This is a genomic window from Candidatus Eisenbacteria bacterium (assembly GCA_016235265.1).
Taxonomy (GTDB): domain Bacteria; phylum Eisenbacteria; class RBG-16-71-46; order RBG-16-71-46; family JACRLI01; genus JACRLI01.
The window spans coordinates 57,672-115,342 of the sequence record JACRLI010000009.1; the positions used below are offsets into that span (position 1 = coordinate 57,672).

General features: G+C 70.0%; 45 protein-coding genes and 1 tRNA gene (2 of these 46 cut by a window edge). 30 read left to right on the top strand and 16 right to left on the bottom strand.

Annotation, left to right across the window (positions count from 1 at the left end):
• Positions 1 to 770: the 3' end of a T9SS type A sorting domain-containing protein gene (locus HZB25_04945; GenBank protein MBI5836572.1), read on the top strand. 2,113 nt of this gene lie to the left of the window's left edge; the window shows 770 of its 2,883 coding nt (coding positions 2,114–2,883); the start codon falls outside the window, past its left edge; it ends in the stop codon at positions 768 to 770.
• An 88-nt stretch (positions 771 to 858) separates the two neighbouring features.
• On the opposite strand, the gene HZB25_04950 is transcribed toward HZB25_04945, so the two are convergent.
• The 4 genes from HZB25_04950 to HZB25_04965 form a co-directional block, all read right to left on the bottom strand.
• Positions 859 to 1,395, bottom strand: a complete 537-nt coding sequence (locus HZB25_04950) for a hypothetical protein (GenBank protein ID MBI5836573.1) — start codon at positions 1,393 to 1,395, stop codon at positions 859 to 861.
• Positions 1,392 to 1,955: a hypothetical protein gene (locus HZB25_04955; protein ID MBI5836574.1), complete on the bottom strand. Its 564-nt coding sequence runs from the start codon at positions 1,953 to 1,955 to the stop codon at positions 1,392 to 1,394. The genes HZB25_04950 and HZB25_04955 overlap by 4 nt, the downstream gene beginning before the upstream one ends.
• A gap of 131 nt (positions 1,956 to 2,086) precedes the next feature.
• Positions 2,087 to 3,262 (bottom strand): MBL fold metallo-hydrolase, encoded by a 1,176-nt coding sequence (locus HZB25_04960; protein MBI5836575.1) that lies wholly within the window; start codon positions 3,260 to 3,262, stop codon positions 2,087 to 2,089.
• A gap of 10 nt (positions 3,263 to 3,272) precedes the next feature.
• Positions 3,273 to 3,905: a peroxiredoxin gene (locus tag HZB25_04965; GenBank protein ID MBI5836576.1), complete on the bottom strand. Its 633-nt coding sequence runs from the start codon at positions 3,903 to 3,905 to the stop codon at positions 3,273 to 3,275.
• A gap of 167 nt (positions 3,906 to 4,072) precedes the next feature.
• Between HZB25_04965 and HZB25_04970 the strand changes: the two genes are divergently transcribed.
• Positions 4,073 to 5,884, top strand: coding sequence for an OPT/YSL family transporter (locus HZB25_04970; protein MBI5836577.1), 1,812 nt, complete (start codon positions 4,073 to 4,075; stop codon positions 5,882 to 5,884).
• Here HZB25_04970 and HZB25_04975 read toward each other — a convergent pair.
• The 3 genes from HZB25_04975 to HZB25_04985 all read right to left on the bottom strand — a co-directional run bounded on the left by HZB25_04975 (position 5,881) and on the right by HZB25_04985 (position 7,512).
• A complete protein-coding gene (locus HZB25_04975) occupies positions 5,881 to 6,147 on the bottom strand; it encodes a zf-HC2 domain-containing protein (protein MBI5836578.1) in 267 nt (88 codons plus the stop codon). The two genes, HZB25_04970 and HZB25_04975, sit on opposite strands and share 4 nt — an antisense overlap.
• Position 6,148: 1 nt before the next feature.
• Positions 6,149 to 6,877 (bottom strand): RNA polymerase sigma factor, encoded by a 729-nt coding sequence (locus HZB25_04980; protein ID MBI5836579.1) that lies wholly within the window; start codon positions 6,875 to 6,877, stop codon positions 6,149 to 6,151.
• Between the two features lie 212 nt (positions 6,878 to 7,089).
• A complete protein-coding gene (locus tag HZB25_04985) occupies positions 7,090 to 7,512 on the bottom strand; it encodes a YHS domain-containing protein (GenBank protein MBI5836580.1) in 423 nt (140 codons plus the stop codon).
• 307 nt (positions 7,513 to 7,819) lie between these two features.
• Between HZB25_04985 and HZB25_04990 the strand changes: the two genes are divergently transcribed.
• Together HZB25_04990 and HZB25_04995 are read left to right on the top strand one after the other, a co-directional pair.
• A complete protein-coding gene (locus tag HZB25_04990; GenBank protein ID MBI5836581.1) occupies positions 7,820 to 10,117 on the top strand; it encodes an NAD(P)-binding domain-containing protein in 2,298 nt (765 codons plus the stop codon).
• Positions 10,114 to 10,461: a hypothetical protein gene (locus HZB25_04995; protein ID MBI5836582.1), complete on the top strand. Its 348-nt coding sequence runs from the start codon at positions 10,114 to 10,116 to the stop codon at positions 10,459 to 10,461. The genes HZB25_04990 and HZB25_04995 overlap by 4 nt, the downstream gene beginning before the upstream one ends.
• Positions 10,462 to 10,608: 147 nt before the next feature.
• Here the strand turns inward: HZB25_04995 and HZB25_05000 are convergent, their stop codons facing one another.
• Complete coding sequence (locus HZB25_05000) at positions 10,609 to 15,354, bottom strand: VCBS repeat-containing protein (protein ID MBI5836583.1); 4,746 nt, start codon at positions 15,352 to 15,354, stop codon at positions 10,609 to 10,611.
• 360 nt (positions 15,355 to 15,714) lie between these two features.
• Here HZB25_05000 and HZB25_05005 point away from each other — a divergent pair, with 360 nt between their 5' ends.
• On the top strand, positions 15,715 to 16,743 hold the full coding sequence (locus HZB25_05005; protein MBI5836584.1) for a hypothetical protein: 1,029 nt from the start codon (positions 15,715 to 15,717) through the stop codon (positions 16,741 to 16,743).
• Positions 16,744 to 16,910: 167 nt separating this feature from the next.
• Positions 16,911 to 18,572 (top strand): hypothetical protein, encoded by a 1,662-nt coding sequence (locus tag HZB25_05010; GenBank protein ID MBI5836585.1) that lies wholly within the window; start codon positions 16,911 to 16,913, stop codon positions 18,570 to 18,572.
• Here HZB25_05010 and HZB25_05015 read toward each other — a convergent pair.
• Together HZB25_05015 and HZB25_05020 are read right to left on the bottom strand one after the other, a co-directional pair.
• Positions 18,561 to 19,247 carry a thioredoxin family protein gene (locus HZB25_05015; protein MBI5836586.1) on the bottom strand — a complete coding sequence of 229 codons (687 nt, stop codon included), beginning with the start codon at positions 19,245 to 19,247 and terminating at the stop codon, positions 18,561 to 18,563. The two genes, HZB25_05010 and HZB25_05015, sit on opposite strands and share 12 nt — an antisense overlap.
• The gene (locus HZB25_05020) at positions 19,244 to 19,684 is read right to left on the bottom strand and encodes a TlpA family protein disulfide reductase (protein MBI5836587.1); all 441 of its coding nucleotides are present in this window, start codon (positions 19,682 to 19,684) and stop codon (positions 19,244 to 19,246) included. Before HZB25_05020 ends, HZB25_05015 begins: the two co-directional genes overlap by 4 nt.
• 484 nt (positions 19,685 to 20,168) lie before the next feature.
• On the opposite strand from HZB25_05020, the gene HZB25_05025 reads away from it, so the two are divergent.
• The 4 genes from HZB25_05025 (at position 20,169) to HZB25_05040 (ending at position 23,991) form a co-directional block, all read left to right on the top strand.
• Positions 20,169 to 20,789: a hypothetical protein gene (locus HZB25_05025; protein MBI5836588.1), complete on the top strand. Its 621-nt coding sequence runs from the start codon at positions 20,169 to 20,171 to the stop codon at positions 20,787 to 20,789.
• Positions 20,786 to 21,121 carry a transcriptional regulator gene (locus tag HZB25_05030; GenBank protein ID MBI5836589.1) on the top strand — a complete coding sequence of 112 codons (336 nt, stop codon included), beginning with the start codon at positions 20,786 to 20,788 and terminating at the stop codon, positions 21,119 to 21,121. The genes HZB25_05025 and HZB25_05030 overlap by 4 nt, the downstream gene beginning before the upstream one ends.
• A gap of 749 nt (positions 21,122 to 21,870) precedes the next feature.
• Complete coding sequence (locus HZB25_05035) at positions 21,871 to 23,151, top strand: choice-of-anchor D domain-containing protein (protein ID MBI5836590.1); 1,281 nt, start codon at positions 21,871 to 21,873, stop codon at positions 23,149 to 23,151.
• A gap of 33 nt (positions 23,152 to 23,184) precedes the next feature.
• Complete coding sequence (locus HZB25_05040; protein ID MBI5836591.1) at positions 23,185 to 23,991, top strand: hypothetical protein; 807 nt, start codon at positions 23,185 to 23,187, stop codon at positions 23,989 to 23,991.
• Between the two features lie 16 nt (positions 23,992 to 24,007).
• On the opposite strand, the gene HZB25_05045 is transcribed toward HZB25_05040, so the two are convergent.
• Both HZB25_05045 and HZB25_05050 read right to left on the bottom strand, forming a co-directional pair.
• Positions 24,008 to 24,094, bottom strand: a tRNA-Leu gene (locus HZB25_05045).
• Positions 24,095 to 24,361: 267 nt separating this feature from the next.
• Positions 24,362 to 25,042, bottom strand: coding sequence for a hypothetical protein (locus tag HZB25_05050; GenBank protein MBI5836592.1), 681 nt, complete (start codon positions 25,040 to 25,042; stop codon positions 24,362 to 24,364).
• An 86-nt stretch (positions 25,043 to 25,128) separates the two neighbouring features.
• Between HZB25_05050 and HZB25_05055 the strand changes: the two genes are divergently transcribed.
• Together HZB25_05055 and HZB25_05060 are read left to right on the top strand one after the other, a co-directional pair.
• Positions 25,129 to 26,520 carry an anthranilate synthase component I family protein gene (locus HZB25_05055; protein MBI5836593.1) on the top strand — a complete coding sequence of 464 codons (1,392 nt, stop codon included), beginning with the start codon at positions 25,129 to 25,131 and terminating at the stop codon, positions 26,518 to 26,520.
• The gene (locus tag HZB25_05060; protein ID MBI5836594.1) at positions 26,517 to 27,449 is read left to right on the top strand and encodes an aminotransferase class IV; all 933 of its coding nucleotides are present in this window, start codon (positions 26,517 to 26,519) and stop codon (positions 27,447 to 27,449) included. Before HZB25_05055 ends, HZB25_05060 begins: the two co-directional genes overlap by 4 nt.
• 190 nt (positions 27,450 to 27,639) lie before the next feature.
• Here the strand turns inward: HZB25_05060 and HZB25_05065 are convergent, their stop codons facing one another.
• The gene (locus HZB25_05065; GenBank protein MBI5836595.1) at positions 27,640 to 28,983 is read right to left on the bottom strand and encodes an aminotransferase class V-fold PLP-dependent enzyme; all 1,344 of its coding nucleotides are present in this window, start codon (positions 28,981 to 28,983) and stop codon (positions 27,640 to 27,642) included.
• Positions 28,984 to 29,065: 82 nt separating this feature from the next.
• Positions 29,066 to 30,292 (bottom strand): threonine/serine exporter family protein, encoded by a 1,227-nt coding sequence (locus HZB25_05070; GenBank protein MBI5836596.1) that lies wholly within the window; start codon positions 30,290 to 30,292, stop codon positions 29,066 to 29,068.
• A gap of 50 nt (positions 30,293 to 30,342) precedes the next feature.
• Here HZB25_05070 and HZB25_05075 point away from each other — a divergent pair, with 50 nt between their 5' ends.
• Positions 30,343 to 30,846 carry an Lrp/AsnC family transcriptional regulator gene (locus tag HZB25_05075; GenBank protein ID MBI5836597.1) on the top strand — a complete coding sequence of 168 codons (504 nt, stop codon included), beginning with the start codon at positions 30,343 to 30,345 and terminating at the stop codon, positions 30,844 to 30,846.
• A 200-nt stretch (positions 30,847 to 31,046) separates the two neighbouring features.
• On the opposite strand, the gene HZB25_05080 is transcribed toward HZB25_05075, so the two are convergent.
• Positions 31,047 to 31,784 carry a PEP-CTERM sorting domain-containing protein gene (locus HZB25_05080; GenBank protein ID MBI5836598.1) on the bottom strand — a complete coding sequence of 246 codons (738 nt, stop codon included), beginning with the start codon at positions 31,782 to 31,784 and terminating at the stop codon, positions 31,047 to 31,049.
• Positions 31,785 to 32,177: 393 nt separating this feature from the next.
• On the opposite strand from HZB25_05080, the gene HZB25_05085 reads away from it, so the two are divergent.
• The 3 genes from HZB25_05085 to HZB25_05095 all read left to right on the top strand — a co-directional run bounded on the left by HZB25_05085 (position 32,178) and on the right by HZB25_05095 (position 35,616).
• Entirely contained in the window at positions 32,178 to 33,158 is a 981-nt protein-coding gene (locus HZB25_05085) for a PorV/PorQ family protein (protein ID MBI5836599.1), read from the top strand.
• 15 nt (positions 33,159 to 33,173) lie between these two features.
• A complete protein-coding gene (glgC, locus tag HZB25_05090; protein MBI5836600.1) occupies positions 33,174 to 34,208 on the top strand; it encodes a glucose-1-phosphate adenylyltransferase in 1,035 nt (344 codons plus the stop codon).
• Positions 34,209 to 34,350: 142 nt separating this feature from the next.
• The gene (locus HZB25_05095; protein MBI5836601.1) at positions 34,351 to 35,616 is read left to right on the top strand and encodes an NTP transferase domain-containing protein; all 1,266 of its coding nucleotides are present in this window, start codon (positions 34,351 to 34,353) and stop codon (positions 35,614 to 35,616) included.
• A gap of 46 nt (positions 35,617 to 35,662) precedes the next feature.
• On the opposite strand, the gene HZB25_05100 is transcribed toward HZB25_05095, so the two are convergent.
• Positions 35,663 to 37,660 (bottom strand): transglycosylase SLT domain-containing protein, encoded by a 1,998-nt coding sequence (locus HZB25_05100; protein MBI5836602.1) that lies wholly within the window; start codon positions 37,658 to 37,660, stop codon positions 35,663 to 35,665.
• A 218-nt stretch (positions 37,661 to 37,878) separates the two neighbouring features.
• Between HZB25_05100 and HZB25_05105 the strand changes: the two genes are divergently transcribed.
• The 14 genes from HZB25_05105 to HZB25_05170 form a co-directional block, all read left to right on the top strand.
• Positions 37,879 to 40,002 carry a PEGA domain-containing protein gene (locus HZB25_05105; protein MBI5836603.1) on the top strand — a complete coding sequence of 708 codons (2,124 nt, stop codon included), beginning with the start codon at positions 37,879 to 37,881 and terminating at the stop codon, positions 40,000 to 40,002.
• Positions 40,003 to 40,287: 285 nt separating this feature from the next.
• On the top strand, positions 40,288 to 42,804 hold the full coding sequence (locus HZB25_05110; protein ID MBI5836604.1) for a ComEC/Rec2 family competence protein: 2,517 nt from the start codon (positions 40,288 to 40,290) through the stop codon (positions 42,802 to 42,804).
• Entirely contained in the window at positions 42,783 to 43,484 is a 702-nt protein-coding gene (locus HZB25_05115) for a phosphoribosylglycinamide formyltransferase (protein ID MBI5836605.1), read from the top strand. The genes HZB25_05110 and HZB25_05115 overlap by 22 nt, the downstream gene beginning before the upstream one ends.
• Positions 43,485 to 43,489: 5 nt before the next feature.
• Positions 43,490 to 44,419: a phosphoribosylaminoimidazolesuccinocarboxamide synthase gene (locus tag HZB25_05120; GenBank protein ID MBI5836606.1), complete on the top strand. Its 930-nt coding sequence runs from the start codon at positions 43,490 to 43,492 to the stop codon at positions 44,417 to 44,419.
• On the top strand, positions 44,420 to 45,949 hold the full coding sequence (purH, locus tag HZB25_05125; GenBank protein MBI5836607.1) for a bifunctional phosphoribosylaminoimidazolecarboxamide formyltransferase/IMP cyclohydrolase: 1,530 nt from the start codon (positions 44,420 to 44,422) through the stop codon (positions 45,947 to 45,949).
• 177 nt (positions 45,950 to 46,126) lie between these two features.
• Complete coding sequence (guaA, locus tag HZB25_05130; GenBank protein MBI5836608.1) at positions 46,127 to 47,719, top strand: glutamine-hydrolyzing GMP synthase; 1,593 nt, start codon at positions 46,127 to 46,129, stop codon at positions 47,717 to 47,719.
• Between the two features lie 76 nt (positions 47,720 to 47,795).
• Positions 47,796 to 48,386: a hypothetical protein gene (locus tag HZB25_05135; GenBank protein ID MBI5836609.1), complete on the top strand. Its 591-nt coding sequence runs from the start codon at positions 47,796 to 47,798 to the stop codon at positions 48,384 to 48,386.
• Positions 48,387 to 48,425: 39 nt separating this feature from the next.
• Complete coding sequence (locus HZB25_05140; protein MBI5836610.1) at positions 48,426 to 51,308, top strand: preprotein translocase subunit SecA; 2,883 nt, start codon at positions 48,426 to 48,428, stop codon at positions 51,306 to 51,308.
• Positions 51,309 to 51,322: 14 nt separating this feature from the next.
• Positions 51,323 to 51,784, top strand: coding sequence for a DUF494 family protein (locus HZB25_05145; protein MBI5836611.1), 462 nt, complete (start codon positions 51,323 to 51,325; stop codon positions 51,782 to 51,784).
• Positions 51,785 to 51,786: 2 nt separating this feature from the next.
• Positions 51,787 to 54,084, top strand: coding sequence for a type I DNA topoisomerase (gene topA / locus HZB25_05150; protein MBI5836612.1), 2,298 nt, complete (start codon positions 51,787 to 51,789; stop codon positions 54,082 to 54,084).
• 53 nt (positions 54,085 to 54,137) lie between these two features.
• On the top strand, positions 54,138 to 55,046 hold the full coding sequence (locus HZB25_05155) for a tyrosine-type recombinase/integrase (protein ID MBI5836613.1): 909 nt from the start codon (positions 54,138 to 54,140) through the stop codon (positions 55,044 to 55,046).
• On the top strand, positions 55,039 to 56,307 hold the full coding sequence (locus tag HZB25_05160; protein MBI5836614.1) for an Ig-like domain-containing protein: 1,269 nt from the start codon (positions 55,039 to 55,041) through the stop codon (positions 56,305 to 56,307). Before HZB25_05155 ends, HZB25_05160 begins: the two co-directional genes overlap by 8 nt.
• 27 nt (positions 56,308 to 56,334) lie before the next feature.
• Positions 56,335 to 57,153, top strand: coding sequence for a diaminopimelate epimerase (locus tag HZB25_05165; protein ID MBI5836615.1), 819 nt, complete (start codon positions 56,335 to 56,337; stop codon positions 57,151 to 57,153).
• On the top strand, positions 57,140 to 57,671 hold the 5' portion of the coding sequence (locus HZB25_05170; GenBank protein ID MBI5836616.1) for a 4-hydroxy-tetrahydrodipicolinate synthase. It continues 389 nt past the right edge of the window; 532 of the gene's 921 nt are visible here — the first part of the coding sequence; the start codon lies at positions 57,140 to 57,142; its stop codon lies beyond the right edge, outside the window. Before HZB25_05165 ends, HZB25_05170 begins: the two co-directional genes overlap by 14 nt.

A 57,671-nucleotide genomic window follows, 5' to 3' on the forward strand; every position in this document is an offset into this window, starting at 1 on the left:
GGGTCACGGTCCAGTCGGGCCCGGGCTCGCTCTCCGCGCGGATCACCGCCGCGGACCTGGTAGTTCCGGGCGCCCACCACGTCACGGTGTGGAGCCCCGCCCCGGGCGGGGGCGTGTCCAACCCGCAGGTCTTCTACGTGGGGATCGCGCCCGACACCCTGCCCCCGACGGTCCAGGTGCTCGCGCCGAACGGGGGCGAGCACTGGCCCGCGGGCTCGATCCAGTCGGTCCTGTGGACGGACGGGGACGACCGCGGCGTGGACTCGGTGCGGGTGGAGTACTCGCTGCATGGCGCGGGAGGGCCGTGGGCGATCGCGGCGCAGAACGTGCCCAACACCGGCTCCTACGCGTGGACGCTGCCCATGGCGCTCACCGACAGCGCCGTGGTGCGCATCCGGGCCTTCGACACCTTCCTCAACGAGGGCCTCGACGCGGGCGACAGCCTGTTCGAATTCAGTTACCCGCTGGTGGGAGTGCAGCCGGCGAAGCCGCTCGCGTTCGCGCTGCGGCGCCCCGCGCCCAATCCCGCGCGGGGCGGGGTCACGCTGCGCTTCTCCCTGGCCGCCGCAGGGCCGGCCGCGATCGAGATCCTGGACGTGGCCGGACGGCGGGTGTGGTCGCGCCGGTGGGAACGACTGGACGCGGGGGAGCACTTCGCTCGCTGGGAAGGCAACGGGAGCGCCGGTCAGAGTGCGGGGGCCGGGCTGTATTTCGTGAGGCTGGCCGCGGCGGCAGGCACGCGGCACGAGAAGCTGGTGCTGGTAAGGTAGGGGAGCAGGGTGCGCGGGCTTCTCCCGTGCGCCCGCGGGGATTCTCGGATGGACGGGGCGGGGCGCGTGGAGCGCCCCGCCCCTTGACCTACTTCCCTACGTCGAGGGTCAGCAGCATCTTCACGTTGAGGATGCGGAACTCATAGTCGCCCGTGGCGCCGAGGGCGTAGAGGGTGAACTTTCCGTCCCCCTTGGCCTCGTTGATCAGCACCGCCTTGCCCGCCTTGTCAATCAGGGCGGCGGATGCGTCCCACGTGATGTGCTGCGTGGCCCCGCCGGCAACGTTGAAGGGCCCCCACAGCCGGGTCGCGCCGGCACGCACTTCGGTGGCGGTGCCGTAGTTGGTGGAGTCGGCGGTGATCCACACCTCGACCCCGAGGTCGCCGGTGCCCACGTTCGTGAAATCACCCATCAGGGCGAAGTCGGCCAAGGTCTTGAGCTCGTCCTTGTGGTCCACGTAGTCCGGCTCGGTGTTGAGATCCACGAACTCCGGGTCCATCCCGGTGGCGCCGGTGACATGGATGTCGGCGAGACCCATCGTGGTGAAGATCTGCGCCGACACCAGGATGCAGCCTGCCGCCGCGGAGACCAGGACCAGGGTGAGCAGCAAGTGGAGCTTCTTCACGGCCTGCCTCCCTTCGCCGGCCCGATCAAGCCGTAGTTGAGCCCCACGAGCACATTGCCGAACTTGCGGGAAGTCTCGCCGGTCTTCACCATGTTGGCGTCGGCCCGCGCGATGATCGAGAGCTTCTCATTCAGCCCCAGGCCCAGCCCCAGGCCGAAGTTGAAGCCCATCTCGCTGATGTCCTCGCTGGCGGTGCGCGTGAGCTTGGTGAAATTCAGCCCGCCGTAGGGGAAGAACTTCAGTCCCATCCCCATGGGGGAGCCCAGGATCACGTTGGCGCCGAACGTGGTGCCGTCGAACGCCGCGCGTGTGACCTGCACCGTGTCGTCCACCGTCTGCTTGCCTTCGCCCATCTTGTACAACTGGAAGAACGGCTCGAAGGTCAGCGGGAAGCCGCCCTTGATGGGCATGCGCACGCCGTAGGTGGTGCCCCGCCCGGCGTCCTGCATGATCACCGGGTAGCTGGCTCCGCCGAAGGCGCCCACCCCGATCTCAACCGCCTGCGCCACCCCCGCCGACACCAGCAGGGCGGCGAGGCACAGCCCAAGAATGCACTTCATGAAGCCAGCCCCCTTTCCGCCAGGTCCGAGACTTCCCCGCGCGCGGGCCGGGAATCGCCCCCGCGCGACGCTGCGGGGCAAGTGTGACCCGCAAACAGTGGGGTCATACTCGTATCCGGCGAGCCGCGATGTCAAGCCTGCCGGCCGCCCAGGGCACACTCGTTGCGCCCCACCTCCAGCTCCTCCGCGCCCGCCTCGTCCACTTCGACCAGCCCCACGTTGACCGCCTTGATGGTCCGATAGGCATCCGGGAAGCCCGCTCCCCGCGCCTCCACCCAGCGCAGGAACTCCTCGCGATCCCCGGGCTGGAACCCCTCGTTGCGCCCGAGCAGGTCGCCGAAGCGCTCGCCCACGGCGCCGTCGGGGCGGCGCTCGCTCCGTTCCGCATAGTGCGCGGGGTAGATCCACATCGCCGGCGGCCACTCGCGCCGCGCCCGCTGCAGGCTCTCCCAGAGTCGCGCGGCCCACTCGGAGGACTTGCCCGCGAGGTCGGGCCGCCCGAGCGTGGCCACGAACACGAAGTCCCCGGTGAACGCGGCCGCCTCGCCCGCGAGGAACGAGATGCTGCCCTCGGTGTGGCCCGGGGTGTGGCGCGCGGTGAGCTCACAGCGCCCCACGCGCAGCACGTCGCCGTCGGCGAGGGGGTTGAGCTTCAGCCGGCCGGGCGTGCCGTCGTAGGGATAGCTCCCGTCGGCCGGGTGCAGGTGGTAGGGCACCCCCAGCTCCGCCGAGAGGCGGGCGGCGCCGGAGATGTAGTCGGCGTGCACGTGGGTGTCGGCCACGCCCACCACGCGCGCGCCGCAGGCGGCCGCCGCCTCGAGGAAGGCCGCCGCGTCGCGCGGCGGGTCCAGGATGAGCGCCTCGCCGTCGCTGACGAGGAGGTAGCCCAGCGAGCCCTTGCCAATCCGGTCGAACTGCACCAAACGGTCCAGCCCGGCGACCGGCTCCAGCTCGCGCGGCAGCACCAGCGCCATCCAGGCCGCCATCCCGCCCTGGAGTGATGCCGCCGGGCATCCCAGGCTCCGCAGGTGCGCGGCCACCTCCCGGCTGGTGTTGCCGTGGCCGCACACGACGGTCACGGGTCGCGCCGGGTCCAGCTCGAGTTCCGCCAGGTCTCGCGCGGCCAGCACCTGGGACCCCAGGCGATTCCGGAATCGTCCGGGAGGTGCCACGTCGATGCGGCCCGCCGCCACCCGGACGGGCAGGCGCACGTCGAGCACCTGTGCGGGCTCGCCGCGCTCGAGGGCCCGGGCAAGCTCCAGCGCGGTGATCTCCGGAATACCGCCGGGGCGCGGCGCGCCACGCACGCTTCGCCCCCTACTTCCCGGGCTGCGGGATCACCCGCAGGTAGGGCTTCTTCGCCACGTACCCCGGGAACTTCTGCTTCGCATCCGCGTCGCTCACGCTGGTGGCGATGATCACGTCCTGGCCGGACGTCCAGTCCGCCGGCGTGGCCAGCGCGAACTTCGAGGTGAGCTGCAACGAGTCCAGCACCCGCAGCAGTTCGTGGAAATTGCGCCCGGTGCTGGCGGGGTAGGTGAGGGTGAGCTTCACCTTGTTGTCCGGGCCGACCACGAACACCGAGCGCACCGTGAGGGTGTCGTTGGCGTTGGGGTGGATCATGTCGTAGAGGTTGGAGACCGTTCGGTCGGCGTCGGCGATGAGCGGGAAGTTGAGCGCGTGGCCGGTGACGTCCTTGATGTCGCCCACCCATGCCATGTGGCTCTCCAGCGGATCCACGCTGAGGCCGATCACCTTGGTGTCGCGCTTGTCGAACTCACCCTTCAGCGCGGCGACGCGGCCCAGCTCGGTGGTGCACACCGGGGTGAAGTCCCTCGGATGCGAGAACAGCACGGCCCAGGAGTCGCCCTTCCACTTGTGGAATTCGATGGGGCCGTCGGTGGTCTCGCAGGTGAAGTCGGGTGCGACATCTCCCAGGCGAACGGGCATGGCGGGATCCTCCGGATGCGGGTGACCGGGTTGAGAATGGTGCCTTGCGCCGCGGCCGGACCCCGCGGCGGGAATCCGGCCGCGCGGGAGAAGCGCTTCAGGGAAGTCGGGGGAAGGACTCTGGCGGGCCAAAGATGCCCGAGGCCCGTGGGGATGTCAACCGCGCGATGGGCGCGGTGCGTCCCCGGTGCGCCCGCGCACCCGGCGTACCGGATCGAGCTCGGCCGCATGCTGCGGGCGCTGCCACCGCGCCTCTCCGCCCGCCCGGCGCGCGCGAGTTCACCCTCCGCGCGGTGTTCGTCTCGGTGGTGGTCGCCGCGCTCATCGGCTTCTCCTATCCCTACGTGGTCCTGAAGCTGGGTTTCGGGCCGCGGATGTCGGTGGTGTCCGCGGTGTTCGGGTTCCTGGTGCTGGGCGTGTTCTCGCGCACCTACAACCGCTGGGAGAACAACATCGTGGCGTCCGCGGGCACCGCGGCGGGGGCCACCGCGTTCCTGTGCGTGCTCATGGCGGCCTTTGACCTGCTGAACTCCGACCCCACGCTCAACTTCCACTTCCAGATGCAGCCGCTGCAGTCGTTCGCATGGCTCACCGCGGCGGGGCTGCTGGGCACGCTGCTGTCCGTGCCCATGCGCCGGCACTTCGTGGTGGAGGAGAAGCTCAAGTTCCCCGACGGCGTGGCCGCCGCCGAGACGCTCATCGTGCTGGACTCGCGCGGCGCCGAATCGCGCGGCGTGACGCAGGCGATGGGCCTGGGGACCGCCTGCTCCGCGCTGCTGATGTCGCTGCGCGCCGACGCGCGGCTGGTGGGGGATGCGTGGTACCGCATTCCCGAGCTGCTGCGCGTGGGGCCCACCGGGACCAGCATGAACTTCGGCGTGGGCTGGAGCCTGCTGAGCTTCGGCTCGGGCATGCTGGTGGGGATGCGCGTCAACGCCAGCATGCTGGCCGGCGCGCTGATCTCGTGGGTGATCGCCCCGGGCCTGCTGCTCGGCCAGGGCATGATCCCAGCGCTCACCCGCCGCGACGTGCTGCTGTGGGTGATGTGGCCCGCCACCGGGATGCTGGTGGCCGGCGGGCTCACCGCGCTCTTCCTGCGTTGGAACATCATGGTGAAGACCTTCCGGAGCTTCTCCGGTTCGTCGGTGCACGCAGACGACTTTCCCATGAAGTGGGTGCTCATCGGCTCGCTGGCGTGCTCCGCCGCGCTGGTGGCCGTGATGCGCTGGAGCTTCGGCATCCCGGAGTGGATGACGCTCGCCTCCATCGTCCTGTCCCTGCCGCTGATGCTGGTGGGCATCCGCGTGGTGGGGGAGACCAACTGGGGCCCGGTGAGCGCGCTCTCGAACATGATGCAGGGCGTGTTCGGCGTGCTGGCTCCCGGGCACATCATGGTCAACATGACCGCCAGCGGCGTCACGGGCTCGGTGGCGGTGGAGTCCGAGGCCCTGATGCAGTGCTACAAGACCGGCGACATCATCGGCAGCACCCCCAGGTACCTCACCTACGCGCAGCTGCTGAGCATTCCCGTGGGCGCGCTGGCGGTCTCGTACGCCTACCCGCTGCTGAGGGCCACCTACGGCATCGGTGGCGAGAACGGGCTGCAGTCGCCCATCTCGCAGAAGTGGGCCGGGTTCGCGCGGTTGCTCTCCGCGGGGCTGAGCGCGTTGCCGCCGGGGGCGCTGGTGGCGCTGGCGGTCTCCGTGGTGCTGGGAGTGCTCTTCACGCTGATGGAATCCTCGCGCGCGAAGCAGTGGGCGCCCTCGCCCACGGGACTGGGGATCGGGATGCTGGTTCCGGGCAGCGCCGTGGTGTCCATGTTCCTGGGCGCGGTGGCGGCGTCCGGGTGGCGCGCGGGCTCGAAGAAGACCGCGGATGTGTACATGGTGCCGGTGGCGTCGGGCTGCATCGCGGGGGAGGCCATCGTGGCGGTGGTGATCCCGATCCTGGTGGGCGTGGGGCTGGTGAAACTACACTAGGCGGGTGGGGAGGTTCCGCCGGGCTTCCTGCGCGTCTCCTCGCGGAACTGCCGCAGCAGCGCCTCGCGCGCCGGGCCGGCGTCCCCGGCGGGCGTCAACGAGCGCAGGCCCGCGATGGTGAGCCGCAGCTGTTCCACGTAGGCCTTGCAGCCCGGGCACATCGCCAGGTGCACCAGCACCCCGATGCGCTCGCGCAGCCTGAGCCTGCGCTCCAGGAAGTCCGAGGCGCGCTCGACCACCTGCCTGCAGCTGGGTATCAGCATCTCAGGGCCTCTTCTCTTTCACGACAGGGGTCCCCGGGCGGAGACCCTCCTTCATATACGCGTCCAGTGCCCGCCGCACCCTTGCGCGCCCGCGGTGCAGCAGCACGCGCCGGTTGGCCTCGGACACCTCAAGGATGGCGCACACGTCCCCGGGGGGCAGCCCTTCCACGTCGCAGAGCCGCACTGCGAGTTGCTGGGGCTCCGGCAGGTCCCCGAGCGCCTGTTCCACGATTGCCAGTGTCTCGCGGCCCAGCATTTCCGATTCCGGGTCGATGAGGCCCCACGACGCCGGCGGCTGCTCCCAGTGGCCGTTGGCGCCCATGCCGGGCTCGTCCCCGTCGCCTTCGGAATCCTCCGGGTCCGCCGAAGCCGCCGGGGACGGAGGAACGGGCCTTCCCTCGACCTCCGCAGCGCGCTTCTCGCGCACCGCGATGGTGCGCGCCCGGTTCACCAGGATGCTGAACACCCACGTGCTCAGCGTTGAGCGGCCTTCGAACGCGCGGATGCCGCGGATCACCGCCAGCCAGGTCTCCTGCACGGCCTCTTCCGCCACCGCGTCGGTGCGCACGATGGTGCGCGCCATGGCCCGCAACCGCCCGTGAAGCCGGTCCACCAGGGAGGCGAACGCAGCCTCGTCGCCCTCGCGCAGCCGCACCAGCAGCGCCGACTCGGCGGCGGGCGAAGCAGCCGCATCCTGCGGCCCGGCCTGCTTCCGGTACCTCGGAGTCAACGCACGAACCCCCGGTTTTGTAGACGGCCCGCCTTCCACGCACGCATCGCGCGGGAGCGTACCGCCAAACCGCGGGTTTGAGAAGCCACCGGGCGGAGTCACCACCGTACGGACCGGCAGGCGCCGCAGACGTGGGGGCCCCGGGGAAACCCCCGGGGCCCCTCGACCGGGCAGGCCGCGCCCCCATTGTGCGGGCGCCCGGTCCTACGGAACTACCGCAGCGAGGCCCACTGCTCGTCCGCCTTCTTCGCGGTCATGTCGGCGTCGACGTCGAACATCTTCTTGGCGTCGGCGTTCGAGAACAGGTAGGTGGTGCCGTTGTGGACCGTGAACAGCGTCGGGTCGGACTTCACCTTCTTGCCCATGGCCACGGCGGTGGCGCACCAGCCATCGTAGGCCACGTTGTACTTTGCCGGATTGGCCTCGAACATCTTCTTCGCGTCGGCGCTCACGAACCGGATGCGGTGGCCCTCGTGCCGGACGGTGAACTTCGAATCGCCCTTCACGGCCTTGCCGGCCTCGACGTAGGCGACCGGGCAGTAGCCGTCGTAGGCGGCCCTGGCGCTCTTCGCCTGGGCGGTGACGGAGGTGAATGCGACGAGCGCGAGCACGAGGATCGGGAGGAAGCGACGCATGGGAGACTCCTTCACGTTTTGGGGTGCTGTGCCGGTTCGGGCCGGCGGACGGTCTGCGGGAAGCGGCCCCCCGCGTCGATGTGGCCGGATTTCCTGGCCTTCACGGGGTTGGTCTGCAGGGGAAGCGAAACGTTACACGGGGCGGGAATGCTGGTATCTTGGGGCCGATTTGTGGAGGTATCTCCAATTTGCCGGGGGCGGGCCGTAACATTTGCGCGCGGGTGAGGACCCAGGAGTTGGCCGCGCGCCGTCGATCCGCAGGTTCCAGCACCCCGCGCCGCGAAACGAGGTCTCTTTGAGCAATCCCATCGCCCGATACGCCCGCTGGCTGCACACCGGATGGCCCGCGGGCCAGGTGGAGAAGCTGCCCGAGGTGCGCCCGGACGGGGGCACCTCCGTGCCCGGCGTCTACGTGTGTGGTGACCTGGCCGGGGTGCCGCTGCTGAAGTTCGCGCTCGACACGGGGGCGCGCGTTGCGCGGACCATCGCGAGCGAGCTGGGCGTGAGCGGGAGCGGCGGGGGAGTGCCGGACCTTCTGATCCTGGGCGCGGGCGTGGCCGGCATGGCCGCCGCCCTGGAGGCCCGCAGGCTCGGGTTGATCTTCGAGGTGCTCGAAGCCGCCGAGCCCTTTGCCACGCTGGTCAACTTCCCCCGGGCCAAGCCCATCTTCACCTACCCGGCCGGGATGCAGCCCGCCGGCGGGCTGCAGGTGAGCGCCACGGTGAAGGAAGCGCTGCTGGGCGAGCTGCGCGCGCAGGTGGGACGGGCGGGCATCGAAGTCCGCCGCGGCCGCGCGGAGCGGATCGAGCGCGAGGGGAACGCGCTGGCGGTGCGCCTCGCGGACGGCGCCACGATTCGCGCGCGCCGCGTGCTGGTGGCCATCGGCCGCAGCGGCGACTTCCGCATGCTCGGCGTGCCCGGGGAGCACCTCGACAAGGTGTACAACCGGCTTCACGACCCCGCCGACTACCGGGGGAAGGACGCGCTGGTGGTGGGCGGGGGCGACTCCGCGGTGGAGACGGCCGTGGCGCTCGCGGAGGCGGGCGCGCGGGTGACGCTGGCGCACCGCGGCCCGCAGCTCTCGCGCGCGAAGGGCGAAAACGTGGCGAAGCTGGAGGCGCTCTCGGTTGGCGGCGCCGTTTCGGTGAAGCTCCATGCGCAGGTTCGCGAGATCCGCGCCTCCGAAGTGGTGCTGGCCGGCCCCGGCGGCGAGGCGGCGACGATCGCCAACGACGTGGTGTTCGCCATGGTCGGGCGGGAGGCGCCGCTGGAGTTCCTGCGCCGGTCAGGGATCCGCATCGCGGGCGAAGGCACGGCCGCGGGCTGGATCGCGGTGGGGCTGTTCCTCGCGTTCCTGGCCCTGCTCTACGACTGGAAGGCCGGGGGTTTCCTGGAAGCCGCCGTGTGGTCGAAGTGGGCCTGGCCCGGAAACGCCCCGGAGCTCCTGGCCTCGCTGGGCTCGTGGTGGTCGGCGCAGGTAGGGGAGCGAGCCTCGCTGGTGGGCACCGTGGCCGTGTCCATGAAGAGCCGGTCCTTCTATTACACGCTGCTCTACACCGCGCTGGTGGGCTGGTTCGGCATTCGGCGCATCCGAAGTCGCAACACCCCCTACGTCACGGCGCAGACGCTGAGCCTGTTCCTGGTGCAGGCGATCCCGCTGTTCGTGCTGCCGGAGATCGTGTTGCCCTGGCTGGGGTATAACGGAGTGTTCAGCGGGGGTGCCGGGAAGTTCGTGGCCGACCGGCTGTTCGAGAGTTACATCCCCGCCGCCGACTACGCCGCGCGCCACTGGCCCGACTGGGGCCACCCGCGGGCCTACTGGCGCGCGTACGGACTCATCCTGGCCTGGCCGCTGAACGTGTACAACATCTTCACCGAGCAGCCCCTGTGGTGGTGGATCGGAATCGGGTTCGTGCAGACTTTCGTGCTGCTGCCGCTCGCGATCCGGAAGTGGGGCAAGGGCGTGTACTGCGGCTGGATCTGCTCGTGCGGCGCGCTGGCCGAGACGCTGGGAGACACCCAGCGCGGCAAGATGCCCCACGGGCCGGGCTGGAACAGGCTAAACATGACCGGGCAGGTGTTCCTGGCCTTCGCTTTCGCGCTGCTGGGGCTGCGGATCGCGGCGTGGGCCATGCCGGCTTCCGGGCTCGGCAGCCTGTTCGCCCTTCTCCTGGAAGGCAGGAACGCGCAGCACCAGCTGGTAAACCCGGCAAGCTACAAGTGGATCGTGGACATCCTGTTCGGGGGCGTGATCGGCGTGGGCTTCTACTTCAAGTACTCCGGGCGCGTGTGGTGCCGGTTCGCCTGCCCGCTGGCGGCGCTGATGCACGTGTACGCGCGGTTCAGCCGCTTTGCAATCGTGGCCGAGAAGAAGAAGTGCATCTCGTGCAACGTGTGCACCTCGGTGTGTCACCAGGGAATCGATGTGATGAACTTCGCCAATAAGGGGCTGCCGATGCGCGACGTGGAGTGCGTGCGCTGCTCGGCGTGCGTGCAGAGCTGCCCCACGGGAGTGCTGAGATTCGGGGAGGTGGGGCCGACGGGACAGGTCTTGCGGCTGGATGCCGTGCCGGCGAGGCGGAGGATGGAGGGGCAGGGACGGTGAGCCATGAGCCCACGCCGGCCGGGCCGATGAAACTCGATCAGACCATCCCGGACGCGGATCTCCAGCGCGCGCGGGAGCTCCTGGAGGCGCAGACGTGGACCTTCGCCAAGACCATGCCGTGGGTGCCCCACTGGTATTCGCTTCGGAAGAACTGGGCCAGGGACGAGGAGTTCGTGTGGGTCGTGGAGACCATGAGGCGGGACGGCTGTGACGAGATCTATGAAGGCCGGCGGTACAGGGTCATGATCGTGGGCGGGTTCAAGTACTGGACGATGGAGGCTCCGGTGGGGGAGACGATTCTGGTCAATCGGAAGGCGGTTCGGAATGCAGTAGAACGAATATAGGTGCAACCGAAGGCACGCGGAGCGCCGTGGCAGGGCCAACGGTAACCCAAGTTGGTCCGCGTGCCACGTGTCTGGCTCCAGGGAGTCAGGCGACCGTCCCCCGGATGGGGGGACGGTCGCCGTAGCCCGCGAAACGAGCTTCCCGGATTACTTGAGCAGCACCGCCCGGCCAGTCAGCTCCTGGCCGCCGGTGACCAGGCGCCAGAAGTACACGCCGGCCCCTGCCGGCCCCCCCGCGCTGTTCCTTCCGTCCCAGTGAATGATGTGGGCACCCTGCTCCTTCGATCCCGAGACGAGGGTCCGGATCCTCCGCCCCGCGGCGTCGTACACTGCGATGTCGACATGCCCGGCGCCTGGCAGCGTGTACGAGATCGCCATCCCCCGGATCGCAGGATTGGGGGAGCTCCGTGCAGCCAGTCGCAGTTGCGAATCCCCACCGATGCCGAGCGGCGACGGGTCACAGCTGGTGTTCGCCCCGCGCAGCACGTACTCGTACACGTAGTCGCATGCCATCTTCGTCTGCCAGTTCTGCAGCAAGTGATAGCGGCGCATCCACCTCCAGCGGACCTTGGTGGACTTGCGGAGGAACTTGCCCAGGCGTCCGAAGCTGATCTGCCGGCCGCGGATGTACTCCTGGTCCCATGGGGGGAGCAACAGGCGATTCAGAATCGGCGCCGATTCGCCCGGGTAGTACATGCTCCCGAAGCTCACCCCGTCCGTATTGAACGGCGCGAACACGCCCTCGTCGGTGATCACCATCTGCTCTTCATCGTTGATCTCGCCGAACGTGTTGCGATAGGCATTGCCATTCCACCCGTTGGGATAGGACGTATGGCTGAGGCCGGTCGAGCCGCCGAAGTGGTCCATCGACGATTGCAGGAATGAGAAATGGTTGCTGTAGCGGCGCAGTGGATTGAAGCCATTCGTGGGATGGTAGTTCTGCCCGAAGGGCTGCACCATCCCGGTGGGGGAGAGGTACGGGGTGGCGCCCGCGGCGACAAGGGGGAACGGGGATGCGACCAGGTTGAGGGGGTTGAACGCCCGGTCGAGGACCTGGTCCACGTAGAGCAGCGCAGCCCGCTTGGGTGCGCAGGCGCCGCGGTTGGCGGGAGAGCCGGCACAACTCCACAGGCCGCGGTCGAATACCTTGATGAAGCCGAGGGCGCCCTTGGGATGGTACCCGCTGGGCCACAGGGCTGTCGTGTTGGGATTGCCTACCTGACTATTGATGGTGCAAACGCCGTCGTCATAGCCCGGGTGAATGAGCCACTTGAATGGACTCACATAGGAGGGATGTCCGCCCACCACCGTGAGATCGCGCACCGGCGTCGTTTCGATCTTCGGACCCCACTTGAGCTGCGCGACCAGCGGTACCAGGTCGACCAGGACGCTGTGGCGCAGCGCGCTGAAGTTCGGAGGGCAATTGAAGGCCGGGAACGCCGGCCAGATCTCGTTGGCCATGCCGAAGGTCACGTTGACCAGCGGGCAGACCCACTCGGGCACGTTGTTGGAGAACGCCCGCTCGCAGTACCCGGACGCGATGATCACGGCCGTGGCCAGCCGCGAACCCGAGATCGCGGCATCGAGCGCGATGTGGGCCTTGCACAGCTTCGGAACCACCGTGGCACCGAGGTTGGGGCGTATCTGTGCGGCGCTCATGGCCACATCCGTGATCAGCCCACCGGTCGAATGTGAGACGACGACGAAGCTGGGCGTGCCGAAGCCCTGCACGTCGTTCCTGCCCGAGAGGTCCACGACCCCGGTGCCGTCCCGCATGGCATCCACGATCTGCGTCAGGATCGCCCGAACGCCGACCTCCAGCCGCTGCGTCACGGGATAGGACACGACCAGGTAGCGGTTGCTGAAGCCCTTCTCCACGAGGAAGCGCTGAATGTGGTCGGCCCAGTAGGCATTGGCGAGGGTCTTCCACCAGCCGTCCCCGTAGAAGGAGGGATTCTCGATTCTGCCCTGATAGGGCCGTGGCACGTGCCATTCGACATTCACGTCCTCCGGAGTGCCGAAGACCTTCTGTGCCAGGGGCTCCATCATCAGCCCATGCACGAAGATGATGTCGCGACCGCCGAATGCGTAGTGCCGCGGGTCTTCCGGGGAGATGCAGTGGGGCTGCGCCGGCGGAGTGAACGGCGCCCAGCCGGCCGCGCTCGTTCCGAACGTGTCGGGTTCGGAGCTCGCCTGCTCCCAGATCAGGCTCTCAAACCGGGTCAGGGAATCCGACATCTCCTGCGGATCGACGGTCATGTTCAGCGCCGTGGAGAGCGAATCCGTGAAGTTGATGTTCACCTCCGGCGGCAGCGGCTCCTCGTCGATTGACGGCTCGCAGGGGAAATCGAGGTACCAGTCGGCCGTGGCCAGGTCCTTACCCGGGTAGAGGTCGGACAGGCTGCCGGCCAGCGAGTCCACGTCGTTGAAGGTCACCTGGACGGCCGGATCGAGATCGTCCGGCAGAATGTCATTGCCCAGCGAATCCACCTCCGCCGGCTCGTTCCTGCAGCCCGAGCACCACGCCCACGTGTCGTTGTAGGTCGGTCCGAACGGGGGTATCCAGCCGCCGAAGAGCATCGACCGGCCCTGCACCACGTCGTAGGCCATTCCGGCGAACAGGCGCACGCCCAGGGCGGCGGGGAGCCGCTTCCATTTCACGCCATCCCAGCGCCCGACAGTGGAACCATCATCCCCGTAGAGCAACAGGCGACCGCAGTCGGGGCTGTACGCCATCGACGCCCCCCGTACCGGCTGCGCGGACGTGGCGTCGAGAAGCGCCCAGGCGGAACCGTTCCACTCCCATGTTTCGCCCGAGAGCCCGGCACCGGTGTCGCCCCCCGCCAGGAAGATCGTGCGCGCGTCCTCGTCGTAGGCCATCGCGGCCCCGAAGCGGGCCGAAGGAGCGGGGATCGTGGCGGTGACCTGCGACCACGCGATTCCGTCCCAGGTCCACATGTCATCACGGGGTGTGCCATCGAATCCCCCGAACAACACCACGCACCGCCGGACGTCGTCGTAGACCATGCTCTGGCTGTGCCGTGGGGAGGGCCCCGTGCTCGCCACCTGCTCCCAGGTCAACCCATCCCATTCCCATGTGTCGCCGAATGGGGCGCCAGACAAAGTCCCACCGAATAGGACCACGCGTCCCCGGGCCTTGTCGAAGGCCATGGAGTGCATCCGGCGGGCAGGAGGCGAAGTTGCCGGCGCGTCCTGGGTCCACACGAACCCGTCCCACTCCCATGTGTCGCCGAAGTTGGTCGGCATGTTGGCGCCCCCGAAGAGCACGATGGTGCCTCGTTTCGAGTCCGTCACCATGGCGTGGCCCCAGCGCGCGCTCGGCGCCACCGGTGAGCCTGCCACACCGGGCCCCGTGAGGTGGGCCCAGGTGTCGGGGCCGAAACACCGGGTAGAATCGGACGCGCATGGTACCAGCGGCACGCTCGCGGCCAGCAGGACACCATCGGCGCGGATGCTCACGCTGCACGGCAGGGCGACGTTGGCGCAGATGCAGAATCGCGCGGTGCCCGATACGTCGGTGAAGACGCGCACGGCGCTGCACTCGACGGCATGCCCGAGCGGTTGGGTGGGGCAGAAGTTCAATACCCCGTTTCCGAAGTCGACCACCACCTTGGACCCGGTGATGGGGTTGCCGAACAGATCGTGAACGATCACGTCGAAGCAGCAGGTCCCGTTCGCCCCGACCGACAGTGTGGATGGCACCGTGGAGTTCGCCGCGCTGGGTGGGAAGCCGAAGTAGGGGCTGGTGTTCAGCAGCACCGACGCCGTGTTGACAGCGTTGTTCACCACGGCCATGTCGAGTCTGCCATCAGCGTCCAAGTCCCCAAGCGCGACCCAGAAGGGACTCGTTCCGACCGCAAGATCGGTCTTGGGACCGAATCCGCCAGTGCCGTCACCCAGGAGTACCGACACCGTGCTCGAGTTCTGGTTCGTGACCGCGATGTCCAACCTGCCGTCGAGATCCAGGTCGGCGATCGCGGGTTGTCGGGGCAGGGTCCCGACCGCGAAGTTGGTCCCGGGGCCGAACCCACCTGTGCCATTGCCAAGGTGCACCGCCACGCTGTTCGCGCTTGCGGCTGCGACTACGGCATCGAGCCTTCCGTCGCTGTTCACGTCTCCGAGCGCGACCGTCCGCGGGCTCGAACCTGTCGGGAAGTCGGTCTTGGGGCCGAAGCCGCCCACGCCGTCACTGAGGAATACCGAGATCGCGTTAGCATACCAGCTGGTCACAACCAGATCGGGCTTCGCATCCAGGTTCACGTCCCCGATTGCGGTCGACGTTGGGCCCCCCGCGCATGCGAGGTCGGTCTTCGGACCGAATCCTCCGGCGCCGTCCCCGAGAAAGACCGATACAGTGTTGGAAACCAGGTTCGCGACCACCAGGTCCGCCTTGCTGTCACCGCTGACGTCCCCAATCACGATGTTGTAGGGCTCCGTGCCAGCGGCGTAGTCGGTTCTGGGCGCGAACCCCCCGGCCCCATCGCCGAGGAACACGGAGACGGAGCCCGGACTGCCCGGATAGTAGCCCGCATTCGCCACCACGACGTCGGGCCTTCCGTCTCCACTGATATCTTCGATTGCCACCGAGAATGGAATGATGCCGGCGGAGAAGTCGGTCTTTGGACCGAACCCACCGGCGCCATTGCCCATCAGCACGGAGATGGTGTTGCCATTGCGGTTCGCTGCTACCATGTCGAGTCTGCAGTCGCCGTTCAGGTCGCCCATCGCGACCGAAGTGGGGGCTGCTCCGGTTGGGAAATCAGTATTCGTTCCAAAGCTGACGGGGTAGGCGACGCCCGCAGTTGCGGGAACGAGCGCAGCCATGAGGAGCAGGGAGAGCAGTGCACGGGAAGGCAATAGCGATGGCTTCATGGATGGGTCCCTTTCATCGCCCGAAGGCGGCCGGGGTACAACGGGACGTCACACACGAAAGGACCGAATGTGTCTGGCTGGATCCGGCGGCGCGGCCTCGATGCTGCCGCCGGAGCGAGGATGAAAGGGCTGGTAGCGAGTGCTAAGCTGGGGGGGAATCCGCCGTGACTTCAGAGGTGCCAGGGACAAGTGTGCTGGCGGACGAAACTAGAGATTCGAATATAGGTATCACGGCGACACAGATTTGTCAATATGCATGTTTATCTGCATGCGCACGTTCATATGTGAGCGCAAACGACCGCTGAAGGGTAGTTGCCTCGGGCCAGAGTCCATCCGGGCCGGCCCAACCAAGGGGACCTCATGGCATCGCCGAGCACGGACTGGATTGGCAACCACCGGCGCCCAGGCATCGCGCTGTTCGTCCTGCTGCTCGCCGTCATCGCCGGGGAGGGCTACCTGCTGTTCCAACAGTCGTTGGTCATCAGAGCCAGCCGGGCCCAGTCCGACAGGCTACGGACGAAATTCCTGGGGGCCGACACCGCCCAGTTCACAGGCGCCCCGGGGGTTCGTATCCGACTTCAGAACGTCCGATTCAAATGGTCGGACAGGGTCTACATCGACGCGGGCAACATGGCGCTCCGGGCAGTGCCGGTTCAGGGCACGTCGGTCAACTTCGACGACCCCGAGTCCTATCACCTGGTGGTTCAGAAGTCCGTGGTGCTCATCCGGCCCGATGTTCTGGCCGGCATGTTCAACGAGAGCATCTTCAACTACCCCGGATCGCGGGTGAAGAAGCTGCAGGTGTCGATCGTCACGGACGACAAGGGCAGGCGGCAGGTCAAGCTGAGCGGCAAGGTCAATCTCGTGGTCTGGATTCCCTTCTCGATGTATGCGCATCTCAGCGTGGACACGCTGACAAACGTGCTGGTCATCGCCGTAGATCATCTGCGGGTCTTCGGCGGGATTCATGCCACCAGCCTCATTCGCTGGGCGCCGTTGCACCTCGACCGGGTGATCGCGCTGCCGCCAAACAGGAGCCTGCTGGTGGACGGAAACCGGATCATGGTGAGGCCATTTGGCTTGTTTCCGCCGCCGCGGGTTGACGGGACGATGACGGGTGTGGAGGTCGGCGCCAACGCGATCAGCATCGCGTTTTCGGGCGACGCCATTCCCGCGCCAGAATCCCCGGCCAGGAACTACGTGTATATGCGGGGAGGCACCTCGCAGGTCGGGCGCTTTCGAATGACGGACACCGACGTGTTGATCCTGGACCAGGACCAGGCGAATCCGTTCGTCTTCTCGCTTCTGCATTACGCGGAGATGCTCCCCAGGAGCAAGGTCGAGATCCCCGACATCAAGTCGGCCCGGATCACGATGCCGGATTCCTGAGCCGCCCCGAGTCCGCAGGCCTCCGCGCGGGGCCCCGGCGCCGGGCTCGCGGCGTCCGCGCATGAGTACGTCCCCGCAAGAGCATTGACATGCCCCCGGAATCCCCGCGATGATCCTCCCCGAACGGCCGCCATTCGGAGACACGCCGCCCTGGCGTGGAGGTGGTCATGCGAAACATTCCCCGTCTCACACTCGTCATCGGCCTGGTGGCCGTGTCACTGACCCTGGTCATCTACGTCGTGGGCATCGGCCGATCCGGCGTCTCCTCTCGAGCACGGGCCGCGGCCGCGGATCTCGGGAATGTCGGACGCGTGAGCTTCCCGGTGACGAGCGCGCCGGGGATCCAGCCGGACTTCGATCACGCGGTGGCGGTGCTGCACTCGTTCTTCTACGAGGAGTCGGAACGGGAGTTCGCCGCGATCACGGAACGTGACCCGCGCTGCGCCATGGCGTGGTGGGGAGTGGCGATGAGCCTGTGGCACCCGCTGTGGGAGCCGCCCGACAGCGTGTCCCTGAAGCGCGGCTGGGATGCTGTGCAGCGCGCGGAGGCCATCGGGTTCGGCAGCGAGCGCGAGCGCGCCTATGTCGCGGCGCTGGCCACCTTCTATCGCGACTGGCGTCACGCAGACCACCGCACCCGGGCCGCGGCCTACGAGCGCGCGATGCAGCAACTGAGCGCGCGATTCCCCGAGGATCTCGAGGCCGCGGCGTTCCACGCGCTGGCACTCGACGCCACGGCGGATCCCAGGGACAAGACCTACGCCCGGCAGCGCCGGGCTCTGGCCATCCTGGAGCCGCTCTACGTCCGTCATCCGGATCACCCGGGAATCGTGCACTACCTGATCCACAGCTGCGACGCGCCGCCGCTCGCGGAGCGCGCCCTGCCTGCGGCCCGCCACTACGCCGAGATCGCACCGCGCGTGCCGCACGCGCTCCACATGCCGGCGCACATCTTCACTCGTTTGGGGATGTGGGACGAATGCATCCTCTCCAACCTGGCCGCGGCGCAGGCCGGGCGCGAGTACGCGGCGGCGGTCTGCGGTGGCGGTGCGTACTACGACGAAGTGCACGCGTTCGATTACTTAGAATACGCCTATCTACAGAAGGGACAGGACGTGGAGGCCCGCGCCATCCGCGACAGCGTCCTGGCGATCCGGCGTGTGAGCCGGCAGACGCTGTCCTTCTTCTACGCGCTCGCGTCCGTGCCCTCGCGCTACGCGCTGGAGCGGCGGGACTGGAGGGCGGCGGCGGAGTTGCGGCTCCCGCCGGGATGGGATTGGAGCCGTTATCCGTGGACCGAGGCGACGCTGCAGTACGCGCGCGCCCTGGGTGGCGCGCGGTCGGGCCGGCTCGAGGTCGCGCGGGAGGCAGCCGCGCGCCTGGAGGCCATCCGGAAGGACATCAAAGATCCGAAGCTCCAGTACTGGGCGCGCCAGGTGGACGTGCAGCGCCGGGTGGCGGCCTCGTGGCTGGCGTTCGCGGAAGGGCGGCGGGAGGCGGCACTGACGGGGATGCAGGCCGCCGCGGCCATCGAGGATTCCAGCGAGAAGCTGCCCGTGACCCCGGGCTCGGTGCTGCCGGCGCGCGAGCTGCTGGGGGACATGTTGATGGAGTTACGACTGCCGGCCGAGGCGTTGGAAGCCTACACGGCGACGCTGGAGACCTCGCCGCGACGGCTGTACGCACTCGCGGGCGCGCAGCGCGCGGCGGAAGCGTGCGGGCGGCACGCGGCCGCACGGGAGTGCGCCACGCAGTTGCTCGCGGTGGCGAAGGACGCGGACGGGGAGCGCCTGGAGGTGGGGGAGGCGCGGCGGCTCCTACGTCCCTGACTTCTCCCTCGCGCGCAGCTTCACGGAGCAGCCGAGGGCCTTCGTCTCCGCCAGCCGCACGGGCTTGCCGGCGGCCACCGCGGCCACCGCGTCCTGCAGCCAGTGTTCCTGCACGGCCTTCTCGTCGCGGGCATTGTCGTCCACGCCCCCGTGATAGACCAATCGTCCGGATGCGTCGAAGAGGAACACCTCGGGCGTGTGCGTGGCACCGAAGGCGCGGGCCACTTCGGAGGTGGAGTCCACCGCGTAGGCGAACTTGAACCCGAGGGCCTTGGCCCGGGCCCGCGTCTGCTCGTAGTCATCCTCGGGGTAGGCTCCCGGGTCGTTCGGGTTGACGGCCACCACCCCGATTCCTCCCTCCAGGGCCGCGTTCCCGATGGCAGCAATCCGGGCCTGCCACGCCTTGACCCATGGACAGTGATTACAGGTGAAGATCACAAGGGTGCCCTTCTTCCCGGCGACGCCCCCGATCGAAACGTACTGGCCATCTCCGGCCTTCATGGGCTCCGCCGCCATCGGCGCGGGCTTGCCGAGCGCGAGTGGCGTGGCAGCGCTCACGGCGTGGGACTCGGGGGACGGGCTCTTGCCATCGTCTCCACGGGCCACCCCGGCGGATGCGATGAACAGCGCCGGCAGGAAGGCGGACAGGAGCAAGACACCGGAGTTCAGCTTCATCTGGAAGGCTCCTTGATCGTTGAAGGTGATGCCAGGGCCTGTTGAATCGCGTTCCCGAAGCGCGCGGTGTCGCATTCGCCCTCCCAGAACTCGACCAGCCTGCCCCGACGGTCATAGACGAACGTGGCCGGGAGCGCCCCGGACCACGCGGGGTTGAGTGTGTTGATGAACTCCATGTCCGGGCCCGTCTTGATGTAGCTCGTGTCCCGCACCCCCTGTGCCGCCAGGAAGCGTCGCACCTCGGGCAGTTGCTCGTCGAAGTCGGCGGATACCGGCATCAGCCGGAGTTTGGACCCGGCAAGTCCCCGGGCCGCCCTGAGCAAGGCAGGGAACTCCTGCCGACATGGGACGCACCAGGTGGCCCAGACGTTGACCAACGTCGCGTCCGCGCCCGGGCGGGCCACACGGGCCAGCAACTGCTGAGCGGTCGCAGGCACCACGGGCACACCGGCCGGTCGATGCCGCCTTTGCGCCGTGGAGTCTCTGGAGGCCTTTGCCGCCAACGCAACGTCGGCCCCCGGGGGAGTGAGCCACGCTGCCGACATCAGTACTGCCAGAAGGAATCCATGGGATGTGCGCATAGGGATTGTGCCTGTGTTCTCCCAGGGAAGCTCAGGTGTGGGGGCCGGAGGGGCCGGCTTCGCGGTCTTCACAGTTTGACGCAGCATCCGGCCCAGCGGTTCCCGGGGGGCGCCTTTAGGCTCCCCAACCATGCGGGCTGCCGGGTGGTTGGGTCTGCCGGAGATGCGACACACCGCGGCCGAGCTGGTTCACTTGCCGAGACCATCCGCCTCTCAGAGGTACACCCCGACTGCGACCCATCCCCGAATGTGACTTGACGCAAACTAGTCTGCATGGCAAACTACATCCATGGATCCGAATCCCACCGCTTACTCCGCCGCCCCCGAGGCCGTCGCCCGCATGGAACGGCTTCAGGAGCTGACCCGGAGGTACTCGCGCTTCCAGCGCAACGAGGCCGGGCTGGGTCACGTCGCGGGCGGACTGCTGTGCCTGGGCTCCTATTTCGGTGGGGCGCTGCTGCCCTGGGGGCTGCCACTCCGGCTGGCGCTCGCCGCGACGCCTTTCCTGTGGCTGGCCGTGCGGGGTGTGCTCAGGGCGAGGTTGTACCAGGGCCTCGGGCGGGTCGTGGAGCCGCTGTCCGCTCGAGAGGCGAGCTGGCACAGACTTATCACGGGCCTGCTCGCAACCGGCAGCGTTGCCGTGCTGGTACTTCTGCTGTGGAAACTCTCGGCGCGACCGCAGGGCGCCGGCCTGGCCGTGCTGCCGCTCGCCGGCTACCTCGGCTTCGTGCTCGCGATCCCGTTGGTGGTCTGGTTCTGGCTGTGGACGGTGGGGGAGATCCTGGTGGGCGTGTTCCTGATGTGCCAGGCAGCCGTGGCGCTCGTGGGACTGCACTACCCGCTTGGCAGCCAGCTCCAGGCGCCGCTGGCGGCGGGGATCATGGTCGTGGCGGGCGCGATGCAGCATGCGCGGTTCCGCGCGTTGAAGCGGGAATTGCGCGCGTTTAGCGGGGGCGCATGAGCCGGGCTCGCGCGCAGGGATCGGTCCAGGCGTTGCTGAACCTGGACCGCCTGGTTCACGAGCCCGCGCGGCTCGTAATTCTCACGGTGCTATCCGGCGCCGCGGAGGTGGAGTTCAAGTTCCTCGAGGCCACCACCGGCCTCACCCGGGGGAACCTCTCGAGTCATGTGTCGAAGCTGGAGGCCGCTGGGTACCTGGATGTGCACAAGTCCTTCCGGGCGAGGCTGCCAGTCACGAGCTACCGGATCACCGCATCGGGACGGCGTGCGCTTGCGGACTATCTTGAGCATCTGAGAGGCGCTCTGCCCCGCCAGGGCAAGGTGGCATCCTGAACCACGCAGGCCGCGAGGCGGCCCCGTCGCCCGGCTCCGGGCGCAGCATTCAAGGAGATCCACATGGCACGCATTGAGATTCGCTACTGCGCGTACTGAATCACCGGACTTCATGCTGTCCGTGTGGCGGCACGAATCCGACGTGAGCTCCAGACCGACGTCGAGATGGTCGGGGGACGCTACGGTGAGTTCAAGGTTCTCGTGGATGGGAAGATCGTGATTGATGGGGGGCCGATGGCGGCGCTGGGGGTACTGCCGTCGGCGGGGAAGGTGCTTGAAACTGTGCGGCGGTGCCTGTCTGCATGACGGTCGGAGGATGGGCAAGTCGGGCAGCGTAGGCAGACTGTCTACGGAAGAGGGGCGAGCCCACCCGCGTCGCGCACGGCGGGAAGACCCCTTACGAGGCCCTGCGCCAGCGGCTACCCTGGGCGGACAATCTGAAAGGCGATCTTGCGCACGCTGCAAACTCCCCCGGGGCGAGTTCGCCGAGCAGGATCGGGAACGCGCCTCGGGCATACCCGAATTCCAGTCCAGGACTGTCCGAATCGGAGCCGACCCAAACGCATCTTGAGGCACATCATGTGATATGCTTGCGGATGGATCCGACGCAATCTTCTCGAATTGAGGCCGCCGTGCCTAAGTCAAGACTCAGCCGCTTCCGCCTCTTCTCCATAGCCCCGCTGGTGCTCGTCGGGGCCCTCTCTGCCGGTTGCGCGGACCATGTGACGCCACAGCCGCAGCCCGATGCCGTGCTGAACCCAACCAGTATCGATTTTGGCTCCGCTCGCGTCGGAACGAGTCCCTCCCGGTCGTTCAGTGTCACAAATGCCGGAGGGGGAACGATCGCTGGGACTCTCGGAGTGTCCAGCGCTGCGTTCCTCCTGGTGGGCGACAGCACGTTTTCGCTCGCTGCGGGACAGTCCAAGTCCTTCACCATCAGATTCACTCCGCTCGACACCGTCGCCTACGCGTGCAGCGTCTCGGTGCGCGGCATCGGCGCGTGGATCCGCGTTCTGGGCCGGGGGACTGCGACTGCCGCGTCGACACCTGTATGTTACGTTCCGCGCACCCAGGTGTCCTTTGACACGGTGACCGTGGGTGCATCGAGAACCCTTTCATTCTCGGTCCACAATCTGGGTGGTGGGGTGCTTCGGGGGAGTGCAGGCATCTCGTGCCCGGAATTCTCGGTTGTCTCCGGTGGGGAATACGCCCTCACTGAGGGGGAGTCGGTCCTGGTTGCCTTGAACTTCGCGCCAACCGGGTCGGGAGGACTGAAGACATGCCTCGTCGAGCTCTCCGGTGGCAGCTGCGGGAGCGTGTTGCTTACTGGAGTCGCGGCATCTCCACCGACCGGCAGCCTCCGGCTTTCCCGGAGTGCCATCGACTTCGGACAGCTGCTCGTGGGCAGAACAACGGATCAGACCTTCAGGCTTCGAAATGCCGGGAGCGCTCCGGTGCCTGCTACCGTGCAGACCTCGTGTGCCGCGTTCCGGGTCGTCACGTCGCTTCCGGAGCTGTTGCCAGCCGGCGACTCGCTCGAGGTGACTGTGCGGTTCGCCCCGACCGACGTGGTCGCCTACTCCTGCTCCCTCGCCATTGGCTCGCCGCCGTCGGCATGGCTCGCGCTCCGGGGAACGGGCTTCGAGCCGCCGCACTGCAACATTGAGTCTGTGCTGGGGCTGCCGTCCCGCCTCATGCTGGGAGATTCCGCCAGCGGATGGTTCACCGTTGTGAATACCGGGATCACCCGCATCTCCGGCAGGGTGACTGCCACATGCCCCGGGCTGGTCCTGTTGGACAGTGTCTACTCGATCAAAGGTGGCGCTTCCGCCATTATCCGATTCAAGGTAATTCCGGTTCGTGTGGGCACATTCAACTGCACGCTCAACCTGGGAAACTCTCAGTGCTCATCGGTCAGTGTTGGACTTGTCGTGGACCCACAGCCCCCCGCGGACTACTTCTCCTGGGGGAGTTGTGGCAGCAGGGATGGACAAATCGGCCAGGCTACATCCGTGGCAGTGGATGGCTAGGGACACGTGTACATCGGAGACGCCGGCCGAAGCATGGTGCAGAAGTTCTCGTCCGACGGCGCATTCGTCGCAGGCTTCCTGGTCAACGACCTGGACAACGGGAGGCCGGCGAACGTGTCCGGGGTAGCGGTGGATCCGACGGGCCGGATCTACGTGCTCGCGGGGCCGAGCGTAGCCGGCGGAAATGTGCGCATCCTGGTGCTTTCCTCGGATGGAGCGGCGCTGAACGACTGGATCGTGGATAGACGCACGTCGAGCATCGCCATGGGACCGAACGCGCAGCTCTTCACGGTTGGAAGTCACTACATCTCGAGTATCGACGGTCCTTTGAGAGTCACCGTCTACGATCATTCCGGCGTCCTCCAAAGGTACATAGACGTGCCATCGATCAATCAGCAGTGGCCAAACAGTCTGGCAGTCGATGCCTCGGGGCGGGTCTACGTCTCAATTAGGGACTTGCGGGGCGTCTACTCGATTTCCGGCGGAGGTGCAACCCTTGTCGGCGGGCCGGGCCGGGGGGACAGGCAATTCACATTCCCGGGGGGACTCGCGGTGGACGCCGCCGGCAACCTGTACGCCGGAGATCTGCCCGAGTGCACGACCCTGCCAGGCCACGGGACGACTTGCGTCGGCGGGCAGAGGATCGGCGTCTTCGAGACGGCGGGAGGGTATCACCAGCTGGGCTCGGGCCTCGTCTATTCACCCGTGGGCCTCGCGGTCTCAACCCAGGGCTTCCTGTTTGTGGTGGATGGATGCAAGGTGCATCGGTTCCACGTCGCCGCCAGTCCCTCTCCAGGCCGGGCGGGATCATCGAGCACTTTCCGTCGAGGCAGTCGCTGAATCAAGTACGGTGCGTTGGTGCCGGAGGAGGGACTCGAACCCTCACGACCTTGCAGTCACGGGATTTTGAGTCCCGCGCGTCTACCAGTTTCACCACTCCGGCAAAGTAGTCTCCGAGAGAATCGCATCGCCGCGAAATCATGTCAACGCAACGCAGTCCAAATCGGACCCTGGATGCCACGCGGATGGCCACGCCCGCGGCCGCCACGCCCCGGAACCGCCGGCGCCCCGCGCAGGGGAATGATGCAGCCGCGCCAGGGCCCCCGACGCGGCTGCGATGAGCGCACGCTCGTGCGCTCGAGCGGGCGCAGAGCGCCCTATTTCTGAAGTTCGTCTGCGGCGACTGCACTCGCCAGGAAGCGCGTCGTGCCTACTTCCTCCGCGCCCCGCCCACCACGACCAGCCCGGCCAGCCCAAACCCCACCAGCCACCCCGAGCCCGTCTCCGGCACCGGCGCCACGCTGCGGTTCAGCTTGAACCACACGTCCGTCGGCGCCTCGACGGTGAAGTTCTCCAGGCTCCAGATCCACTGCGCATCATCGGCGATCCCCGCGATCGGGCCGCCGTTGGTGTGCTTCCAGATCGAGGCTGCGTTGGTCTGCACGCCGCTGGTCATGGGCCGCGAGCTGGCCCAGCCGGAGTGCGGCGTGTACCACGTCGCCGGCCCCGCCAGCGGGTCGCTCAGCGCGTACAGCCAGTCGTTGGTGTTGGTGAGCAGGGTGGCGCCGCCGGTCTCCCACATGAGGCCGCTGCCGGGGGCGATGTCGAGCTGGGCCAGGAACGCGCCGGGATTCTCGTCGCCGTTCAGGCCCCAGTGATCGTGCACGTGGAAGACGAGATTCCGTTCCTCGCCGGGGGCAAGGGAGAAGCCGAACACGTCCGCATAGTGCCAGTTGTCCCAGTTGGCGCCGCCGTAGTAGGCTCCACCGTTCGAGGACACGAACGTGAAATCATCCCCGGTGGCCGTGATGTTCAGGCCGTAGGCCATCGCCGTGGAGGCCGCGAGCACACCGCCAAGGACCAGGGCCGCGCAGCGAAGCAGTCTCGTCATGGGAACTCCCGTGTGTCAGGCTGAGGGCACGCTGGCGTCCGGCTCTCCCGGACGCCTTTCCGTAGAGCATATCAAGGAACGATAACGTGTCAACCGTCGCATTTGCCGGGCTTCCGGCAGGCTGCTTCCCATCGCTGCTGGATGCCGGGCCGCGCCATGGCGGGATCGGCTGCATGGCGGCCTGGCCCGCCCTGCACCGGACCGTCCGTTGGAACAACGAGGCCGATGCGCGTTCCGCGCTCCAGGGCCTCCTCGGGACCCTCGAAGCCAGCCTCGCGCCCACGGCAGGAGCCGCCGGCTCGCTCGCGGTCCTGGCACTATCCTACGAGGCCGGCTGGCTCCTTCAGCCGCGCCTGCCGGGTAACTGGGCGCGCGGCCTTCAGCCCGGCGCGGTGCTGGCCGACCTCGCGGTCTACCCCGGGTGGGCCGAGTTCGACCACGCGCGGCAGCGGCTGCACCTTCGGGGCACGACCGGCCTGTTCCAACGGCCGATGCCCGAGCCCGCGTCGGCGCACCCGCTCGCCGCGTTGCGCCCCGGGCCCTGGCGCGCCGCCTTCGGCATTGCCGAATACACCCGTGCCGTGGAGCGCACCCGCGAGTACATCGCCGCCGGCGACGTCTATCAACTAAACCTGGTCAACCGCCTCGAGTGCGCGGTCACGGGTCACCCGGGCTCGCTCTATCGCTCCGCGCTGCGCCACGCCCCCGCGCCCTACATGGCACTGCTGCGACGTCCCGGCCTGGACCTGGTGAGCCTCTCGCCCGAGTGCTTCCTGCGACGCCGGGGCGACACCCTGCGCGCCGCGCCGATCAAGGGCACAGCCGCGCGGCACGCCGATCCCGCGGCCGACGCCCGCTCCGCGCGGGCCCTCACGCTCGACCCCAAGAACTGCGCCGAGAATGTGATGATCACCGATCTCTTCCGCAACGACCTCGGCCGCATCGCGCGCACGGGCACGGTGCACGTGCCCGAGCTGCTCGCCGTGCGCAGCTTCCCCGGCGTGCACCACCTGGAAAGCGTGGTCGAGGCGCAGCCGCGCGCCGGCGTGACCATCGCCGAAATCCTGGCCGCCACGTTCCCATCCGGCTCCATCACCGGTGCACCCAAGCTGCGCGCCATGGAGCTGATCGCCGAGCTGGAGCCCGCGCCGCGCGGGTTCTCGATGGGCTCGATCGGCGTGTTCCGCGCGCGCGACGAATGGGAGATGTCGGTGGCCATCCGCACGCTGGAAATCCGCGACGGCCGCGCCTCGTTCCCGGTGGGTGGGGCGATCACGTGGGACTCCACCCCGATGGACGAGTGGCGCGAGTGCGGCCTGAAGCGGCGCGCGCTGGAGCGCGCGCTGGAAGGGCAGGGGGATGCCACGCGCGAGCCGGTGCGGGTGAAGGCAGACGAACTGCCGTGGCCGGCGGACGCTGCGCTCCAGGCGGACGCCGCGCTACAGCCGGGAGCCTCGCTGCAGGCCGCCACCCCGTGACCCTGCCGCTGGTCCATCTCGACGGCCGCGTCGTTCCGATGGCGGAAGCACGAGTCCCGCCCACCTCCGCGGGCTTCCTGTGCGGCGCCGGCACATTCACCACGGCGCGCCTCGTGGCCGGCCGCCTGTGGCAGTGGCCCCTGCACCGCCTGCGCCTCGAAGCCGGCTGCGCCGCACTGGGCTTCGACCCGCGTGCCACGCGCGTGGAATCCCTGGAAGCCGAGACGCGCGCCCTGGCCGAGGCCGCCGGCGCCCCTCCCGACGCCCTGGCCCGAATCCAACTATTCGAGGGCGCCGGTCCGCTGTGGCCCGAGCCCGCCGCGCCGGGGTCTGCGTCGAACGCCGCGACCCACCCTGGCGAGCGTCCGATCGGGCCCGGAGGGCGTTCGACCGCGGCACACGGCCCCGCGGACCACCCGGACCGCCCGGTCCACCGCCTGATCCTCCTGCGCCCCGCCCCGGCCCCGCGCCCGCCCGCGCGAGTGGGCTTCTCCGACTGGAGGGTGTTCTCGAACGCCCCCCTGCGCGGCCTCAAGCTCCTGAGCTACGCGGAGCCCTGGCGCGCAATGGAAGCCGCCCGCGCGAACGGATTCGACGAAGCGATCCGGGCCAACGAGAGGGGCGAAGTCGCAGGCGCATGCAGGGCGGGAGTGCTGTGGTCGCGCGATGGAGAAGTCTTCGGCCCCGACAGTTCCTGCGGCGGCCTCGAAAGCACCACCCGCGCCTGGGCCATAGGAAAGCTGCAAGCCCGAGGCCGCAAAGTCACACTGGGAGCCTTCCCGGTGTCGGAGGTGGCGGGAGCGGAGGAACTGATCCTGTTCTCCGCCGGCGTCGGAGCCTGGAGCGCCGCCGAATTCCAGAGCCGCCCCCTGGCGGGAGAGGGCGGTCGCGTTGCCACGGATCTGGGGAAGGCGTTCACGCCAGCTTAGGACGAACAGCGCGGAATTGCGCAGCACCGAAGCGTACGGCGGAGCAAGTGCAGAGGAGTCGCAATCCACGGAGCTGCGCGGCGGAGCAACCGCAGGGCAACTTGACTGCACGGAACAGCACGGCGAGCAATCGCAGGACGCTTGATTGCCCGGCACGGCAATACCCTCTCCCGGGGCGCGGGTGCACCCCTCACGGTGCGTCTGCGACCGACGTAGCCAGGATGGCGAAGGAGGGAGCAGCCGCAGTGATGGCTGCGCAGGATGCGCAGCCGAACGGGCCGTGAGGGGTGCACTCGCGCCCCGGGAGAGGGCTGCGCGCGATGCCGACCGCCTTCATCGCGGTCTCGAACTGCCCCCACCGCTGCTCCAGGCTCCCCGTGTACCCGATCGAAACCCGCACCAGCCCCGGCGAGATCCCCGCCCGAGCCTGCTCCTCCTCCGACAACTCGCTCGAAGTCGAACTCGCCGAGCACGAAAGCAGCGTTTCGAAGTACCCCAGGCTCACCGCGATCATCCCGAACCCGCCCTCGTTCTGCAGCGCCTCCATGAACCGCGCCGCGCGCTCGGCGGTGCCCAGGTCGAAGCCGAAGATCCCGCCCCAGCCGTAGCCCGGGTTGAGCATCCTCTCCAGCGCCGCGTGCCCCGCGTGCGAGGCGAGCCCCGGGTAGATCACCGGCAGACCGCGTGACGAGAGACGCGTGGCGAACTCCAGCGCGCGCCGCGAGTGCTCCGCGACGCGAATGCCGAGGTGCGGGATGCGCAGCCCCAGGTGGAATGCCACACCCGGATCCATCGTGGGCCCCAGCAGCATCAGCGAGCCGTTGTTGACGTCCATGAGGCCGGCGATGAACTCCTCGCTGCCGCACACGGCCCCGCCGAGCACGTCCGAGGCGCCGCTCACGAACTTGGTCAGGCTGTGCACCACCACGTCCGCCCCGTGCCGGGCGGGGGAGACGATCACCGGGCAGAAGGTGTTGTCCACCACCAGCAGCGCGCCGTGACGGTGCGCGATCTCCGCGAGGCGCGTGATGTCGGCCACCACCAGCGTTGGATTGGACGTGGTTTCCACGTACAGGAGCCGCGTGCGGTCCCGGAACGCAGCCTCCACCGCGGCCAGGTCGGTGACGTCCACGAAGGAGGCCTGGATGCCCGTGCGCGCCGGCAGGAAGTGGCGGAACAGCGCGAACGTGCCGCCATAGATCGTGTCGCCCACCACCGCGTGATCCCCCGCGCCGCAGATGCCCAGCACCGTGGCCGATATGGCGCCCATGCCGCTGGCAGCGCAGTAGGCGGCCTGCGTGCCTTCCAGGGCGGCCAGCTGGCGTCCGAGCGCGTACACAGTGGGGTTGAAGTGGCGGCCGTAGAGATAGCAGCCCTGCCCCGGGCCGCGCAGCCCGTGGAAGATCTCGGGCATGGTGTCGGCGTTGAGCACGGTGAAGGTGGTGCTGGCCTCGATGGACATGTTCACCCCGCCGTGCTCTCCGAACTCGTGACGGGCGCGGGCCAGGGACTCGATCGGGTCGAAGCGGCTCATGGATCCTCCATCGGAAGCTCGCAGGGCAGGCCTGCGCACCTGCCGGGAACAGCTCGGGAAACGGGCGGCACGAATGCCGGCGCTACAGCGCCCGGCGCGGCGGTACCAGCAAGTTGGCGGCGAGCAGCCCGGCGACCAGCGCCACGGCCACGAACGCCATGGTGAACGCGGCCTGCAGGCCGGACAGCACGTCGTGCGCGGCCAGCGCCGAGAAGCTCCGGAAGCCCAGGCTCCCGGGGACGAGCAGCATCAGCCCGGGCACCAGCGTGACACCGGCGGGGTGGCGGCGCACGCGCGCCAGCGCATTGCTGCCCATGCCCACCAGCAGCGCCCCGACCAGGGCGCCGAGCTCGGGGCCCAGCACGTGGGCGCCCAGGCGCGCCCCGAAGAATGCGAGTACACCCGCGCACAGGATCCAGCCCATGTCGCGCGGGCGGGCCCCCAGCAGCACGCCGTGCGCGAACGGGGCCACCCCCAGCGCGGCCCACAGGATCCAGCCTGGCGGAGCCACCGGATCCACCGGGGCGGGCGCGCCGAAGAAGATCCCGGCGACGCGGCTGCCCAGCACCGCGCCGAAGGCCAGCCCCATGAACATCACCACCGCACCGGTGAGCCGCGAGGAGCCCGACACCAGGTGCCCGCTGGACAGCTCCGTCATCGCCACGGTGAGCGTGAAGCCGGGGATCAGCACGATCACCCCGGCGAGCAGCGTCACGTGCAGGCTCACGTGCGGAATGGTGGTGGCGGCGGCCACTGCGACGGCCGCGGCCAGTGCCGCGGCCGCGGGCTCGAACAGCCGCCCGGCGTTGCGGAAGCGCCGCGCGAGGATCGCCATGAGCCCGATCACCAGGCCCACGACGGAGGTCAGCGCCATCTCGCGCCAGCCCCCGCCCAGAAAGCTCGCGGCGGATCCGGAGGCCACCGCGAAGCAGGCTGCCCGGGTGGCAGGGCCGTACCTCGCCGGTGCGGCCAGGATCTCGTCCACCCGCTCCTCGGCCCGGGTGGGAGAGATCCGCGCCGCGGAAACGTCGTCAATGGCCTGCTCCACCAGCGTCTGGCGTTCGAGGTCCACTTCGCCCTGCTCGGCGCGGACCAGGAAGGTCTCGCGGTAGCCGGGGGCGTCGAAGGTGGCGAACACCGCCGTGGGGGTGGCGAAGAAGGCGCCCTGGATCCCCAGCGCTCGCGAAACGTCGGTCATGGCGTCTTCCAGCCGGTGGCTGGGCGCGCCCAGGCGGTGCAGCGCGCGGGCGAGCTTCACGGTGAAGGCCACCGCGGGCGGGGGGGATGATTCTGTGCGATGGTTTGACATCGGAAGATCCTTCTGGAAGTTGGTCCGTTCTGGATGATAGATTCATGTCCATGGCAAAGAAACAGAATAAATTGCGGAAGGAGCCGACGCGCAGGACCCTGGACCGAATGGATCTGGAGATCCTGGCCGAACTGCAGAACAATGCGCGGCTCTCCAACAAGGAGCTGGCGTCGCGCGTGGGCCTGGCGCCCTCGAGCTGCCTGGAGCGGGTGCGGCGGCTGCTGACGGAGGGCACCATCCGCGGCTTCCATGCGGAAGTGGAGCCTGCGGCGCTGGGGATCGGGCTGCAAGCCCTCATCGCGGTGCGGCTGCGCCGTCACTCCCTGGCCATGGTGCGCGCGTTCCGCGGCCATGCCGCGGGACTACCGGAGATGCTGGCTGTCTACCACCTGGCGGGGGCGCAGGACTTCCTGCTCCACGTCGCGGTGCGCGACGTGGAGCACCTGCGCGCGCTGGCAGTGAACGAGCTCACCTCGCGCCCGGAGGTGGACCACGTCGAAACGTCGCTGATCTTCGAACACTCGCGCGGTCGCCTGTCGGCAGGAGGCAGGTGAGACAGCCGCAGCGATGTCGGGCCAGGATGGCCCGACGAGCGGGCCCTGAGAGGCACACCTGCGTCCCGGCAGAGGGCATGGGAAGCCCCGGGCCGAGGCCAGGCAAATGAAGCAGCCGCGCCCGTGCGAGGTCGGGCGCGGCTGCGAAGGGAGCGCACGTTCGTGCGCTCGAGCGGGCGCGTGGGCGCCCTATTTCGGGGTCACTTCCTCCGCGCGCCCAGCATCGCGCCCGCCAGCCCCAGCGCGACGAGGATCCCACTCCCGGGCTCCGGCACCGGGTCCGGTGTCGGGTCCTTCTTCTCGGCCACGATGTTCGTCCGCAGCCGGTACCACGTGTCCCGCTGTCCGGGCATGAGCTCGTTCTCCGGCTCCCAGATCCACATGGCCTCGTTGGCGATGCCCGCCACGGGGCCGCCGTTGTAGGTGGTCCACACCGAGCGCCCGTTGGTCTGCGGGCCGACCGCGACCGTGGGGTTGGCGCCCGCCACCAGGAACGAGGGCCCGCTCCAGCCCGACCACGGGTCGTACCACTGCACGTCGCTGTTGTACAGCGGGTCCATCACCGCGTACTCCCAGTCGGTCATGTTGGTGGTGAGCATGTCCGTGCCGGTGGATTCCCAGACGAATCCCGAACCGGGGGTGATGGACACCTGGGCCAGGAAGGCCCCGGGCTTCATCCCGGGAGCGTCAATGTCCGCCTCCTGGACGTGGATGATGATCTCGTGCTCCTTGCCCGGCGCCGAAAGATTGAAGTCGAACGAGTCTGCGTGGCGCCAGTCGTCGAAATGGCGGCCGGCGTAGTACGGCCCATGATCGGTGGAGACAGTCATGCGATCGTCGCCGGTGGCGGTGAGCGTCAGGATGAAGGCGTGGGCGGGCGTCGCGTTCATGCCCACGGCCAGGAGCATGGCGGCGGCAGCGAACAGCTTCACTCTCATCGAAGAATCCTCGCAGGGGGCCTGGTGGCGACCGGGTCTGGGTGCTGGGTGCGGCCCCATAACGAAAGAATTATATCACGAACTCGTAACGTGTCAAGTTGGAGATGGGGGGCCGCCGAAGGAAGGCCACGGAAAAGCGCTCTTGCCGGGAACCCGGAGGCCGTATTTCGAATTCTGATAGGTAGGTAGGCGGTCCGGGGCACATTTCCGCGCTCCCGGCGCATGGCAAAGGGGGGCGGCTGGTGGCACGGCCGTTGACCCAAGTGCCGCAGGTTGTTATGGTGCCTTCATCGCCCGGAATGACCCGGGCTTCTCAGGCCCTGCGGGTCCGTCCGCGGCGCCGCCCCAACCGGGGCGGGCCGCGCCGGCAGCCCGCCCGGAAAGGCTGATCGCATGCGGTGTCCGAACCGGATCCTCCTGGCGCTCCTGCTGGTGCTGACCCTGCCCATCCCGGCCCGGGCCGACAAGTACGCCGGGGAGTTCCTGAAGCTGGGCGTGGGCGCGCGCGCCCTGGGCATGGGCGGGGCGTTCGTGGGCCTTTCCGACGACGCCACCGCGATGTACTGGAACCCGGCCGGGCTGGGCTTCCTCACGCGCCGCCAGCTCCTGCCCGCGCACTCCGAGGAGTTCGGGCAGGTCCTCAACTACGACTACCTGGGCTTCGTGCAGCCGCTGAGCCCACGGGAGACCCTGGGCTTCGCGGTGGTTCGCCTGTCGCTCGACAACATCCCGCTCACCGACAGCCTGCGCACGCAGCCGGGCCCGGGCGGCCTGCCGGTGCCGATCTACGACGAAGGCCGGCTGATCTACACCAGCGACTCGGAGATGGCGCTGCTCATGAGCTACGGGCGCGTGGTCAGCCGCCGGCTCAACCTGGGCCTCACCGTGAAACTCATCCGCCAGAGCGTGGCGGAGCACTCCAGCTTCGGTTTCGGGGCGGACGTGGGCGCCATCTACACGCCCTCGCCCAGCGTCTCGTTCGGCCTGGCGCTCCACGACGCCTTCGGCACGTTCCTCAACTGGGACACCGGGCGCCACGAGCGCATCTCGCCCTCGCTGCGCGCGGGCACCGCGATCACGCGCGGCATCGGGCAGGACCACCTGGTCACCCTGGCCGGGGACGTGTACCTGACCTTCGACAACCGGCGCACCTTCAGCCAGTTCTCCACCGGCAAGGTGGGCGGCGAGTTCCACACCGGCGCCGAATACTGGTACCGGCGCACGCTGGCGCTGCGCGCCGGGTTCAACCACGGCAACTTCACCGCGGGCGCCGGCGGACGCCGGGGCCGCTTCGCGCTGGATTACGCCTTCATCTCCAACTCGAACGCGGGCCTGGACAACACCCAGCGCATCTCGGGCAGTTTCGAGTTTTAGCCCCGGGGCTCCCTCATGCGCGACGTCTACGTGATGGTCCTGGCGGGGGGCAAGGGCGACTCGCTCGGGCTGCTCACCGCGCACCGTCCGGCGGCGGCCCTGCCCTTCGGCGGGAAGTACCGCGCCATTGATTTCGTGCTCTCCAACTGCGCCCACTCCGAGCTGTCCCGCGTGGGGCTGCTCACGCAGTACGCACCCACCTCGCTCAACCGCCACGTGGGCATCGGGCGCCCCTGGGGCCTGGACCGCCGCGACGGCGGCCTGACGCTGCTGCAGGCGTTCGGCCGGCGGCAGGAGGCCAGCTGGTACCGCGGCACCGCCGACGCGGTGGCCCAGAACCGCGACCAGTTGCAGGGCGTGCGCATGACGCTGGTGCTCTCCGGCGACGCCGTCTACATGGCCGACTACGGCGAGCTGATCCGTTCCCACCAGGCCTCCGGCGCCGCGCTCACCGTGATGGTCAAGGAAGTGCCCGCCGATCAGTGCGGTCGCTACGGAATGGTGACGCTGGAGGGGCCGCGCGTGGTGCGGTTGGAGGAGAAGCCGCGGGCCACCGAGACGCGCTGGGCCTCCATGGGGGTGTACCTGTTCGAGACCCAGGCCCTGCTCAAGCGGCTGGAGGCCGCGACCGGGCCGGACATGGTCTACCACGTGATCATCCCCATGATCGAGCAGGGCGAACGGGTGGAGGCGCGCACCTTTGACGGCTTCCACGAAGACCTGGGCAAGGTGGACGCCTACTACCGCGCCAACATGGACCTGCTGGGCAAGCGCCCGCCGCTGAACCTGTACGACCCCGAGTGGCCGGTGTTCTCCAAGAACGAGGAGTTGGCGCCGGCGCTGGTGGGCACCGACGCGGTGATCTCGGGCAGCGTGGTCGCCAACCTTTCGGTGGCGTGCGGGTGCAGAAGGGCGCGCGGGTGGAGCGCTCCATCGTGTTCGCATTCTCGCGCATCGAGGCCGGCTCGGTGGTGGACACCACCATCCTGGACAAGCGCGTGCACGTGGGCGGCGGCGCCCGGGTGGGCGGACCGGGGGCGATCACCGTGATCGGCAAGAACGCCACGCTGCCGCCGGGCCTGCTGGTGGGCGAGGGGGCGCGCGTGGCGCTGGGCGCGGTGCCCGCGGATTTCAGCGGCACCACGGTGGCCGCGGGCGCCGAGGTGGCGCACCGATGAGCCAGCGCTACTCCATGCTGCTGGCCGGCGGCGAAGGCAGCCGGCTGTGCCTGCTCTCGGAGAAGCGGGCCAAGCCCGCGGTGCCGTTCGCGGCCAAGTACCGCATCATTGACTTCGCGCTCTCGAACACCGTGAACTCCGGCATCTTCGACATCGGCATTCTCACCCAGTACCGGCCCGCCTCGCTCAACCAGCACATCGGCAGCGGGCGGCCGTGGGACCTGGACCGCACCCGCGGCGGCGTGGAGCAGCTGCAGCCCTACCTGGGCTGGGCCGAGACCGACTGGTACAAGGGCACCGCCGACGCGGTGTACCAGAACCTGCACGTGCTGCAGGCCACCCGCGCCGAGGAGGTGCTGATCCTCTCCGGCGACCACGTGTACAAGATGGACTACAACCCCATGTACCAGTTCCACGCCTCGCACCCCGGCTCGGTGACGGTGGCGGTGAAGGAAGTGCCCGAGCAGCTCACCAACCAGTTCGGCATCCTCCAGCTGGGCCCGAAGAACCGTGTGGTGCACTTCGAGGAGAAGCCGCGGCACGCGCGCAGCACGCTGGCGTCCATGGGCATCTACATCTTCTCGCGCAGCCTGCTGGAGCGGCTGCTGACCGAGGACGCCGCCGACGCGAACAGTCGCCACGATTTCGGCCACGACCTGCTGCCGCGGCTGGTCGCCGAGGGCGAGGTGTACGCCTACGCCTACGAGGGCTACTGGGCGGACATCGGCACCGTGGACTCCTACTACCAGGCCACCATGGACCTGACGCGCGTGGACGCGGAGCTGGACCTGCGCGATCCCGATTGGCCCATCCACACCGTGAGCTACGACCTGCCCCCGATGTTCGTGGGCAACACCGGCTCGGTGAGACGTTCGCTCATGGGCAGCGGCAGCATCGTGCGCGGCCGGGTGGAGAACTCAGTGATCTCGCCGGGGGTGATCGTGGAGAAGGGGGCGGTGGTGCGGGATTCGATCGTGATGAACCAGTGCTGGATCGGCAGCGACGCGGTGGTGGACCGGGCGATCATTGACAAGAGTGTCTTCGTGGGCCGCGGGGCGCGCGTGGGGCACGGTCCTTCAGGCGTGCCCAACGTGTCCTGCCCGGAGCACCTGAGCTCGGGGCTTTCCATCGTGGGCAAGGGCACGCGGCTCCCCGACGGGCTGGTGGTTGGCCGCAATTGCCGCATCGCCCCGGACCTGATCGAGAAGGACTTCGCCGAGGGCGGCCTGCCCAGCGGCGCGGCCATGGACCCGCCGGCGCGCAGGGCGGCCTTGAAGTAGGGAAGGCACTCATGCCTGCCCCGCGGGTCAGGCATGAAGGCCCGGCCTACTCGTTCACCTCCGGTTGCGCCACCACCAGCGTCTGCCCCGGACGGATGCTCTCACCTTCCTCCAGCCCGTTCCATTCCACGAGGTCCGACACCCGGCATCCGAACCGCGAGGCCAGCGCGTAGAGCGTCTCGCCCTTCTTCACCGTGCAGGTGCGTCCCAGCGCCGGTCGCGCGGGACCCAGGGGAGGGGCGGGCTTCGCCGCGCCGGAGGGCAGCGGAGGCCCGGCCAGGGCGGCGCGCGCGGTCGCGGGACGCGGTTCGGGAGCCACGGGCCCCGCCATGGAGGCCGCCATGAAGCGCGGCACCGGAGGCCCGGCCTGGACCGCGGCAAGCGCCGGCGACGGCACGCCCACGGACGCGCCCGGCGCGGGAGCGGATCCCGCGGGCGCCGGCGGATACGGGCCCGCCGGGACCATCGGCACGCTCTCCTCCCTGCCGGGTACGCGCAGCACGCCGCCCGGCCGCAGCCGGGAGCCGAGGTCCCGGATCCGGTTGGCGCGCGCCAGCTCCTTCACCGTCACGCCGTAGCGGCGGGCCACGGCGCTCAGCGTCTCACCCTTGTGAATGCGATGGCTCAGCACCACCGGTTCGGCCTTGGCCAGCGCGGCGGGGTAGTCGCGCGCGCGCAGCTTGGCCAGCACCTCTCGTCCCGTGCCCTTGGGCACGCGCACCAGCGTGCCGCCGTCCTTCGGCGAGGCGGTCTTGCGCAGGTAGGCGGGATTGAGCTTGCCCAGCACCTCGATGGGCGCGCGCGAGAGGTGCGCGAGCACCTTGAGGTTCACGCCACCCGGCACGTGGATCTCGTCGAAGCTCAGCGGCGTTCCCATGGGCGTGCCCTTGAACCCGTAGGAACCGGGGTCCTTGGCGATGGTCAGCGCGGCCATGAACGCCGGCACGTAGTCCTGCGTCTGGCGCGGCAGGCGCAGGGACCAGTAGTCGTAGCTGTTCTGGCTGCTGAGCGCGCGCAGCACCGTGCCCTCGCCGCTGTTGTAGGCGGCCAGCGCCAGCGGCCAGTCGTGGAACAGCGAGTACAGGTGCTTCAGGTACTGGGCCGCGGCCTCGGTGGACCGCGCCGGGTCGCGGCGCTCGTCCACCTTCTGGTTCACGTTCAGGCCGAAGATCTGCGCGGTGCTCTTGATGAACTGCCACGGGCCGGAGGCAGCCGAGCTCGACAACGCCTTGGGATTGAACCCGCTCTCCACGAACACCACGTGGATCAGGTCGGTGGGCAGGCCGTTGCGCTCGAGCACCGGCAGCATCATGTCCACGTATTCGCCCGAGCGGGTGAGCCAGGTCTGGAAGGTGGAGTGGCCGCGGCCCGTGAAGAAGTCGATCCACTTCTGCACCCGGTCGTTGCTCTCGGGCAGGATCTGCTGGGCCTCCCGTCCCTGGATCAGCGAGTCCGCGGGCGAGGGCGGAAGCGCGGCGAGCAGCGAGGGCCCCAGCGAAGCGGCATGGCCGGTGTGGGTTGGAGTGCCCGCCTGGCGGCTGCCGGCGGGGTCGGCCTCACCCGGGCGGGGCGCGGAGGAAGTCGCTCCGTCCGTGTCGGGGGCATCCGATCCCTCGCCCGCGTCGCTCCCTGCCTCGCGCATTTCGGGTCGCAGCGTCAGGTGCTGCCGCACGCAGCGCAGGCGCACGCCGCCGGCCTGCTGGATCAGCTTCACCAGCTGCTGGTTGCGCGCGTAGGAAAGCGGGACCCGCTGTCGGAGGTCGTGGAGCGACGCCAGCAGCCGCTCGGCCGCATGCTGGGCCTCGATCATCCGGCCGTTCTTCAGCAGGCGATGGCAGCGCGAAAGCTCCGCTGAAGCCCTGTTCATTTCGCCGGGGACATCCACCATGAATGCGAGACTGTCGGCGGGGGTGAGGACGGGCACGTCCGGTCCGAGGTAGGTGGAATCATCGGCGGCCCTCGCTCCCGGGCCGGGCGCCCAGGATAGTCCCAGCAGGGCCGCCAGGATGACACCGCGGATCCCCGGTTGGAAGTGGTTGGCCATGAATCCTCCCTGATGAGCAACTGGGCCGCAGGATACCTGTTTCGCGCCCCGGGTGGCAACCAGGCCCCGGAACCGGGCCGCGGCACCGGGCCCATCCATATGTATGGAATTATCGGTTCGCCTGCCCCAACTCTCCACCCGCGCCTCCACCGGAGGCAGAAGCCCATTTCTTGACACCGAGTTACGCCATGGGCTAGGTTGGCTTTGGGAGGGACCCCGTGGAGTTTCAACTCGCCTCACGCGCCGACACCCTGGCGCTCGAGTGGAAGCGCACCGACGGTTCGCTGGCCCTGTTCACCTGGGGCAGGACCGCGCTTTGGGACGAGCGCAACGGACCGGACTGGCTCATCCATCTGGGCCAGACCGTCACTGCCGCCACCGAGCCCGTGGCCGGCCTGCCGGGACCGGTCGCGAGCCTGATCGCCGCCTTCCGGCTGTCCGCCTCCGAGTACTGGCGCTTCTCCGACGTTGACCCGCGGCTGGCCGTGGATGCGCTGGCCGTATTCCATGACGCGGGAATCGTGTACGTGGTTGCCGCGGGCAACTGCCGGGTGTTCCGCGCCCGGGAGCGCCGCGAGATCTTCCTGATCGAGCCCGTCTATTCGGAGCGGGACCAGGGAGCCGGCCCGATCGGCGCGGGGGAGAACATCGAGCAGGTGACCTGGGGCCAGGACCTGCCGCGCCCGGGGGATGTCTACCTGCTGGCGGCGGGCCTCGAGTCCGAGCCTTCGCAGGGCCTGCGGGACTACCTGATGGACTCCGCCGGCGACATGGGCGCCGCGCTGAAGTACTGCCGCGGCATGCTGCTGATGGGACCCGATGCCGCGATCCTCGAGGCCCCGCCGCCGAAGTCCATCGCCATCGCCGCCGGCTACATTCCGCCCGGCGGACGAGCCGTCCCCGAGGATGAGCCGCTCCGCCTGCCCGATTTCCTGGAGAACCTGCCCACCAGGAGCACGCTGCGATCCAGCGAGTCCCCGCGGGGTGCGCAGCCGGGGGGCGTCGTGCCGGTGAGTGTATCCGGATCGGCTCCGCCGCCCGCGGCACCCATTCCCTCCGCGGCTGAGTCATTCGCACCGCCCGCGGCGCCCCTTCCCTCCGCGGCCGAGCCATCCGCGCCGGCGGCGCAGGTGCCCGCGGCGTTCGAGCCGGTTCCGCCGCCCGCGCGCCCGGCGTCTCCCACCCACGAGCCGGCATCCGACTCGCCGAAGCGTCCGATGACTCGTCCGGCCCCGACGTTCGCCGAGACGCAGCCTCCGCCGGAGCCCGCGGTCGGATGGCGGCGCTACGCGGGCTACGCCGCGCTGGCCCTGGTGGTGGGCCTCATCGCCTGGATGAGCCTGGGTCGCGGATGGATGCCGTGGCGGCACGCGCCGTGGGCTCCGGCCTCGCTCTCGGTGGTCACCGAGCCCGAAGGGGCGCGCGTGAAGGTGGACGGGCGCGAGGTGGGCTCCAGCCCGCTGCAACTCGAAGTGAAGCCCGGGAAGCACTTCGTGGAAGCCCGCCTGGGCGACCTCGGCGTGGACACCCAGACCTTCGCCCTGAAGGCGGGGGAGACCGCGCAGTTCCGGCCGCGGTTCGCAGGCCAGGTGTCCATCGGCAACACGCACCCGGGGCTGCCATTGTACGCGCAGCTCGACGGCTCCACCGCCGACAGCGTTCCGGTGGTGTGGAAGGACGTGCCGGCGGGGCGCCACCTGGTGAGCTTCAGCGGGCCCGGCGTGCTGTCCTGGACCGCGGAAGTGCGCGTCACCAGCGGCCAGGTCACCACCTATGACGCCCAGCCGCAGACCACCGCGGGCGATGGCGGGCTGGAAGTGACGTCCATGGTAGTCGGCAACCAGGGCCTCAAGGAGTCCAAGGGCGATGCCGTGCGGGTGGACTGGAGGCCGGCGGGACGCACCCCGTTCCGCACTCGACTGCCCATCGGCATTCACAGCGTGCGCGTGGAGCGGGCCGGCGAGCTGCCGCAGATCCAGCTGATTGACCTCAAGGCCGGGCAGGACCGCTACGTGAAGGTGGAGTTCGACGGCTCGCCGCGAGCCCGCGTGGACGTGGCTCCGCCCTTCGGCACCTCCGGCTATCCGCTGGTGGCGGCGGTGTTCCATCCGGCGCACCGCGAGACGATGCGCGAGATGCGCCTCTACTACGCCTCCCCGGAACAGACCGTGTTCGTCCGCCGAACCATGACCCTCCTCGACAAGGACAAGGGAGTCTACGCCGCGCCGCTGCCCGCGCTGGGCGAGGGCCGCGCCTCGTGGAAGTACTACGTTGTGGCCGTGGACGGTGACTTCAACGAGATCCCGAGCGAAGTGCTGGTGTATGGGAAGGCGTTGAAGTAGACCTCGCGCGAGGCCGGGCCTCCGAAAGGCCTGGCTCCGACATCTCGACCGGTGTCCTCCGATCTCCTGGTGCGCCCGGTTCTCCAGTCTCGCCCGGTTCTCCCGGATCCTCAGGCATACCCCATCCTCCGTCTCCACGCGTTCTCCTGCCCCGACTCGCGAATGAGCTGCTCCCGCCGGTTGTCCACGCATCCCCGGGTTTCCGCCTCGAGCCCGACCGGGTCTTCGCGTGCCGTGCGGCTGCGCGACCTCGAGTCGGGTACGCGCCTTGCGTAACGGGCATCCGTGTCCCGGGCGCACGCGTTCTGGTACGGGGCGTGGGCGGCCGCTACGCTCGGGTACGTGGCCGGGTTCGTGGCTGTCCCGATGCTCGTCGCGAGCGTCTCCGCGCGCGCGTGGCTCTCACCGGAATCAGATCCGGACACGCTGGCCGAGGGGCCGGTGCGCTGCATCGCGAAGGTGGTCAGCTCGCCGGAGCCGCGCGGGGAGGGATGGGAGTGGGTGGTCGCGACGCCGGCCGGCTCCCTGGGGGCGCGCGGACGCGAACACCGCAGGCTGGGCGTGCGCCTGGCCCGCGGAGAGGCCCCCGGGGTGGCGCCGGGGGCCTGGCTTGAGGTGGTGGGCGAGTCCGAGCGCCTGCGCGGGCCGACCAATCCGGGAGCGTCGGACTTCCGCCAGGTGGCGCGCGCCCGCGGCATCGGCGGCTGGATCCGGGTTCGCGATCCCGCGGGGGTCCACCTGCTGCACCGCGCGGGCTGGCTCGCGCGCGCGGGCGAGGAGCTGCGCTCCTGGGTGCGCGCCACGTGCGGCGCGCGCCTGCCTCCGGATGCCGCGGCCTACGCCGGCTCGCTGATGCTCGGCGAGACCGGGCGGCTCCCGGGAGAGGACCGGGACGGCCTGGTGGCGCTGGGCGTGATCCACATCGTGATCATCGCCGGGCTGCACCTGCACATCGTGCACGGCCTGGCGGGATCCATCGTGGCGCGCTGCCTGCCGCGCGCCCGCTTCGCCCTGCCGCTGGCGGTGACCTTCGCCTACGCCTGGCTGGCGCACCTGCACGTGCCCGCGCAGCGGGTGCTGGTGAGTCTCGCGGCAGGGGAGATCGCGCGCCGCCGCGGGCTGGCCCACAGCGCCCGCATGGGAGCCGCGGTGGCCGGGGCGGCGCTGCTGCTGCTGGAGCCGGCGCGCGCCCGCGACGCGTCGTACGTGCTGAGCGTGGCGGCCACGTGGGGGCTGCACGAGCTGCCGTTTCCGGCGGTTGGGGCGGGCCGGTGGCGGCCGTTTCAGGAGCTGCTGCGCGCCTCGCTGCTGACCCAGGTGGCGGTGTGGCCCCTGCTGGCCTGGACGGTGGGCCGCGGTTCGCTGGTGGGACTGCCCGCGAACCTGGTGGCCGTGCCCATCGCGGCCGCCATGCTGGCGCTGCTTCCCGCGGCCTGCGCGGTGAGCGCGGCGCTGCCGTGGCTGTCCTGCATCGCGGGGGCGGGAGTGTCCGGGGGCGGCGCGTCCCCGGCCCTGCACGGGGATGCCCCCGGTGTGCTCGTGGAATGTTTGCGGTGGGTGGCGTGGTTCCCGGCCTCGGCGCTGGGGAGGGGACTGGCGGTGATGGCCCGGTTCGGCGAGGACCGGCTGGGCAGCGGAACTTCGCTGGTGGCGGTGCGACCCGCGTGGGTGATCGCCGGCCTGGTGGCGCTGGCGCTGCTGGCGCACGGGCCGCGCCGGTGGCGACGCGCGGCGGCGCTGGCAGTGGCGTCCCTGAGCTTGCTCATGGCTTTCGGCCAGCGCGGCAACCCGTGCCGGGCTGCCTGCGTGCGGCTGGCCTTCCTGGATGTGGGCCAGGGGGACGCCTGCCTGGTGACATTCCCCGACGGCGCCTCGGTGCTGGTGGACGGGGGTCCGCGGCGACCGGGCTGGGACGCGGGCTCGCGCGTGGTGTGCCCGGCGCTCGATGCGCTCGCGGTGCGCCGCCTCGCCTGGGCCGCGGCGACACACAGCGACATGGACCACCTGGGCGGGCTGCTCACGCTCGCGCGCCGCGGGCGCGCAGGGACATGGCTCATCCCGCCGCGGGCGGCCGGTGGGCAGTGGGGCGCGCTGGACTCGGCCGTCGCGCGAGGGGGCGGGGGAGGATTCGGTGGTGGATTAGGTCGTGGCTTCAGTCGAGGCTTCGGAGCTGGCGTCTGCGGACGGTCCCAGCCAGGTCCCGGGCCCGCGTCGGGGCGAGACATCGAACTCACGCCGGGTCTGCCCCCGGTCGAGATCGCCGCCGGCTGGACCTGGCTGGATGCCTCGCGTCGCGACACGGTCTACGCCGTGTACCCGGATGCCTCGGCGCTGCGCTCGGGGCTCTCCGAGAACGACCTGTGTCTGGTGCTGGAGATCGCCACGCCGGAGGGCCGCGTGCTGCTCACGGGCGATCTCGGTATCGCGGGGGAGGCGCGCCTGCTGGCCGCGCGGCCCGGGCTGCGCGGCGTGGCGCTGCTCAAGGTCGGCCACCACGGCAGCCCGGGCTCGAGCTCGCGCGAGTTCCTGGACGCGCTCGCCACGCGCCACGCGGGCGGGCCCGCGCCGGTGGCGGCGGTCTCGGTGGGCCTGCGCAACCCCTTCGGTCATCCCTCCGCGGCGGTCCTGGACCGGCTCCGGGAATGCGGCTACCGGGTGGCCGAGACCCGTCGCGAGGGCGCGCTGCTCTTCGAGCTTCGCCGTGAGGGCCCGGTGCGCGTGGGGGCCCCGGCCTGGACCTGCGGCAACACTCGAATCAAGTCCCGCAACCGTCTGTTGCGATGGTTGTTGGGCTACGAGTGAATCCCCGATTGCCGGGCGGCGCGGGAACGTGGTCTAATGTGCGCGTGACTTCCCGTGAGAAGCGTCAGCCACACAGGATCGCGGTCCTGGCATCGGGCGTGGGCAGCAACATGGTGGCCCTCGCGGACGCGGCTGCCGCCGGGAAGATCCCGGGGAGCATCGAACTGGTCCTCAGCGACGTGCCCGGCGCGCCGGTGCTGCAGCGGGCGTCCGAGCGGGGCATCGAGGCGCGCCACCTGGATCCCGGCAGGAGCCGCCACCGGCTGGACGGCGAGGCGGAGGCGGCCTACATCCGCGAATTGCGTGGCCGCGGCATCACGCTGGTGTGCCTCGCGGGGTTCATGCGGATCCTGCACCCGGCCTTCCTCGAGGCTTTCTCGAATTCCATCCTGAATGTGCATCCCTCGCTGCTGCCCGCGTTTCCCGGGCTGGACGCGGTGGGGCAGGCGCTGGCGTTCGGGGCGCGGGTGACCGGCGCCACGGTGCACTTCGTGTGGCCGGCGGTGGACGCCGGCCCGGTGGTGCTCCAGGAGGCCGTGCCTGTTCGCGAGGGCGACACGCACGAGACGCTGGCCGCGCGCGTCCACGACGTGGAGCATCGGATCTATCCCCGGGCGGCGGCGCTCTTCTGCGAGGGGCGGCTGTCCGTGGAGGGGCGACACGTGAGGATCCTGTCATGAGCGCCATGCCCGCCGGCGTCCGGCCGCGACTTTCCGTTCCCGGCGCCCGGCCCCTGTTCTCGGGCAAGGTGCGCGACGTCTACGAGGCCGGCCCCGGCCGGCTGCTGCTGGTGGCCACGGACAACCTGTCGGCCTTCGATGTGGTGCTGCCCACCCGGGTGCCGGGGAAGGGCCAGGTGCTGACGCGCGTCTCGGCGTTCTGGTTCCGCACCCTGGCCGCGGCGCGCCCGCACCACCTGCTGTCCACGGACGTGGCGGAGTTCCCGCCGCCGTTCTGCGACCACCCGGAGAGCCTGGCCGATCGCGCCATGCTGGTGCGGCGCACGCGGCGCATTGACATCGAGTGCGTGGTGCGCGCCCGTCTCACCGGCTCGGGCTACAAGGACTACCTGGCCACCGGGCAGGTGGCGGGCATCGAGCTGCCGAAGGGGTTGCCCCACGGCGCCGTGCTGCCGGAGCCCATCTTCACCCCGGCCAGCAAGGCCGATTCGGGCCACGACGAGAACCTGACCTTCGCGCAGATGGCGGCGCGCGTGGGCCGGGAGAAATCCGAGGCGCTGCGCGAGCGCAGCCTGCGGATCTTCGCCGAGGCGGCCGCGGTGTGCCGCTCGCGGGGCCTGGAACTGGTGGATACCAAGTTCGAGTTCGGCGAGCCGCTGGCCGGGGGCGAGGCGGGCTTCGACCCGTCGGCCCCGCGCGCGGCGGCCGGCGAGCTGGTGCTGATTGACGAGATCCTCTCGCCCGACTCCTCGCGCTTCTGGGAGATGGGTGCGAACGGCACGCCGCGCCAGGCTCTCGACAAGCAGTTCGTGCGTGACTACCTGGAGACGCTCGACTGGGACAAGACCGATCCCGGGCCGGAGCTGCCGGCGGAGATCGTGGCGCGCACGCAGGCCCTGTACCGCGAGGCGGAACGCCGCCTCACCGGAGCGTAGATGATCGAAGTGCGCCGCGCCCTGCTCTCGGGCTGGGACAAGGAAGGCATGCTGGAACTGGCCCGCGCCCTGGCCCCGCGCGGCGTGGAGCTGCTGGCCACCCGGGGCACGGCCTCGGCGCTGGAGGAGCAGGACATCGCGGTGACGCGGCTCGAAGCCTGGCTGGGCTTTCCGGAGATCCTGGGTGGGAGAGTGAAGACGCTGCACCCGAGGCTGCACGCCGGCATCCTGGCGCCGCGCACGCCGGCGGGGCTCCACGAGTTGGAGAGCATCGGCTCGGCGCCCATCGACCTCGTGGCGGCCGACCTGTACCCGTTCGAGGATGCGGTGAGCGCCAGCCCCGGCGACCGCGCGCACGGCGTGGAGCACATCGACATCGGCGGCGTGACGCTGCTGCGGGCCGCCGCGAAGAATGCCGAGTACGTGGCGGTGCTGCCGGACGCCGCCAGCCGCGCGGAGTTCCTGTCCACGCTGGCGGAGGCGCCCGCCGCGCCGCGCGTGGAGCCGGGTGCGGCGCGCCGCTGGGCCGCCCGCGCGTTCCGGATCACTTCGGCCTACGACGCGGCCATCGCCGCGTGGACGTGCGCCGACGAGCCGCTGCCCTCGGTCCTGGCGCTGGGCGGGCGGCTCTCGCTGCCGCTGCGCTACGGCGAGAACCCGCACCAGCCTGCGGCATGGTATCGCGGTGGCGGCGAGCTGCCCTTCGAGCGGCTGCACGAGGGCCGGGAGATCAGCTGGAACAACCTGCTCGACCTGGAGGCCGCCACCGGCCTGGCGGGGGAGCTGGCCGGCCCGGCGGCGGTGATCGTCAAGCACACCAACCCGTGCGGGGCGTGCCAGGCGCGCACCGTACTCGAGGCGGTGCGCGGGGCGTGGGGCACCGACCCGCTTTCGGCCTTCGGCGGCATCGTCGCGGTGCGCGGCGCGCTGGACGACGCCTCGGCCGCGCTGCTGGCGGAGCAGTTCGTGGAGGTTGTGGCGGCGGAGAGTTTCGAGCCCGCCGCGCTGGCGCGGTTGCGCGCGAAGAAGGGCCTGCGCATCCTGCGCGGCCCGATGGCTGCGCCCGGGCCGGCGGTGCGCGTGCGGAGCCTGCTGGGGGGCATCGGCGCGCAGGCCGGGCCCCACGCCATTCACGGCGAGTGGCGCGACGCGGGCAAGCGTGCCGCCACGGAGCCGGAGCGCGCCGACATGGAGCTGGCCTGGCGCGTGGCGGCCGCGGCGCAGTCCAATGGCATCGCGCTGGTCCGGGGCGGGCAGCTGATCGGGCTGGGCAGCGGTCAGACCAGCCGCGTGGACTCGGTGCACATGGCGCTGTACAAGGCGGCGCGCAACGGCCACGACCCGCGCGGGGCGGTGCTGGCCTCGGACGGGTTCTTCCCGTTCCGCGACGGCGTGGACATGGCCGCCGAAGCCGGGGTGGCGGCGGTGGTGCAGCCGGGCGGCTCGCGCCGCGACGCCGAGGTGATCGCCGCCGCCGACGAGCGCGGCATGGCCATGGTGATGACCGGCTGCCGCTGCTTCCGGCATTAGGCGCGCGCGGCACGGCCCGGGGTCGCGCACAGGTGTGAGCGGCCGGGAGTGGCGCCGGGGCATGCGCGTGCGAATGGTGCCCAGGGCGCGCAGGCCGCGCACCGGCGTGAGCCGCCGGGAGTGGCGCCGGGCGCGCAGCCCCCGATCGGACCGGAACAGGACCTGAGGAAAGGACCCATGGAGACCCACGCACCCGACACCGTCGCCGTCCGGGCAGCTTCCCCGGCGCGCCCGCGCCCGTGGGCCCTGGTGTTCGACTGCGGCTCGCAGTACGTCCAGCTGATCGCGCGGCGCCTGCGCGAGGCCGGCGTGTATGCCGAGATCCACCCCTGGCACCTGGAGGCGGAGGCGGTGAAGGCCCTGGCGCCGGATGCGCTGGTGATCTCGGGCAGCCCGGCGAGCGTGGACCGCCAGGGCGCGCCCCGGATTGACCCGGCGGTGCTGGACCTGGGGCTGCCGGTGCTGGGCATCTGCTACGGGATGCAGGCCACCGCGCACGCCATGGGCGGGAGCGTGAGCCGCTCCCGCTCGCGCGAGTACGGCCGGGCCCGGTTCCGGCCCGACCCCGCGTGCCCGCTCTTCGACGGGCTGCCTGCGGAGTTCCGCGTGTGGATGAGCCACGCCGACAGCGTGGAGTCGCTGCCGCCGGAGCTCACCCCGGCGGGGCGCACCGACGCGTGTCCTTTCGCCGCGTCCTGGGTGCCGTCGCGGCGGCTGTTTCTGATCCAGTTCCACCCCGAGGTGACGCACACCGAGCACGGGCCGAAGATCTTCGAGAACTTCGTGCGGAAGGTGGCGAAGCTGGATGCCACCTGGTCCATGGCCGCCTACCTGGACCGCGAGCTGCCCCGCATCCGCGAGCGCGTGGGGAGCGACCGGGTGCTGCTGGGCCTCTCGGGCGGGGTGGACTCCACCGTGGTGGCGGCGCTGCTGGGGCGGGCGGTGGGCCAGCAGGCGGCGGCCATCTTCGTGGATCACGGCATGATGCGTGCGAACGAGGGGGCGCAGGTGCTGGAGGCGCTGCGCCAGGTCTCGCCCATCGAGATCCACGCGGTGGACGCGAGCGAGCGATTCCTGGGCCCATTGACCGGCGTGGTGGATCCGGAGCAGAAACGGCGCATCATAGGGGCTGAGTTCATCCGGGTGTTCGAGTCCGAGGCGGCCCGCCTGGGCGGCTTCCGCTTCCTGGCCCAGGGCACGCTGTACCCGGACGTGATCGAGAGCGCCGGCTGGAATACCGGCCCCACGGCGCGCATCAAGACCCACCACAATGTGGGCGGCCTGCCGGAGGACCTCAAGTTCGAGCTGCTGGAGCCGCTGCGTCACCTGTTCAAGGACGAGGTGCGTGCGCTGGGGCTGGAACTGGGGCTCCCGCGGCCTCTGGTGTTCCGTCACCCGTTCCCCGGCCCGGGCCTCGCGGTGCGCATCCTGGGGCCGGTCACGGCGGAGGCCTTGGACACGCTGCGCGCAGCGGATACAATCTTCATCGAGGGCCTGAGGCGGCGGAAGCTGTACGATCGCACCTGGCAGGCCTTCGCGGTGCTGCTGCCGGTCCAGACCGTGGGGGTGATGGGCGACGAGCGCACCTACGAGCAGGTGGTGGCGCTGCGGGCCGTGACCTCCGAGGACGGCATGACCGCGGATTGGGCCAAGCTGCCCGGCTCCTTCCTGGACGAAGTGGCCACCCAGATCGTCAACCGCGTGCCCGGCGTGAACCGGGTGGTCTATGACATCAGTTCCAAGCCGCCGGCAACCATTGAGTGGGAATAGGTCGCACCGTGGCCCGCGTGCCTCCTCCGGGGAGCAGGCGGGCGGCGGGCGGCCCGGTCGCGCGCGCAAGCTCCCCGTGGGCCTGGAGCCCGGGGAGCTGAAACGCAAGGCCATCCACCTCTCCACCGTCGTCGTCCCCCTGATCTACCTGGACGCGCACGTGAGCCGCAAGGAAGCCGCGCTCGCGCTGGCCCTGGTGCTGCTGGCGCTGCTGGCGGTCGAGGTGGTGCGGCTGCGGGCGCGGTTGTTCGGCAACTTCTTCCGGCAGCTGCTGGGGGACGCGTTGCGCCGGCGGGAGCGCGGGGAGCTGCTGGGGGCCACCTACCTGGTGCTGGGTTTCCTGGTCACCATCCTGGCCTTCGAGAAGCCCGTGGCGGTGGCCGCGTGCGAGTTCCTGGTGCTCGGGGACACCGCTGCCGCGCTGGTCGGAAAGAGCGTCGGTCGCATCCGGGCGTTTGACAAGACTCTGGAGGGGAGCCTAGGCTGCTTGGCGACATGCGGGGCCGCGGCGTGGGCGCTGAGCGCCACCGTGCCGGCCCTGCCCCTGCAGGTGGCCCTGGCCGGCGCGGTCATGGCGACGCTCTTTGAGTTGCTGCCCGTACCCATGGACGACAACCTGAGGATCCCGCTCTCCGCGGGCCTCCTCATGCACTTCCTGCTCCCTTAATAGAGAACGCACCGGCAGGCGAGAGGCGAATCGAAAAGCATGTTCTCATCGTTGCTGACCAAGCTGTTCGGAACCAAGTACGACCGCGACGTGCGGCGGATCCAGCCCATCGTGGATGAGATCCACCGCTTCTACGCCGAGTTCGAGTCCCTCACCGAGGAGCAGCTGCGGGCCAAGACCGGGGAATTCCGGGCCCGACTGGCCGAGGGCGAGGAAGTGGACGACATCCTGCCCGAGGCCTTCGCCGTGGTGAAGCAGGCGTGCAAGCGCCTGGTGGGGCGCAGCTGGCCGGTGGTGGGCCGCGAGACCAGCTGGGACATGGTGCCCTTCGACGTGCAGCTGGTCGGCGGCATCGTCCTGCACCAGGGGCGCATCGCCGAGATGGCCACCGGCGAGGGCAAGACGCTGGTCGCCACGCTGCCGCTGTACCTCAACGCGCTCACCGGCCAGGGCTCGCACCTGGTGACGGTCAACGACTACCTGGCGCGGCGCGACAGCGAGTGGATGGGTGAGGTCTACAAGATGCTGGGCCTCACCGTGGGCTGCATCCAGACCGACATGGACTTCGAGGAGCGCCAGCAGGCCTACGGCGCCGACATCACCTACGGCACCAACAACGAGTTCGGCTTCGACTACCTGCGCGACAACATGGCGGTCCACCCGGACCACCGCGTCCAGCGCGGCCACGCCTACGCCATCGTGGACGAGGTGGACTCGGTCCTGATTGACGAGGCGCGCACCCCGCTCATCATCTCCGGCCCGGTGGAGCAGTCCAACGCCAAGTACGAGGAGCTCAAGCCGGTGGTGGAGCGGCTGGTCCGCGCGCAGGAGCGGATGGTGGCGGACCTGGCTTCGGAGTGCGAGAAGCTGCAGCAGTCCCCCGACAGGGAGGACGACCTCGGGGTGAAGCTGCTGATGATCCAGCGCGCCGCGCCCAAGAGCAAGCGCTTCCTGAAGCTGGTGGGCGACCCCACGCTCAAGAAGCTGGTGACGCAGACCGAGCTGGCCTACATCCGCGACAAGCGGATGAGCGAGATCGACGACCAGCTCTACTACGCGGTGGAGGAGAAGAACCACAACACCGACCTGCTGGAGAAGGGCCGCGAGCTGATCAGCCCCACCGACCCGGCGCTGTTCGTGCTGCCCGACCTGGCCACCGAGCTGCCGGCCATCGACCAGGACCCGGCGCTGGACGAGGCGGGCCGCATCGAGGCCCGCGAGCGCCTGCACGCGGTGTTCGCCGACCGCAGCGAGCGCAACCACAACATCCAGCAGCTGCTCAAGGCCTACGCTCTGTTCGAGAAGGACAACGAGTACGTGGTGCAGGACGGCAAGGTGCTCATCGTGGACGAGTTCACCGGGCGCCTCATGTCCGGACGCCGCTACAGCGACGGGCTGCACTCGGCCATCGAGGCGAAGGAGGGCGTGCGGATCGAAGGCGAGACGCAGACCTTCGCCACCATCACCCTGCAGAACTACTTCCGGATGTACGGCAAGCTGGCGGGCATGACCGGCACCGCCGAGACCGAGGCGCCGGAGTTCTTCGACATCTACAAGCTGGACTGCGCGGTCATCCCCACCAACAAGCCGTGCGTGCGCGACGACATGCAGGACGTGGTGTACAAGACCAAGCGCGAGAAGTACGCCGCCATCATCGACGAGATCGGCGTGAAGCACAACGTGCTCAACGCCAAGCAGCACGCGCGCGAGGCCGAGATCGTGGCCACGGCCGGGCAGAAGGGCGGCGTCACCATCGCCACCAACATGGCCGGCCGCGGCACGGACATCAAGCTGGGCGAGGGCGTGCGCGAGCGGGGCGGGCTGTTCATCCTGGGCACCGAGCGCCACGAGAGCCGGCGCATCGACCGCCAGCTGCGCGGCCGCGCGGGCCGGCAGGGCGACCCCGGCGCCTCACGCTTCTACCTCTCGCTCGAGGACGACCTGATGCGCCTGTTCGGCTCCGGCCGCATCGCGGGGATCATGGAGCGGCTGGGGGTGCAGGAGGGGGAGGTCATCGAGCATCCGTGGGTGACCAAGGCGATCGGCACGGCGCAGAAGCGGGTGGAGGCGCACAACTTCGACATCCGCAAGCACCTGCTCGAATACGACAACGTCATGAACCAGCAGCGCACCGTGATCTACGAGATGCGCCGCGAGGCGCTGGAGTCGGGGGCCGACTTCTCGGAGCGCACCCGGGAGATGCTGGCCGAGGTGGTGACCGACACCCTGGCCCCGCACTACGAACTGGGCAAGTTCTCCGAGGAGTGGGAGCTGCCGCGGGCCGCGGGGGAGGTGGCCCTGCTGATGGTCGCCCCGGTGCCGGCGCTGCCCTGGGGCGGGGAGCGGGTGGAGCAGGAGGAGGTGGAGGAGTTCTTCCAGGCCTTCGCGCTGGAGACCTACCGCGCGCGCGAGCGCATGCTGGGCCCGGAGCTGATGCGCGAGGTGGAGCGGAACGTGTTCCTCTACACCCTGGACGAGAAGTGGCGCGACCAGCTCTACGAGATGGACCAGCTGCGCGCCGGGATCGGGCTGCGCGCCTACGGCCAGAAGGACCCGCTGGTGGAGTACAAGGGCGAGGCCTACCGGCTCTTCGAGGATCTGACCGGGGAACTCAACCGGGAGACCGTGCGCCGGTTGTTCCGGGCCCAGGTGCACCGTGAGCCCGGCGGCGCGGCGGCCCCGCCGCCCCCGCCGCGGAGGCCGGCGCGCCGCGCCGAGCCCAGGGCGGTCCATTCCGAGGTGACGGCCTTCGGGACCGCGGAGCGGCCGGGCGAAGCCGCGGCGGCGGCGGCGGCCGCCACCCCCGGGGGGGAGAGCCATTCCCCGAAGGTGAACAAGGGCCCGCAGGTGGGGCGAAACGACCCCTGTCCCTGTGGAAGTGGCAAGAAGTACAAGAAGTGTTGTATGTTGACCGAGGTCTGAGCAAGGAGAACCGCATGTCTCAAGATCCGGTACGTGAGATCCTGGAACTCATCACCCAGCAGTTCCGCTCGTTCATCGAGGGGGACGGACTTGCATTGGAGGAGCTCACGGACCTGCTCACCTCCCGCGACTACGAACCGGAGGACCTCCGGGCCGCCTTCGAGCTGATCGTGCAACTGCTCGAGCCGGTGGCCGAGGAGAACTTCCAGACCGTCGGTGCCGGCGGCAGCCGCAACCGGGTGCTCAACCACTGGGAGCGCTCGAACCTCACGCCCCAGGCCTACGGCTACCTGCTGCAGCTCAAGCAGAACGGCTCGCTCGACGACGATCATATGGAGCTGATCCTCGAACGCGCGGGCGCATCCGGCGCCCGCCGCATGGACGTTCGCGACGTCGAGGACCTGGCCAGCTGGGTCCTCTTCGGCATGGAGACGGAGGACGGCGGGCCGGACCAGGAGCGGAGCCGCCTCCACTAGCCATGGCCAAGAACCTGGTGATCGTCGAGTCGCCCACCAAGGCGAAGACCATCAAGAAGTACCTGGGCACGGGCTTCGACGTGATGGCCTCCAGCGGGCACATCATGGACCTGCCGAAGAACAAGCTGGGCGTGGACGTCGAGAACGACTTCGAGCCGGCGTACGTGCAGATCCGCGGCAAGGCCAAGATCGTCAAGGAGCTGAAGGCCGAGGCCAAGAAGGCCAGCAACATCTTCCTGGCGCCCGACCCCGACCGCGAAGGCGAGGCCATCGCCGCGCACCTGCGCGACCTGCTGGGCGGGGGCAAGGCCCACGTGCAGCGCCTCGATTTCTACGAGATCACCAAGCCGGCCATCCTCAAGGCCCTCGAGCACCCGCGCGAGATCGACCAGAACAAGGTGGACGCCCAGCAGGCCCGCCGCGTGCTGGACCGCCTGGTGGGCTACCAGGTGAGCCCGTTCCTGTGGGGCACCATCCGCTACGGCCTGTCGGCCGGGCGCGTGCAGACCGTGGCGCTGCGCCTGATCTGCGAGCGCGAGGCCGAGATCGACGCGTTCGTGCGCGAGGAGTACTGGTCGGTGCATGTCGAGCTGTCCGCCCCGGGCAGCCCGCTGCGCTTCAAGGCCAGGCTCATGCGCAAGGACGGCGAGAAGCTGGCGCTGCCCGACGCGGCCACCGCGCACGCGGCGGCGCGCGACCTGGGCGGGGCGGAGGCCGCCGAGGGGCCCTGGGGCGTGGCGCCCGCGCACCCGGACTACGAGATCCGCGAGGTCAAGCGGCAGGAGAAGCGGCGCCAGGCGCCCGCGCCCTTCACCACCTCCTCGCTGCAGCAGGAGTCCTTCCGCCGGCTGCACTTCTCCAGCCAGCGCACCATGGTGCTGGCGCAGCAGCTCTACGAGGGCATCGAGCTGGGCGGGGAGGGCTCGGTGGGTCTGATCACATACATGCGCACCGACTCCACGCGCATCTCCCAGGAGGCGCTGGGCGAGGTTCGCGGCCACATCGAGACCTCCTACGGCAAGGAGTACCTGCCGGCCAAACCCAACGCGTTCGCGGTGAAGGCCTCGGCCCAGGACGCGCACGAGGCGGTGCGGCCCACGTCGGTGGAGCGCACCCCGGAGAGCGTGCGGCAGTTCCTCACCGCGGAGCAGTTCCGGCTCTACCAGCTCATCTGGCGCCGCTTCGTGGCCTGCCAGATGGGCCCGGCGGTCTACGACCAGACCTCCGCCGACATCCAGGCGGGCGCGTACACGCTGCGCGCCACCGGGACGGTGATGAAGTTCGACGGCTTCACCCACGTCTACGCCGACATCGAGCCCGCGGGCGAGACCCCCAAGGACGAGCGCGGGGTGCTCCCGCCGCTCGCCGCCGGCATGAAGCTCACGCCGCACGCGGTGCTGCCCGAGCAGCACTTCACCGAGCCTCCGCCGCGCTACTCCGAGGCCTCCCTGATCCGGGCGCTGGAGGAGAACGGCATCGGCCGGCCGTCCACCTACGCCACCATCGTGAGCACCATCACCACGCGCGACTACGTGAACAAGGACAAGGGCAAGCTGACGCCCACCGACCTCGGCAAGGCCGTGTTCACGCTGCTGATGAAGATCATGCCCAACATCTTCGACGTGGGCTTCACCGCGCACATGGAAGACGACCTGGACAAGGTGGAGGAAGGCAAGCTCGGCTGGCGCCAGGCGGTGCGCGAGTTCTACGACCCGTTCGAGAAGCTGCTCAAGGAGGCGGAATCGCGCAAGGAGGCCCTGCGCGAGGAAGTGTCCACCGTCAGCCAGGAGTTGTGCGAGCGGTGCGGCAAGAACCTGGTCCTCAAGTACGGCCGTCACGGCCCGTTCCTGGCCTGCCCCGGCTACCCGGACTGCAAGTTCACCAAGCCGCTGAAGGCCGAGGAGGCCCCGGTGCCGGTCGACGACGTGTGTCCCACGTGCGGCGCGGGCATGGTGATCCGGACCGGCCGCTACGGGCGGTTCGTGGCGTGCAGCCGCTACCCCGAGTGCAAGACCACCAAGCCGGTCAGCACCGGCGTGAAGTGCCCCGACTGCAAGGAAGGGGACGTGACCGAGCGGCGCAGCAAGCGCGGCCGCGTGTTCTACGGCTGCAACCGCTACCCGGACTGCAAGTTCGCCTCGTGGGATCCGCCGGTCCCCACGCCCTGCGAGGCGTGCGGCAACCCGTTCCTGGTGAAGAAGAAGACCCAGGCCAAGGGCGAGTTCTACCGCTGCCCGAACCCCAAGTGCAAGGCGGAGTACGACCCCTCGGAAGTGGAATCCCGCGCCGAGGCCACCTGACCGCCGCGGGCGGCGGCGCGCCCGCGCGAGGCCGCCCCCGGGGAGGCGAGGGCATGGACGCTCCCGACACGGATAGCCTGCTCCGCGAGTACGCCTCCCACCTGGCGGACCGCGTCAACGATTCCCCCCACACGGTGAAGAACTACCTGCGCGACGTGCGCCAGTGGCTGGAACGCGCCGGCGGCGCCAACCTGCGCGCGTTCGTGACCCGGCCGGAGGCCATCTCGGACTTCCTCGCGGCGGGCTCGCGCGGGGAGTCGCGCAGCGGGCGCAAGCTCTCGGCGCGCACCCTGGCGCGCCGGCGCGCGGCGTGCGTGAACCTGCTGCGCTGGATGGTGCGCACGGAACGCCTGGAGCGGATGCCCCGGCTGCCGCGCAGCCCGCGGGTGCGGCCGCAGCTGCCGCGCGTGATCAGCCGCGGCGAAATGGAAAGGGTGCTCGACGCGTGGCAGCCCACCGGGTGGCAGGAGTGCCGCGACAAAGCCATTCTCGAGGTGTTCTATTCCGCGGGCGTGCGCCTGGCCGAGCTGGTGGGGGCGCGGTGGGACGCCCTGGACGAGTGCGAAGGCTGGCTGCGCGTGATCGGCAAGGGGGACCGCGAGCGGCTGGCCCCGATCGGCCGGAAGGCGCTGCGCGCCCTGGACACCTACCGCCGCGGGCTGGCGGGCGCGGGCGTGGCCGCGGGCCCGCACGTGTTCGTGGGCCGCAAGGGGGAGGCCCTCTCGGTCCGCACCGTGCAGCGCCTGGTGCGCCGCCGCCTGGCCTCGCTGGGGCCGGCCGCGCCGCAGCACCCGCACGCGCTGCGCCATTCCTTCGCCACGCACATGCTGGAGGCGGGCGCCACGCTGCGCGACGTCCAGGAGCTGCTGGGCCACCGATCCCTGGCCAGCACCCAGGTTTACACGCACCTGAGCGTGCGGCACCTCAAGGAGACAATCGCGAGGGCGCATCCCCGTGGCTAGCCGGCCCGCCGTCCCGCTGGCCCCGGCGCGGCGGATCCGCCCGGAGCGGGCCGGAGCCTGGCGCGGCTTCCGCACCGGCCCGGCCGTCGCCGCCTGCCTCGCGTGCCTGCTGGCCCTGGTCACGGGATGCGCGCGCATGGAGCCGCCCTCGGGCGGACCGCTGGACCTGGTGCCGCCGGTGATTCTGGCCACCGCCCCGGACTCGGGGGCGGTGCAGGTGCCGCGTGGCTCGGTGCTGCGGGTGGAGTTCTCGAAGAGCATGGACCGGCGCTCGGTGGAGGACTACATCTTCACCTCGCCCCCGGTGCGCTTCCAGGAAGTGCGGTGGAGCGGCCGCACGCTGGAACTGGTGCCGCAGGACTCGCTGCGCGCCAACACCACGTACCTGGCGGTGGTCGGCACCGGCGCGCGCGACAGCCACGGCAACGCGCTGGCCCGGGCGGTGAATCTCGTGTTCTCCACCGGGGAGAAGCTCTCGCCGGGCCGGGTGTCCGGCCGGGTGGAGGCGGTGAAGCAGAGTGCGGCGGGCATCTTCGTGTGGCTCTACGACCAGGCGCTGCACGCGGACTCGCTGTGGGGCCGCGACGACCCCGACTACGTGGGCCAGACCGGCGCGGACGGACACTTCGAGATCCTGGGCCTGGGGATCGGGCCGGCGTACTCGGTGCACCTGTTTGCCGACCTGAACCGCAACCGCGCCTTCGACGAAGGCGGCGAGTACATGATGCACCTGGCCCGGCGGGTGCAGCTCACCGACTCGGTGCCCTCGGACACGTCCATCCGCGCGCGCTACGTGGACCCCAAGCTGCCGGGCAGCGTGGCCGGCCGGCTGGACACCTCCCTGGTGCGGCTCTCCGGCAGGGTCCTGGTGGAGTGCCTGGACGACACCGCGGCCACGCAGACCGTGACGGCCGATGCCCGCGGCGGCTTCCTCTTGCGTGTCACCCCGCCCGGCAAGTACCGTATCTACTGGTTCTCGGACGAAAACCAGGATCTGCTGCCGGACCCCGCCGAGAAGCGCGGGGAGGCGCTCGAATTCGAGCTGAAGCCCGGCGAGGACATCCAGGAGTTGCTGGTGCCGCGCGAGGGCCGGCCGCGGCTGCCCCGCGAGCGGGATCTGCCCCGGGACGCCCGGGAGGCCCCGGGCGGGCCCGCGGAAGGTGCGCCGGGCGGCGCCCCGGACGGCGCCGGGGGCCCCGGCGGTTTGCCCGGGGGCGGCGGCGCGAATCCCGACACCACCGGCCTGAATCCGAGAAGATAGACCGGCCGGGGAGGGGCCCGCTCCACCATGGAGATCGCGTTCACCAAGATGCACGGCGCCGGCAACGACTTCGTGGTGCTGGACGGCCGCGGCGCGAGGCTGCCGGGCGATATTCCCGCCTTCGTCCGCCACGTCTGCGACCGCCGCCGCTCGGTGGGCGCGGACGGCGTGCTGATCCTGGCCCCCTCGGAGCGCGCGGACTTCCGCATGCGCTACTACAACGCCGACGGCGGGGAGGCCGAGATGTGCGGCAACGGGGCGCGGTGCATCTCGCGGTTCGCCGCCGCGCGCGGCGTGGGCGGCCCGGACCTGACCTTCGAGACCCTGAGCGGGCCCATCCGCGCCCGCGTGCGGCCGGACACCGTGACCGTGCACATGGGCGACGCCCGCGACGTGCGCCCCGAGGCCGCGGTCGCCGGCTTCGCCGGCCCCCCGGTGCTGTTCCTCAACACCGGGGTGCCGCACGCGGTGCTGTTCGTGGATGACGTGGGCGCCGTGCCGGTGGTGGAATGGGGCCGCCTGCTGAGACACCACGCGGCCTTTGCGCCCGCGGGCGCCAACGTGGACTTCGTGCAGGTGAAGGGCCCGCGGCGCATCGCGGTGCGCACCTACGAGCGCGGGGTGGAGGACGAGACGCTCGCCTGCGGCACCGGCATCACCGCCGCGGCGGTGGCCGCCGGCCTGGCCCGCGGGTGCGCCACCCCCGTCGAGATCGAGGCGCGCAGCGGCGACGTGCTGCGCGTGGACTACCGCCGCGAGGGCGGGCAGGTCCTGGACATGACCCTGGAAGGCCCCGCGGTCACCGCGTACGAGGGCCGCTTGGAGTGGAACGATGGCCACGAGTGACATCTTCAAGGGTTTGTGGGTGGCGCTGGTCACCCCGTTCCGCGGCGGCGCGGTGGATGAGAAGGCCCTGCGCGCCCTGGCGCGCCGCCTGATCGAGGGCAGCGTGGACGGCCTGGTGCCGGTGGGCAGCACCGGCGAGGCGGCCACCATGGACGACGCCGAGCGGCTGCGGGTGATCGAGATCGTGCTGGAGGAGGCCGGCGGAAAGGTGCCGGTGATGCCCGGCACCGGCACCAACTGCACCGCGACCACCGTGGCGCTCACGCGCGCCGCCAGGCAGGCCGGGGCGCAGGCCGCGCTGGTGGTCACGCCCTACTACAACAAGCCCACGCCGGAGGGCCAGCTGGCGCACTTCGAGGCCGCGGCGAAGGTGGGCCTGCCCATCATCATGTACAACATCCCCGGACGTACCGGGGTGAACATGACCGTGGAGACGATGCTCACGCTCGCACGGCTGCCCGAGATCGCCGGGGTGAAGGAGTCGTCCGGATCGCTCGACACCGTGAGCGAGCTGGTGG

Coding starts and splice junctions, on each gene's coding strand:
- HZB25_04955 (MBI5836574.1), bottom strand. CDS start 1,955: ATGAAGTGCATTCTTGGGCTGTGCCTCGCCGCCCTGCTGGTGTCGGCG.
- HZB25_04965 (MBI5836576.1), bottom strand. CDS start 3,905: ATGCCCGTTCGCCTGGGAGATGTCGCACCCGACTTCACCTGCGAGACC.
- HZB25_04970 (MBI5836577.1), top strand. CDS start 4,073: ATGGGCGCGGTGCGTCCCCGGTGCGCCCGCGCACCCGGCGTACCGGAT.
- HZB25_04975 (MBI5836578.1), bottom strand. CDS start 6,147: ATGCTGATACCCAGCTGCAGGCAGGTGGTCGAGCGCGCCTCGGACTTC.
- HZB25_04985 (MBI5836580.1), bottom strand. CDS start 7,512: ATGCGTCGCTTCCTCCCGATCCTCGTGCTCGCGCTCGTCGCATTCACC.
- HZB25_05000 (MBI5836583.1), bottom strand. CDS start 15,354: ATGAAGCCATCGCTATTGCCTTCCCGTGCACTGCTCTCCCTGCTCCTC.
- HZB25_05005 (MBI5836584.1), top strand. CDS start 15,715: ATGGCATCGCCGAGCACGGACTGGATTGGCAACCACCGGCGCCCAGGC.
- HZB25_05010 (MBI5836585.1), top strand. CDS start 16,911: ATGCGAAACATTCCCCGTCTCACACTCGTCATCGGCCTGGTGGCCGTG.
- HZB25_05015 (MBI5836586.1), bottom strand. CDS start 19,247: ATGAAGCTGAACTCCGGTGTCTTGCTCCTGTCCGCCTTCCTGCCGGCG.
- HZB25_05025 (MBI5836588.1), top strand. CDS start 20,169: ATGGAACGGCTTCAGGAGCTGACCCGGAGGTACTCGCGCTTCCAGCGC.
- HZB25_05030 (MBI5836589.1), top strand. CDS start 20,786: ATGAGCCGGGCTCGCGCGCAGGGATCGGTCCAGGCGTTGCTGAACCTG.
- HZB25_05040 (MBI5836591.1), top strand. CDS start 23,185: ATGGTGCAGAAGTTCTCGTCCGACGGCGCATTCGTCGCAGGCTTCCTG.
- HZB25_05050 (MBI5836592.1), bottom strand. CDS start 25,042: ATGACGAGACTGCTTCGCTGCGCGGCCCTGGTCCTTGGCGGTGTGCTC.
- HZB25_05065 (MBI5836595.1), bottom strand. CDS start 28,983: ATGAGCCGCTTCGACCCGATCGAGTCCCTGGCCCGCGCCCGTCACGAG.
- HZB25_05070 (MBI5836596.1), bottom strand. CDS start 30,292: ATGTCAAACCATCGCACAGAATCATCCCCCCCGCCCGCGGTGGCCTTC.
- HZB25_05075 (MBI5836597.1), top strand. CDS start 30,343: ATGGCAAAGAAACAGAATAAATTGCGGAAGGAGCCGACGCGCAGGACC.
- HZB25_05080 (MBI5836598.1), bottom strand. CDS start 31,784: ATGAGAGTGAAGCTGTTCGCTGCCGCCGCCATGCTCCTGGCCGTGGGC.
- HZB25_05085 (MBI5836599.1), top strand. CDS start 32,178: ATGCGGTGTCCGAACCGGATCCTCCTGGCGCTCCTGCTGGTGCTGACC.
- glgC (MBI5836600.1), top strand. CDS start 33,174: ATGCGCGACGTCTACGTGATGGTCCTGGCGGGGGGCAAGGGCGACTCG.
- HZB25_05095 (MBI5836601.1), top strand. CDS start 34,351: ATGCTGCTGGCCGGCGGCGAAGGCAGCCGGCTGTGCCTGCTCTCGGAG.
- HZB25_05100 (MBI5836602.1), bottom strand. CDS start 37,660: ATGGCCAACCACTTCCAACCGGGGATCCGCGGTGTCATCCTGGCGGCC.
- HZB25_05115 (MBI5836605.1), top strand. CDS start 42,783: ATGGTTGTTGGGCTACGAGTGAATCCCCGATTGCCGGGCGGCGCGGGA.
- HZB25_05120 (MBI5836606.1), top strand. CDS start 43,490: ATGCCCGCCGGCGTCCGGCCGCGACTTTCCGTTCCCGGCGCCCGGCCC.
- purH (MBI5836607.1), top strand. CDS start 44,420: ATGATCGAAGTGCGCCGCGCCCTGCTCTCGGGCTGGGACAAGGAAGGC.
- guaA (MBI5836608.1), top strand. CDS start 46,127: ATGGAGACCCACGCACCCGACACCGTCGCCGTCCGGGCAGCTTCCCCG.
- HZB25_05140 (MBI5836610.1), top strand. CDS start 48,426: ATGTTCTCATCGTTGCTGACCAAGCTGTTCGGAACCAAGTACGACCGC.
- HZB25_05145 (MBI5836611.1), top strand. CDS start 51,323: ATGTCTCAAGATCCGGTACGTGAGATCCTGGAACTCATCACCCAGCAG.
- topA (MBI5836612.1), top strand. CDS start 51,787: ATGGCCAAGAACCTGGTGATCGTCGAGTCGCCCACCAAGGCGAAGACC.
- HZB25_05155 (MBI5836613.1), top strand. CDS start 54,138: ATGGACGCTCCCGACACGGATAGCCTGCTCCGCGAGTACGCCTCCCAC.
- HZB25_05165 (MBI5836615.1), top strand. CDS start 56,335: ATGGAGATCGCGTTCACCAAGATGCACGGCGCCGGCAACGACTTCGTG.